Source organism: Amycolatopsis sp. VC5-11, assembly GCF_037034185.1.
Taxonomy (GTDB): domain Bacteria; phylum Actinomycetota; class Actinomycetes; order Mycobacteriales; family Pseudonocardiaceae; genus Amycolatopsis; species Amycolatopsis nivea.
Window position 1 is genome coordinate 1 of the sequence record NZ_JBAGKF010000007.1, and the last position, 56838, is coordinate 56838.

Sequence of the window (56838 nt, forward strand, 5' to 3'; positions counted from 1 at the left end):
ACCCACCATCAGCTGGCGGGTCTTGCGACGCTCGGCGAGAACAGGAGCAGGCAAACCCGGCATGCCCAACGCGACGGTCACTCGGACAGTCCTTTCTCGACAGTGCGGCGGGACGCCTCGGCAATGGCATCCGCGGTGAGTCCCAGCGCGGTCAGCAGCCGCGCCCGTTTGGCAGGTTCGAGGAACTGCTGGGGAATCCCCAGCCCGGTCACCGGAACATCCGAACCGGCGTCCTGAAGCGCTTGTGCCAGCAGGGTTCCCGGCCCGCCGGCGCGTCCGCAGTCCGCGGCCACCACGACCGCGCGGTGCGCCCGCGCCAGCGCGACCAGCGCGTCGGGCACCGGCTGGATCCAGCGCGGATCCGCCACGGTCGCGCCGATGCCCATCTCGGCCAGCCGCGCCCCGGCCGCCACCGCGGGCCCGGCGAGCGGGCCGATGCCGACCACCAGCACGTCCTCCCGGACACCGCGGCTGAGCACGTCGACCGGCCCGTGCCGTTCGATCGCCTCGATGTCCGGACCCACCGCGCCCTTCGGGAACCGCACGACGGTCGGCGCGTCCGCCACTTCGATCGCCTCCCGCAGTTGGGTGCGCAGCTGCGCGGCGTCCCGCGGAGCGGCCACCCGGAGACCGGGAACCGCTTGCAGCAGCGAAAGATCCCACATGCCGTTGTGGCTCGGCCCGTCGTCGCCGGTCAGCCCCGCGCGGTCCAGCACGAAAGTCACGCCGGCGCCGTGCAGGGCGACGTCCATCAGCACCTGGTCGAAACAGCGGTTCAGGAACGTGGCGTACACCGCCACTACGGGATGCAGGCCGCCGTAAGCCAGCCCGGCCGCGGCCGCCGCCGCGTGCTGCTCCGCGATCCCGACGTCGAAGCACCGGCCGGGGTACTGCTCGGCGAACGGAGCGAGCCCAGTCGGGCCTCGCATGGCCGCCGTGATGGCGACGACGTCCTCGCGTTCGTTGCCCACCTTGATCATTTCGTCGCTGAACACCGAGGTCCACGACGGCGGCCCGGCGGGGGCCGTCCCGGTACCGGGGTCGAACGGGCCGATCGCGTGGTGCCGGTCGACCGGGTCCTTTTCGGACGGTGCGTACCCGGCGCCCTTGCGGGTCACGCAATGCACCACCACCGGCCGGTTCCGGGCGCGGGCGTCCCGCAGCGCGGTTTCCAGCGCGGTGATGTCGTGCCCGTCCACCGGGCCGAGATAGTCCATGCCCAGCGCGGAGAAAACGCCGCCGTCGCCGGGATCGCGCCGCAGCGCCGCGAGATGACGGCCGAGCCCGCCGACGGTCGGGTCGTACGCGCGGCCGTTGTCGTTCAGCACCAACACCACCGGCCGCTGCGCACCGGCGATGTTGTTGAGCGCTTCCCAGGCCATGCCTCCGGTCAGCGCGCCGTCGCCGACCACGGCTACCACCGCGCGATCGGAGACCTGCCGCACCTCGTAGGCCCTGGCGAGCCCGTCCGCCCAGGAAAGCGCGGCCGACGCGTGGGAATTCTCGATGACATCGTGGCCGGATTCGCGGCGGCTCGGATAGCCGGACAGCCCGCCCTCGCCCCGCAGCCCGGCGAACCCGTCCTGGCGGCCGGTGAGGATTTTGTGCACGTAGCACTGGTGCCCGACGTCCCACAGCAGCGTGTCGCACGGCGAATCGAAAACCCGGTGCAGGGCGAGGGTGAGCTCGACGACCCCGAGATTGGGCCCGAGGTGCCCGCCGGTCCGGGCGACCGCGGAGACCAGGAACCCGCGGATTTCTTCGGCGAGCGCGCCGAGTTCCGTTCCGGACAGCCCGTCGAGATCGCGCGGTCCCCGAATTCTCTCCAGCAAAGCCATGCGTCGTCCTCCTCGAGACGACCGGCAACGTACGGCGCCTTCCGGGCGGGCGACAAGGCGCCGGAGAGTGCCGCTCAACGTTTCCGCAACACCGTTCCGGCCGCGCTGTTGAAGCCTTGTTGACCCCGTATTGAGGACGGGCCCGGGGCCTTGTCCGCGGGCGCGCGGGCTCCCTACCGTCGGCAGGCACGGGGGAAATCGTCGGAATGGGACGGTCATGGAAAGCACATACAGCACCGGGAAACGGGATTTCGGCACGGCCATCCTGGACCGTTCCGACCGCATCGATCACCTGGTTTCGCTGGTCGGAAAACAACTCGAGAACAGCTGGGACGCCGAGGGCGCGCAGCTCGCCCGGATCTGCCACTACGCGTTGGTGCCCGGCGGGAAACTGTTCCGGCCGCTGCTGCTGCTCGAATCGGCGGGCGCGGTCGGCGCGGACGTCGAACAGGTGGTGCCCGCGGCGGCCGGCGCGGAAGCGGGCCACGTGGCGAGCCTGATCCACGACGACATCATCGACGGCGACGCGATGCGCCGCGGCCGCCCGTCGGTGCACGCCGCCTACGGCCGCGACGACGCGATCGTGGCCGGGGACGCGCTGATCTTCTATTTGTTCGCCGCGCTCGGCGAATGCGGCGAACGCGGGGTGCCGGACGAACGCGTCGCGCGCGCGATGACCGCGGTGGCCGCGGCCGGGATCGACCTGTGCCGCGGGCAGAGCATGGAAGCCGAACTGTGCGAGGGCTACGTCTGCGACGTTCCGTCCTATTTGGAAATGATCCGGCTGAAGACTTCGGCGTTGTTCCGCGCGGCCTGCGCCAGCGGCGCGATCCTCGGCGGCGGGCCGCCGGAATGGTGCACCGCGCTCGCCGGCTACGGCGAACTTCTCGGCTCGGCCTTCCAGATCCACGACGACCTGCTCGCCTACACGAGCGACGGCGACGCCATGGGCAAAGCCGTCACCAGCGACATCGCCAACCAGCGGCTGACCCTGCCGTTCCTGCTCGCGCGCGAACTCGGCGGCGAGGCGGTGTCCGCGGAACTCGACCGCCAGCTGCGCGGCACCGGCGACCCGGCCGCGCGCCTGGCCGCGGTTTCCGCACTGGTGCGCGAAGCGGGCGGGGTCGACGCGGCTGCCGACGCCGCCCGCGGATATGCCGTGCGCGCAACCGAAGTCCTCGAGGTGCTGCCCAGCACGCCGAGCAAGGAAACGCTGTCCTACTTCGCACAGGCGACTGTGAACCGATGCGGCTGAAAGAGATCCTCTTCGCGCACGTCGAAACGTGGCGGCCGTACACCGCTTGTTACGTCGGCCTCGTGGGATTGGCCGGTGCCGCACTGGCCGATCCGGCCGCGTCGCCGCTGCGGTTGCTGTGCGCCTGGGCGGTGCCGACGATCGGCTGGCTGGCCGGGCTGTACGGCGGCGACTACTTCGACCGGAACCTGGACGCGTCCGCGAAACCGCATCGGCCCATCCCGTCCGGCCGGATGCGCCCCGGCACCGCGCTGGGCATGCTGATCGGGCTCACCGCCGCCGGCGGGATCATCGGGCTCGCGGTGAACTGGCGGACGATCGGCCTCGTCCTTGTCGCCTTGCTGCTCGGCATCGCGTACAGCAGCTTCTTCAAAGGCCGCGGATTGGCCGGAAACGCGGTGCGCGGCCTCATTTCGGCGTTCGCGTGCCTGTTCGGGGCGATGACCGTAGCCGACCTCCCTCCGGCTACGGTCATCCCTCTGGCAGCTGCGTTCTGGTTGCACGACACGGGATCCAACCTGGTCGGCGCCCTGCGCGACGTGGACGGCGACCGCGAAGGCGGCTACGCGACCCTGCCGGTCCGCCACGGGCTGACCGTCGGTGTGCGGGTGGCCACCGGCACGGTCCTGGTCGCTTATCTGTGCGCGGTCGCGCAGTTCGTGGTTTCGTCCGCGGCTTTCGCCGCACTCGTCGTGTTCGCCTTGTCCGCCATAGCCGCGGTGGCCGCCCTCGCTCCATTGTGGACTCAGGAAGTGACCCGCCTGCGGGCTTATCGGGCGCATACCGTGCTGGTGCTCGAACGGGTCCTGCTGGCAGGCGCGTTCGTGACGCTGGGCTGCGGTCTCGCGGTCGGCGTCCCGATTACCGCGGTCGCGCTGGGCTGTGCGTGGGGGAGTCAGCGGCTCCTGCGTGCCCGGCACGAACTGGGCAATGACAAGTCCACTGTGGATGCCGAAGCGGTTCTGTCCTTCGTGGACCAGCAGCTGGCCGGACTGGCCGCCTGCGAAACTGGATTGCGGGCGCTGAACGGCTGGGCGCGGCTGATCGAGGTGCGACTGTCCGAACCGGACCTGGTGATTGTCTTGTGCACCGCGGACAACGCCGTACGACGGCTCTTCGCCGACGAGCCCGAGCCGGAACTGCCCCGGCTGACGATCACCACCACCGGCACGGTCTTCGCGGCGATCTTCCTGGACGGAACCAGCAATCCCCGCCGCGCCTACCTGACCCGCGCGTTGCGGATGGACGCGCCCGCCCGCGACATGATGCTGCTCAACCAGCTGTTCAACGAATTCCGCGGACCGCGCGGCCGAGCCACCGCCGTGCCGCGCGAACCGCTGCGCACCGGTCAGCTGCCGGAGCGAGTGGTCGTCAGCGACACCACGCTGCGCGACGGCGAGCAGATGCCCGGGGTGGCGTTCCGCCCGGACCAGAAACTGGAACTGGCCCGGCGGCTGGCGGCGTTGGGCGTGCCGATGATCGAAGCGGGCTTCCCGGTGGTGTCGGAAGACGAGAGCGCCGCGATCCGCGCCATCGTGGCCGCCGAACTGGACACCGTCGTCCAGGTGATTGCCCGCCCCGCCGACGCGGACGTGGACGCCGCGCTGCACACCGGCGCGCACAGCGTCGCGGTCTTCATCGGCACGTCCGAATCGCACTTGCGGCACAAACTGCGCATTGACGTGGACGAGCTGAAGCGTCGGGTGGACCGCGCGGTGCGGCGGGTCAAGGCGGCCGGACGGCAGGCGGTATTCGCCGCCGAAGACGCCACCCGCACCGACCCGGACGTCCTCGCCGCGGTGTACGAGGCAGCCGCGGACGCCGGTGCGGATGCCCTGGGCCTCGCGGACACCGCCGGGATCGCGCAGCCGTGGACGATGCGCGCGCTGGTGGAACGGGTCGGCGAGAGCTGCCCGTTGCCGCTGGCCGTGCACTGTCACAACGACCTCGGCCTGGCCACCGCGAACTCGCTCGCGGGTTTGCTCGGCGGCGCGTCCGGGGTGCAGTGTTCGGTGCTGGGCATCGGTGAACGGGCCGGGAACGCTCCGCTGGAACAGGTCGTCATGGCACTGGAAGCCGCGATGGGGCACTCGACCGGCCTCGACCTCCCGCTGCTGGAACCGCTGGCGCGGCACGTCGCTGGGCTCATCGGCGATCGCGTGCCCGCGTACGCTCCCGTCGTCGGCGCGCACGCGTTCGTGCACGAAAGCGGCCTCCACGTGGACGGGATCTCCCGCGACCCCAGCACTTACGAGCCGTACCCGCCGGAACTGGTGGGCAGGCAGCGCCGGATCGTGCTGGGCAAGCACTCCGGCCGCTCGGCCGTGACAGCCGTCGCCGCCGAACGCGGCCTGACGGTCGAACCCGCGGACATCGACGCGGTGCTGACAGAACTCAAACGCGGCGCGGTAGGCACGGACCGGGTAGCCGAACTGCTGACCCGCGCCCGCCCCGTTGCCTGAGGCACCGCAGCCACGCCGCTGATGCGAGTACGTGAGGGGAACCCTGACGGAATCAGATTCCGTCAGGGTTCCCCTCACGTACGTTCACCGAGAGCGAGGCCGCTTACCGCATCTGCTGAGAAAACCCCAATGTGGCATTGGGTGCATCTCACGCACCGAACGCCACATTGGGTGCATCTGACGCACCCAATGCCACACTGGGGTGCACCGTGCGGTCCCGGACATTCCTTGCCAGGGCGCGACACCCTGACTGCCATCCGTCTCAGCCAGCGTGCCCGACCCGGTCGGAAGCCTGGTCCTTCTTGGCGTTCTTCTTCGGCGACAGGCTCAGGTTGAGCCCCATCCGGCGGGCGCGGGGGAGGACCACCGAGGCCTCGCCGAGGAAGGTCAGGCCGAGCAGGATGCCCACCATGTCGGTGCCGCCCGCGATGTCCGCGTGCCAGTGCTGGGCCAGCAGAACCATGCCGACGCGCAGCGGGATCAGCGAAAGCCAGATCGTCACGGTGAGCCAGTTGTACTTCTGGTGCGGGAGGCCGTCGTGCTCGTAGAGCCGGATGGTGGCGCCGCGGCCGAGGCCCTCGCCGTACGCCGCGAGCACGAAGACGCCCAGCAGTTCCCAGTCCAGCGCGGTCGCCTTCGTGACGTCGCCGGCGGCCATGTAGATGCCGACGGCGAAGCAGACCACCGGAAGGACCAGCAGCCGTTTCGTGGACATCGGCGTGCCGCGCAGCCGGCGGATGATCGACCAGACGATGTAGGCGCCGCCGGCCACGAGGGCCACGATGTTCGAGATTTCGTCCAACGTCTTCCACATCGCGCAATCCGTTCCTCGGGGTCGGCCCCACGGTAGGCAGCGCACCCCCGGGCGGGCATCCACCCGGGGGTGCAAAGGAGGGTGGAATCCTGGGGCCGACCGGCCCGCTTCACCAGCTGACGGCGAGTTCGGTCACCCCGCCGGTCACCGATTCGGCCCGGCGCCGCGGCGCGTCCCCGTCCGCGGCGAGGTGCAGTCCGGGGAACCGTTTCGCCAGCGCGCCGAACACCGCTCGCAGCTCGATCCGGGCGAGCGTGTTGCCCACGCAGTACCGCATCCCGTGCCCGAAACCGAGGTGCGGATTGGGCGAGCGGGTGATGTCGAACTCGTCCGGCCGCTCGAACACCCGCGGATCCCGGTTCGCGGCGTGGTAGGCGAGCAGCACCGCGTCGCCGGAGGGGATGGTCGTGTCGCCCGCCGTCAGGTCTTCGGCCGCGTATCGGACCGAGCCTCCGGTGTCCTGGATGTTCGTCACGACCATCCGCAGGACTTCTTCCACCGCACCGGTGACCAGCCCGGGGTCGGCGGTCAGCTTCGCCCACTGCGCGGGGTTGCGGATGAACAGCACGGTGCCGAGGTCGATCCGGCTCATCGTGGTCTCGTATCCGGCGAACAGCAGCGCGGCCGCGAGCCGGGCCGCCTCCGGCAGTTCCACTCCGCCCGCCGCGGCCAGGTCGGAGAAGACGTCCTCGCTCGGTTCGCGCTTCTTCCGTTCCAGCAGTTCGGCCATGTAGACGCCGAACTCGATCTGCGCCGCGCGGCCCGCCTCCGGATCGCCGGTGCCCGAAAGCCGCGACGTCCAGGACCGGAACAGCTCGTAATCGTCGTACGGCGCCCCGACCAGCGTGCAGATGACCATCGCGGGCAGCCGCTGGGACAGCCCGGCGTGCAGGTCGGCGGGCGGTCCGGGGAGTTCGTCGAGCAGCGCGTCGACCCGTTCCTCGACGCTTTCCTGAAGCGCCAGCATCCGCTTCGCGGAAAACGCGGGCGTGAGCAGCTTGCGCATCCGGGTGTGCCGCTCCAGTTCGCCGTCGAACTCCTCGGTCGGACCGCCCTGCACCACCGAATCGTTGATCCGCGCCGCCGATTCCGGCGTGCGGTGGCCGCGCCGCAGCACCGGGCTGGAGGCCAGGTCCCGCACGAGGTCGTACCCGCAGACCAGCCAGGCCTCGTCCCCGGCGGGCGTGCGGACCTTCGTCAGCGGCTCGTCCTCGAGCAGGCGGTAGTACTGCGGGGCCAGCCGGGACAGGTCCTCGCTCGGCGGAAACGGCAATTCGTACACGGAACCTCCCGATGGCCCACCGCGGTGGGAACTGCGGACGGAGCCGGAACCCGGCCCCGTGCTCCCTCCTACCAGCCGGTCCGCCCGGCGCACAGCCGTCGCCGCCGGAGCGTCCACACCGGCTCAACGCCGCCCCAATCACCGCGCCGTACGGTCGGTTCGTCCAATCGTGGCGCGGGGTCCGGCCCTGCGCCGGGGAAGGAGCGACCCGGTGAATCCGTGCCCCCTGTACGTCGCGGGCGTCGGCGCCTGCCTGCCCGACCGGGAGACGGCCGAGGAAGCCGTCGCGGCGAACCGGTACGACGTCGAGTCGGCACAGACGGACGGCGTCCGCTCCGCGTGCGTCGAGACCGAGCGGTACCCGGCGGAAATGGCCGCGATCGCCGGACGGGGCGCGCTGGCCATGGCGTCCGCCCGCGACTTCGGCACGGTCCGCGCGGTGTTCCACTCCTACGTCGACTACCAGGGCGCGCACTACTGGCAGGCCGCCCCGTACGTCGCCCTGCACACGGTCGGCCGCGACGTCCCGTCGTTCGACGTGGTCCAGGAATGCAACGGCGCGATGGGCGCGCTCGAACTGGGCCGCCGGTTCGTGACCGGCCCCGACGACGCCGTGCTCGTCACCACCGGCGACCGTTTCGACAGCCCGTGGGTCCGCCGCTGGTACGGCGACCAGTCGGTGCTCGCCGACGGCGGGAGCGCGCTGCTGCTGAGCGGTTCCGGCGGATTCGCCCGGATCCTGTCGCTCTCGACGATGGCCGACAACTCCCTCGAAGGCGAGGCCCGCGGCGGCGGATTCGCCGGGGCACAGCAGCCGCCGGTCGACTTCGACGCGATGCGCAAACAGTTCCACGCCAAGGACTTGCCGATGCTGGAGCACTACGGCCGGATGGCCGCGCTGTTCGGCGCCTCCCTGCACCGCGTCCTCGACGAAGCAGGCATCACCGCGGCGGATCTGGCGTTCGCCGTCCCGGTGGTGACCACCGCCGCCCGCGCCGCCGACATCGCCGACCGTTTCCTCGGCATCCCGCTGGAGCGCACCAACTGGGAATTCGGCCGCACCACCGGCCATCTCGGCACCGGCGACCAGTTCGCCGGCCTGCACCACCTGGTCAGCACCGGCCGGGCCCGCAAAGGCGACCGCATCCTGCTCCTCGGCGGCGGGACCGGCTACACCATCACCTCGGCGGTCCTGGAGATGCTGGAAGACAGCCCGGACCCCGAACGGAACTGACCATGCCCGACGAGTCCCGGCTGTCGGACGCGAGCTGTCGAGAGGAGACGGGCGGTCTGGGCGAGCGGGTCCGTGCGGCCGGTCGGACTCGTCCGGCTGCCGGAAGCCGCCCGGACGACCGAATCCGCTCGGCTGCTCCGGTTCACGTGTCTGATCTGGCCCGCTCGGTTGAGCCGACCCGCCTGGCCGGACCGTCCGGCCGGACCGACCCGGTCGGCGCAGGGCTGACCGCGCTTCCCCTCCTCTACTCCCGCTGCGAGGCCGCGCTGCAGCCCGGACGGACCGGCGGCGCGGTGCGCGAACACCCCGCCCGCCGGGGGACCGGGCTGCCGTTCCGGGAGGCCGCCTTCGACGCCCGGTCGCGGATCCTCGGCGTCCTGGCCTCCTGGGCGGGACTGGTGGCCGCCGAACGACAGGTCGCGGCACCGCGGCGGACCGTGCCGGAGCTGGTGCGTTTCCTCGCCGCGCACCGGGACTGGCTGGCCGCGCACCCCAGCGGCGCGGACTTCCTCGACGAGCTCTCCGACCTCATCTCCTCCGCGACCGCCGCCCTGGACGACCCGCGCCCCGCCGTCCCGGTCGGGAACTGCCCGGTCGGCGGCTGCCGCGCCCCGGTGCACCTGCGGCCCGCCACCGCCACAGTCGCCTGCGAAGCCGGGCACGACCTGCCCCCGGCGGACTGGCTCGACGTCCGCACCCGCGAACAAAACCGGCGGCGCACCGTGCCCACCAAGGAAGCCGCGCTCGCCGCCGGAGTGCCCGAGGCGACCGTCCGGCAGTGGGCGCGCCGGGGCAAACTGACCCGCTACGGCTCCGCCCGCCGCGCGGAGTACTGCCTGGACGAACTCACCGCCCTCCGCACCGGCGAGGCCCGCCCGCACGCCGGTTGACCGTCGAAGCCAGGATGCGCACCCGCCCGGATCTGCGACGATGGGGACGATCGTGTCGAAGACGGGAGCGTTGATGGACGAGTCGAGCCGCCGGGATGTGTGGCGCCCGGGCCAGGACTGCCAGGCGGTGGCCACGGCCCGCGCGCTGGGCCAGGACGTGGACAAGATCCACGGGGACGCATGGGGCGTCGTGGGCACGTTGGGCGACAGCGTCTGCTACGTCGGCGTCTCGGACAAAGTCGAGGCGATCCACGAAGCGCTGGCGCGCCGGATCCGCGAGCGCGACCTGCCCGTCCGGCTGCTGGCCCCGAACTACTCGGGCGGGATCTCGGACGGCCAGCGCAACGGCACGCCGCAGATGCGGTACTCGCTGATCGGCCGCGAGACGACGAACGACGGGCTGTCGCTGCATTTCGAGGGCAGCGAGATCCGGGGAACCGTCGCCGTGGTGGCGTGCGACAAGCCCCCGGTCGGGGCGACGGCGGCGATCCTGGAGCGCGACGTGCCCGCGGTCGTGCTCTCCGACGGGTCCATCCGGCCGGGCACGGACCCCGAAACCGGGGAGCGGATCGACCTGGTCAGCTGCTTCCAGGTCGCCGGGGACCCGGACGCGGCCAAACGCGAGCGGTGGGCGCGCAACGCGTGTCCCGGGCACGGCAGCTGCGGCGGGATCTTCACCTACAACACGATGCAGTCGTTCATCGCCGTGCTGGGGCTGGAGCCGCTGCACATGGTGTCGCCGGCGTCCGAGGATCCGCGGCGGACCGGGGAATTCCCCGAACAGATCGTGGACTGCCTGGAAATCATGACGCAGCGGGGGATCACGCCGCGGCAGCTGGCCACCTCGGCGGCGTTCCGCAACGCCGCGGTCGTGGCGATCGCGCTGGGCGGCTCGACGAACGTGGTCCTGCACGCGCCGGAGATCGCCCGCGCGGCCGGCCTCGACTTCTGGTCGGAGGTCATGACGCAGCAGGAGTTCAACCGGCTCTCCCGGAGCGTCCCGGTGCTCGTCGACGCCCGCCCGTTCGGGCAGTACAGCATGGTGGACATCGACGCCGCCGGCGGCCTGCAGGCGGTGGTGGCGGAACTGCTCCGGCACGACCTGCTCGACGGCTCCGCGCTGACCTGCACCGGCGAGACGCTCGGCGAGCAGGTCGAACGGCTCGCCCCGCCCGCCCCGGACAGCGAGGTGATCTTCCCCGTCGCCGAGCCGTTCAAGCCGACCGGCGGCCTGCGGCTGCTCTCAGGCAACCTCGCCCCCGAGGGCGGCGCGGTGATCAAGCTGGCCGGGGTCGAGACCGGCGTCGTCGACGGCCGGTTCGAGGGACGGGCGCGCGTTTTCGACAGCGAGCAGGCCCTGCTGCGGGCACTCGTCGAGACGCCGGACGAATTCGCGGACCGGGACATGGTCGTCATCCGCTACGAAGGCCCGAGGGGCGCTCCGGGCATGCCCGAAATGCTCGACCCGACCTCCCGCATCACCGCGCTGTGCCGGAGGAAAGGCATCTCCGTCGCGCTGATGACCGACGCGCGGTTCTCCGGAGGATCGGTCGGACTGGTCATCGGGCACGTCGGCCCGGAGGCCGCGCTCGGCGGCCCCATCGCCCTCGTCGAAGACGGCGACACGATCACCGTCGACCTGAACACCGACACCCTCGAGTGCGCCGAACTGGCCGACCCCGCCGTCCACCAGGCTCGCCTGGCGAAGTGGCACCAGGCCGCCGAAGCGAACGGTGGCGTCCACCCGCTGGTCCGCCCGGTGACGTCCCGCCTGCTGCGCCGCATGCGCGCCCTCGCCGCCTCCGCGATCGAGGGCGCGGGGATGTCGGAGGTCTCTTCCTGACCGATCGTTCGTCCACTGTGGACAGCGAGCGGAGTGCTCGATCCGGGGAAAGCGAAGGCCTCCTTGCCCGCAACGGCAAGGAGGCCTTCATCAGTCCACTATGGACTTACCACCACGGCGTCACCGGCATTTCAGGACGCCGTCGGAGATCGCCACTCCGCCGACCGTGCCGTTGGCAGCGGGAGTGAACACGAACCGCCAGCCCGGCTTCTCCGCGATGGGCATCTCGAACCGCCCGGCCTCGGCGAGCTTCAGGCCGCGCGCGTCGTACGCCTTGTGCAGGTCCGCCAGCGACGAGCCGATGCCGATGCCCTCCGCGGTCTTGGCGTCGGGCGGCGCGCCCAGCTCGTGCACGCCGTTCTTGCCGAACGACGCGCCACCGGCCGCGGCGAACGCCTTGTCGCGCTCTTCCCGCTTGCCCGCCAGTTCGGCGCTCGCCATCGCGGAGTCGGCCGCCAGCTGGGCCGCTTCCGCGTCCTTGGCGGCTGCTTTCGCCAATTCCGCGGCGGACTTGCCGGTGTTCTCCTTCGAGTCCCGGTCCGCCGCGTCGGACTTGGCGTAGAGCTCGTCGGCCTTCTTCTGCGCCGCGGCCTCGGCCGCGAGTCTGGCCTGGTCCGGCGCGGGGCCGCCCTGCCAGCTCAGGACCGTGCAGCCGTCCAGCATGGAGACCGGCGCGTTGGCGAGCTTCCCGGTGGCGAGCGCCGCCTCCTTGGCCATCCCCGGCGCGATGCCGCGGTAACCGCCCGCGCCGAAAACCTCGGCGTGCGCGGCAGCGGTTTCCGCCGGAGCAGCCGCGGTCCCCGACGAACACGCCGCCAGCCCGCTGACGGCGGCGACCGCCACGACCGCACGGCCTGCGGACAGGACAAAACCCTTGTGCATCTGATTCCCCTCGTACGGACCCAATCCTGCGGGTCGTCGTTCCCGGTGCACCGAGATATCCGACAACCTACCGGAACCGGACGAGGCCTCCCATCGATTACCGGACGGCGCGACGGGCAGGTGTGATCGCCGCGACACGGCTGGGTTGCCGCGGCAGCGAGACCGCTATGGGATCTCGCCTTCGCGAAAACGCGCATCCGCAGATGCGTTTCGCGTTTCAGGAACTTTCGGCATTGCGCCTAGGTCAAGTTCCGTTTCTGTCGATTCGGTGCAGTGGCTCCGAATGCGTCAGCCGCGGGCCTTGGATAAATCAGAAACCTAGCGAAATTATTGCCGCACGAAGAACAGAGCGAAAAGGGCCGCCTGGTTTCCCGGCGCACCTAATGCGGTTGCCGATGGTCACCCGATCGTGGTGGTCTGATGCGGTGATCGACATCGAGTGGGAGCATCCGCTGCACCAACGCGGCGTTGCCTCGGGCGTGGCCGTGACGAGCGGTCACGTCATCGTCCACGAGCGCAGCACCAGGCTGGTGAGCCTCGACCCGGCCGACGGTGCTGTGCGGTGGGATGTTCCGATCGGCACCTGGCCGCGGGCGGTTGCCGTCGTCGGTGATCGGTGCCTGGTGATCCCGCAGAACAACCCCCGATTGTCCTGTTTGGACCTCGCGACCGGGCGCGAGATCTGGACCGCGCACGTCCCCGCAACCCCCGGACATCTGGTCGTTTCGGCGAACGTCGTGCTCGTCGGCGGCTGGCGCGGGTACACGCCGCTCCGCGCGTTCGATCTCGCGACGGGGCGGCTCCGCTGGGAAACCGAGCAGCGAATCCGCACCGTGCTGCCCGTGCCCGCCGGTGACGGCTTCCTGATCGGCGTACCGGGCGACATCCGGGGGCGCTTGATCGATCGGCACGACGGCCGGGTACGGGCCGCATGGCGGCTTCCGCAGCCGCTCGTGGACAACGACGCTGGATCCAGCATCGCGGAGGTCGGGCCCGGCCGTTTTCTGCTGCGTTGCGGCCGACGTGCCCTGGCTGAAATCGACCTGTCGTCCGACACTGCCCGCGAGTTCGTCCAGGCCGAGACTGACCTTGTGGCTGCGGCGCCGGAACAAGCCGGAGGATTGCTGTGGCTGCCTGAACCTCGCGGCTACACGGTCGTGGACCCTGCCGCGGGCCGCCTGCTGTGGCGGGTCGATGTCGGGGAGCGACTCGTCGGCCAGGTGTTCCCGACCGCCGACGGCTTCCTGATCGCCGGCACCTCCGGCGTGCTGTTCCACCTGACTTCCGACGGACGGCTCGCCAATCGCACCCGCGTGGCCCGGCGGATCTGGGCGCTGCGCAGCGCCGCACCCGATCGGCTGTTCGCGGTAGCCAAGGGCAGCCTGATCGCCATCGCGGTCAGGAACAGCGCGTGTTCATAGAAAGCGCGCGCCGCCCTCCAGTTCGAGCAGTTGGCGATCGGACGACTGGAAGATCAACACGTTGTTGATGTTCACCGTCCACTCGTTGACGAACCTGTCCGGGTGAAAATACGGCAGCCGGATCTCCTGCATCCGCGCGGCGAGCATGCCGCTGGCGACCCCGGTGAACGCGGGCTGGCCGGGCATCACCTCGAGCAGCACCTCGTCCGCCAGGACCAGCCCGGGCCGCAACGAGACGATCAGGGACGGCGACACGGGAAAGTCCGACCGGACAAGCACTTCCACCTCGAAGCCGGGCGGCCGCGCCGTCGCTGCGTACTCCGGCGGCGAGTCGTGCGCGAGCTTGGCAGCGACCACGGCGGCGGACGCAGCACTAGGAGGTTGCGGCTGGCCCGGAACCGGGCGGAGGTCGCCGAAATCGACCGTCAACGGACCGAACCGCAGCGGGCCGGGCTCGATCGGCCGGACGACCACCTGTGCGGTGCTGGCCAGTCGCTCGTCGTCTTCGTACCCCGCGGGCAGGAGCAGGTCGACGTCGGTTTCCGGCCCGAGGTCCTGGCCGAGCCCGCGCGCGAGGGCCTCGGATTCGGCAAGCAGGTTGAGAGCGAGATCCACGACGTCGTCGACCGCGTCGACGAGGTCGCTGCCCAGTTCGTCGATCCGCTCCTCGCGCCGGCCCCGCAGGCCCAGCCGGCTCGACCGCGGGAGTTGCGCCCGAGCCTTCTCGTAGGCCTTCGGCCCGAAGAGCGGGAGCGCCTCGGTCAGCGCCCGGAACGCCGCCTCGTTCAACGTGTCGAGAGCCGCGGGCACGGCGTCGGGGCGGCCTGCGGAGAGGGAGCACAGCGCCACGTACCGCTCGGCCACCGCGATCTGCAGCGGGGACTTGGCCGAGGCTGCCGCGGCGGCCTCGCGGAACAAGTCACGCGCGCGGGCTAGCTCGGCGGCCCGTGAGCGCGGCTCGGGCGCGGTGCTCGCGTCGCGCAACGCCCGCTGCCCGGCGCCCAACGCGACCGTGTACCGCTGGTCCAGCAACTCGTCCAGCTGACGGCCGATCCCGGCCATCTGCTCGCTGAGGCGGTCTTCGCTGGCCACGAGTTCGCCCAGCAGCTCCGAGGCCAGCCCGCTGAGCTCGTCGTTCCCGGTGAGCGCACGGATCAGCTGGGAAGCGCCGTACTTCGCGGCGATCGTGGCGATCGCGGTCAATGGCTCCACCTGGCTCACCTTAAGGCCAGGTCAGTGCGCGCAGGTCCGGATTGAGTCATCCGGGTCAGGCATCGGTCTCGGTCCGGCTGGCGTACTCGGCCAAGAGCGCTTCGAGCTGTTCGGTCATGAAGACGTAGTAGTCGCGCATCTGCCGCAGCCGGGCGCGTTGCTCGGCTGCCAGGTGTTTGCCGTGTTCTTGTGCGCTCTCGGCCAGTTCGAGCAGTTCGCGGGTCGCGTTCACCTGGTGCTGCAGGCAGCCCAGCCAGGCGTCGTCGCGCCAGCGGTAGACGAACTGGCGGCTGCCGGGCTTCTTGGTCCGCTCGACGACGCCGTTGACCATCAGCAGCCGCGTCATCTCGGACACGGAACCCTTGCTCGCGTCGAGCGCGTCCTGGAGTTCGCCGAGGGTCAGGGGTTTTTCGCTGAGCAGCAGCACGCCGCTGGTGCGGCCCGCCATCGGCGGCCAGCCCATCGCCCGGCCGATGCGCAGGCCGAAGTCCTCGACGAGCGCGTGCTCGGCGGACCGGTCGGGCAAGGTCATCGGCACCTCACGGTTGCTCAGGAAAAACTGAACGTTCACTCTTGACTGAACGTACGGCCGGGGATCATTCTAGCCGCCACGGAGACCGGCGAAGGGGCAGGCACATGGCGGACAGCGGCTGGGACCTCATCGTGGTCGGAGCCGGATCCTCGGGAGCGGCGCTGGCGGTCCGCTCGGCGGAGCGGGGCAAGCGGGTCCTGCTGCTCGAGGCCGGTCCGGACTACCGGTCCGCGGAGATGCCCGAAGCGTGGCGCTCGCCCAATCCCATCGTCGCCCTGCTGGACCCGGCCGCGGCCAAAGAGCTGGTGTGGTCGGGACTGGACTCCACGCGCACGGACAAACAGCCGCCGGCGCTGTACTGGCGCGGCCGGGGCGTGGGCGGCAGTTCGTCGATCAACGGGCAGATCGCGATCCGCCCGCCGATGGCGGATTTCGCTGATTGGGCGCTGCCCGGCTGGGGACCGGCCGACGTGCTGCCGTACTTCGCGAAGCTGGAGGACGACGAGGCTTTCGGCGACGAGCCCTACCACGGCCGCGGCGGCCCGACTCCGATTTACCGTATGCCGCAAGAGAAGTGGGGCGCGGTCGACGCCGCACTGCGCCGCTCGGCGATCGCCGCGGGCTACGGCTGGGCACCGGATGTGAACGCTCCGGGAGCCAGCGGCGTCTCGCCGTATCCGATCAATTCCCGCGCCGGGCGGCGGGTTTCGGTCAACGACGCCTACCTGGAACCCGCCCGGGCGCTGCCGAACCTGACCATCCGCGGCGACGCACTCGTGGACCAGGTGCTCTTCGACGGCAACCGCGCGATCGGCGTCCGGGCCGTCATCGGCGGGACGGCCACAACGGAGCTCGCCGACACGGTCGTGTTGAGCGCAGGCGCGATCCACACGCCGACGATCCTCCAGCGCTCCGGCGTGGGACCCGCGGGTCAGCTGCGGTCGCTCGGCATCGACGTCCGCGCGGACCTGCCGGTCGGCCGCGGCCTGCAGGACCATCCGATCGCGATGATCCAGCTCCCGCTGACCGAAGCGGCGGCGATCAAGACGCCGGACGACCGGCACACCAACGTCTGCGTCCGCTTCACCAGCGGCCCCGGCGCGCCCGAGGGCGACCTGATGTTCGTCTCGATGAACCAGAGCGTGCTCGCCATGGCGTTCGCGGACACCGGAGCCGGGGCCGGTTCGTACGGGGTGTGGCTCAACCAGAACTATTCGCGCGGCGAGGTCAGCCTGATCTCCACTGATCCGGACGCGCAACCGTTGGTGCGCCAGCGAATGCTCTCCGACGAACGCGACCTGCCGCGGCTGCGCGCCGGCGTTCGAGCACTGGTCGAACTAGCTTGCGCCGACGAGACCGCGCCGATCCTCAGCGGTTCGTTGGAGAGCGCGAACGAGGAGCTGTTCGCCGTGCTGGACAACGACAGTGAGCTAGACGACCACCTGCTCGCCACCGCAGGCGACTCGCAGCACGCCACCAGCACGTGCCGGATGGGCGACCCCGGACACCGCGACACCGTGGTCGATCCCGACTGCCGAGTACTCGGCTTCGACGGCCTGCACGTGGTCGACGCGTCGATCTTCCCTTTCGTTCCCCGGGCCAACACCAACCTGGCGTCGATCATGGCGGGCGAGCTGATGGCCGAACGACTCGACCGCTAAAAGATCCAGATTCCTCTCCGCTGAAACCCGGGTCCCGCTCCCAGCGACAAAAAAGAATTCCGAATCGAACAACCGCGCTGGATCGCGCAGTAGCAATGCCGCGAAAGGCGCGCTATGGTGCTGCTGGCTCGTGGGGGACTTTGCCTGGAGGGGAAAATGACCACACTGGACAACCGGCCGAAAACGGCATTGCTCGTGATCGACGTGCAGAACGCGGTCGTTTCCGGCGCGCACGCGCGGGACGAGGTCGTCGCGAACGTGGCGGAACTGGTGGCCAACGCCCGCGAACACGCGGTGCCGGTGGTGTGGGTGCAGCATTCCGACGAGCAGCTCGCCTCGGGGAGCGAGGAGTGGCAGATCGTGCCCGAACTCGCCCCCGCGGAGAGCGAGCGCCGGGTGGAGAAGAACTACGCGGATTCGTTCGAGGGCACCGCACTGGAAGAAGTGCTCTCGGATCTGTCGGTCGGCAAGCTCGTGGTAGCCGGCGCGCAAACCGACGAGTGCATCCGGGCCACGCTGCACACGGCGATCGTGAAAGGGTACGACGCGCTTCTGGTCGCCGACGCGCACACGACCGAGGACCATTCCGAATGGGGCGCCCCGCCGCCGGATCAGGTCATCGCGCACACGAACCTCTATTGGACCTACCACCGCGCGCCGGGTCGTTCGGCGGGCACGGTGCGGACGAAGGAAATGGACTTCGCCGCCATCGACTGAACCGTCTCCGCCCCGGGCCCACTGAGGAGGGTGGCTCGGGGTTGCTGCCGACGCCGCGCTTCACGCAGGTGTCGGGCTGATGCCCAGCCTGGCCGCGACTTCGGTCCGTTCAGCGTAAGGCTGATTGCACCAGTCGTGCGAGCGCAATTTCCTGGTTGATCAAGCGTGTCGATACGCGGTAACCGTCTCAAGTGGACAGTCGTCCACGCCGCCAGCCGGCTCGAGCGCATCCCGCCGCTGCGCCGTTCGGGCGCGCGCATTGCGCCAAACGTGAACCTACCTTCGTCGGTGTCGCGATTGCCCGGAACTGTTCGAGAATCACGAACCTCAGGTTGATCACGTTCCGTTTCCACAACGAGACGGTTGGAGGCTCATGATCCGGTCACCCGACGCCCGGGGGAGGAGATCCCTCCGCAGCTAGCCGAGTCCGGCACCGAATCCGGAAGCCCGGAGGCGGGCTTCCCCTGCGGTGCACGTCCTTTCTCTCCCGTTCCGCGCAGGAGGAAACACATGCGATCGACACGTTTCAGGCTGAGCGTCCTCGCCGTCGGCTCGTTCGGCACGCTGGCCCTCGCCATGACCACCGTGCCCGCCGCGTCCGCAGCGGCGACACCGGCCGCGGTCATGAGCAGTCTCGGCTCCGCCACCGGCGGGCACTACCTCGACGACAGCGGCGCCTCGGTCGTCACTGTGCTCAACAACGCCGACGCGGCCAAGGTGCGCGCTTCCGGCCTGAACGCGCAGGTGGTGAAGTACAGCCTGAGCCAACTCAGCACGGTGAAACAGCAACTGGACGCGACCGGCGGCGTGCCCAGCGCAGGCTGGGGCCTCGACCTCGCGCACAACCAGGTCGTCGTCGACGTCTACGACGCCACCCCGAAGGCACAGAAGGACGCGCTGCTCGAGACCGCCCGCCAGCACGGCGACATGGTCCGCGTCGAACACCATCCCGGTGCCATGTCGTTGTTCATCAAGGGCGGCGACAAGATCAGCAACGGCCAAGCGTCCTGCTCCAACGGATTCAACGTGGAGAAGGACGGCAAGAAGCTGCTCCTCTCCGCAGGCCACTGCGAAAAACTCGGCGGCGGCGGTCCGTGGAACGACGGCAAGACCGTCGACGCGGTGTTCCCCGACGAAGACAACATGCTCGTGGAGAACGCTTCGGGCGAAGGACCGAGCGAGATCAACGACGGCACCAAGATCACCGAATTCGCCGACGCGACGGTCGGCGAGGAGATGAAGCGCGCCGGGATCACCTCCGGCGTGACGTCGGGCAAGGTCACCAAGGTCGACTACACCTTCGAAGCCGAGGGCTACACGGTCTACCACGAGTTCTGCACGACCGCCCACTCCGACCACGGCGACTCCGGCGGCCCGGCCTACGACGGGAGCAAGGGTCTCGGCACTCTCTCCGGGGGAGACACGCAGACGTCGTGCTTCTTCCCGGCGACACTGTCGGCCAAGAGGTACGGGGTGACGCTGCCCCAGTCCTGATCCTCGGGTGCCGTGGGGAGGCTCTGGAGTCTCCCCACGGCATTTCCGTGAGTTTAAGGGCGATAAACGCGCTGCAGGCCGCAATTGCGAAGCGGCGGCGGCTACTTCCGTTGTTCGAGCCGGTAGCTGCCGTTGTTGCCGAGCACGAATCGTTCGAGGGGGTAATACGTGCGGTAGCAGCCGATTTTGAAGACGCAGAGCGCGATCTTCGCCTGTTTCACCAATGTCGCTTCGTAGTGCGCGGATCCGGGGTAGCTGAGCTGGTTCTGGATGAGGCCCTGGTAGTCGGCGACACCGCCGCCGTCTTCCTTGAGGTAGTCGTAGTGGCGGATGTTGCTGACGGTCTTGCCGTCGTAGCACCAGTCGACCCGCACGGCCCACTTCACCGCCGTGGCGTGGGTGGTGCTCGGGTAGCTGATGTAGCGATCCGCGAACGTGCAGCTGGTTTTGGCCGGGGCGGCGGACGCGGGCTGACCGGCGGATGCCGTGGCTGCCAACGCCACCGTCGCGGACGCCGCGAGGACTGCCTTTCGAAGCACCTGCACGACCAGCCTCATTCCTTTGTGGACACCGCGGGTGGTTGATCAACTTCACATAGTAAGAACCCGGGTGTGGAGGCGCAACGGACACGAACGGGTGGACAGGCCGCGTCTCGTCCGCGAATCGGGGAGCCCGCAGCTGCCGGAGTTCATTTCCTGAAGGAATGATTTCTGGAGTCGTGGTGCAAAAACACCCGACTCGCCAGAATCGCGCGCGTCAAAGACCGTGCTGCACCGGTCCCCAGGCAGCCACAGGAAGCCCATGCTCAGCAGCGAACTGAGCAGCCGCGAAGTCATCCAGCAGTTCGCCCCGATCGTCGACCAACCGGCACACCATCGCGACCGGATGATGCCCGGCCGCGGAAACAAGTTCGACCGCTCGCTCCCACACCCGCGGGCGGCCACTCGAAGCGCACCGCACAGGCAGCACGTGCCCAGGACGGATCAGATCGGCGGGCACCGTGCCCGGATCGGCGAGGACTCGCATCGTGCGGGCTCGGTCGCGGGCGGAGATGCCGGTTCCGGTATCGACCGCGTCGACGGCGACGGTGAAGGACGTTCCGCTGTCTTCCGAGGCGAGTACGGGCTGGTCAGGGATCCGCAGGCGGTCCAGCCAGGCGGACGGGGCGGCGGCGTGCAGCAGGCCGCTGGAGTACCGGATGGCGAAGTGCAGCAGTTCGGGCGTCGAGGACTGCGCGGGCAGGACGAGCACGGCTCCGTCGTCATCCTGCAGCACTGCGGGGCGGCCGGAGGCGAGGGCGAGATAAACAATGTCGGCTGGGGCCGGGAGGGTGCAGAGGTCGGTCATCGGGGGTTCCTTGCGGTGGTCAGGGTGCGGCGTCGCCGGTGCGCAGGCCTGCGAGGAGGGCGCGGCGGCTGGCTCGGACGTGCTCTCGCATGACCTGTTCGGCGCTGTCGCCGTCTTTCGACAGGATCAGTTCGAGGACGTGGTGGTGTTCGCGGTCGGACTGGTGCGGCCGGCCCGGTTGTTTGAGCGACGTGGTGACCAGGCGCGAGTAGGCGAGCTGGTTCATCAGGGTGCGGTAGTGCGCTTCGAGTTTGCGGTTGTCCGCGCCGACGATGATGAGGTCGTGGAATTCTTCGACGAGCTGTGCGTAGCGCGCCCGGTCGTCGGCGTCGACGGCCAGGTCGGCTTGGCGCAGATTCTCTTTCAGCTGGTCGATCTCGGGCACTTGGCCGCGCTGGGCGAGCAGGCGCGCCGCGGCTCCTTCGAGGAGTTCCTTCATCTCGAACAGTTCCGTGATTTCCCGGCGGGACGGTGCGGTGACGAAGGTGCCGACGCGCGGGCGGATCTCGACCAGGCCTTCGGTCTGCAGCTGTTTGAAGGTTTCCCGGACCGGGGTGCGGCTGACGCCGAATTCCTCGGCGAGCGCGAGTTCGGACAGGCTCATCCCGGGCGAGACCTCGCCGGCGATGATGCGCCGCCGGATCTCGGCGATCAGCCTGCCCTGGATGGAGCCGGTGCTCGTCCCGTTGACGCCAGCCATGGTGCCTGTCTCCCTTCGCCTGCCCCGCGTTCCGCTGCCGGTCTAGGCCAGCGGATCGAGGGCGCTTCCGTCGAAGAACCTACCTGCGCTGTACACCATCGACGGGATGTCGGCGGCCTCCGCGTGGACGACCCGGCAGATGAACACCGTGTGCGTGCTGGCCAGCAGCCGCTCGCGGATCTCGACCTCCATCCGTGCGGCGCTGCCCTCCAGCAGCGGGCTGCCGTGCGGGCCCGGCGTCCAGTCCAGGCCCGCGAACTTGTCGGCGGATTTCGTCGCGAACGTCTTGACGACGTCGAGCTGCCCGGCGGACAGGATGTTGATCGCCAGGTGCCCGGTCCGGTACAGGCAGTCGTGCGTGGAGGACGTGTGCTGGACGGCGACCATCACCGTCGGCGGGTCGAGCGAGATGCTGGAGAACGCGTTGACGGCGAGCCCGCGCGGGGTGTCGCCGTCGAGCGCGGCCACGACGGTGACGCCGCTGACGAACCGGCTGTTGACCTGCTTCATCAGGTCCGGGTCGGGGAAGGTCATCGGGGTGTTCCTCGGCGGGATCGTGGAAGTCATGGCGGTCACCGGTCCTGTCCGACGGCGACGATGCCGAGTGCGGTGAGCAGGGCGCGCGGGTCCCAGGTGACCGTCTCCTCGAAGATGCGGTCTTCGCTGAACCGCGCGAAGGTGGCGCCGTTGACCGCGACGGACCGGTTGGTCGCGGGAACGCCGAGGAACGACTCGGTGTGCGAACCGGTGCTGTGCCAGCGGATGGCCGCGCGGTCGCCTTCGACGACGATCTCGTCCACGACGGTCGTCAGGTCCGGGAACGCGGAGCGGGTCGAGACGATGGAGGCTTTGAACTGGTCGCGGTCGTGTTCGGCGCCGCCGCTTTCGATCCGGCGGTAGCCGGGGCTGAGCAGGTCGTCGAGCGCGTCGACCTCGCCGCGGTCCCAGGCGCTCTCCCAGGCGGCGCGGATGTGGTCGCGCCGGGAGTCGTTGTCGGCCATCACGATGTGTCCCTTCTCTTGGTGCGGGGCGGTCAGGACGCCCGGGCTTTGCTCTTGACCTCGGCGGCCTTGACGGCGGGGTCGTCGAAAACCGGCTTCTCGCGGTGCCACAACGGCGGCAGCCGGTAGGTCAGGACGAAGACGATCGCCGCGACGCCGAAGCCGACGAAGTACGACAGGTCGCCCCACTCGGGATGGGCTTTCGCCATGGGGCCCACGTAGAACGACAGGTTCCAGAACAGCGCGGAGACCGCCGCGCCGACCACCCAGGCGACGAAGCCCCATTCGAGGATCCGGCGGGAGTCGTAGAGTTCGGCGATGCGCGACCGGTCGCGCCGGTGCCCGAGCGCGTAGTCGAGCAGCAGCACCGCGCCGAACGGGGCGATCAGGTACGCGCCGAGGAACAGGAAGGTCTTGAACTTCGCCTCGAAACCCTCGTCCGCCCACAGGCTGATGGCGTAGGCGACCGCGCAGATGGCGGTGACCGCGGTGCGGCGGCTGATCGGGATCCGCAGCGTCTGCACCGAGATCGCGCCGCCGTAGACGTTCAGGAAGTTCTGCGAGAACGACGAGATCAGGATGACCAGCAGCGCCGGGATGTGGAACGGGCCGGTGAGCCGGTCGAGCGCCTCGATGGGGCTTTCGCCGGACGCGGCCGAGTTGCCCAGCAGCGCGCCCGCGATGCCCAGCCAGGACAGCGACAGGAAGTTGCCGGCGAAGGTCCAGATGCCGGTGGCGCGGTTGACGCGGTTGCTGTCGGGCAGGTAGCGGGAGTAGTCGGAGGCGAACGGCCACCAGGCGATCAGGAACGACAGGAAGTAGCCGGCGAAGGTGATCCAGCCGCCGGTGCCGCCGATCCAGCCGGACGCGTGCGGGTTGGACTGGAAGCTGCCGGTCCAGCCGCGGCTGACCGAGACGACGGTGATCATCACGAAGCCGAAGAACAGCACGACCGCGAGGATCCGCTCGAGGTAGTGGATCATGTTGTAGCCGAACACGGCCACGACGAGCTGCAGCACGACCAGCACGAGCGTGCCCAGCCAGTAGGGGATGCCCGGGGCGAGCGCCTTGAGCGCCTGCCCGCCGAGGATGACGGTGACCGCGGCCCAGCCGATGCCGGCGAAGACGTTCACGTAGGCGACCGGGATGAAGTTCCCGAAGAACCCGAGCGGCCCGCGGGCCTGGATCTGCTGGGCGACGCCCAGGCGCCCGCCCATCCGGGAGAAGACGCCCATCAGCACCGCGCCGAGCAGCGAACCGCCGATGATCGCGGTGACCGCGGACGTGAGCGACAGCCCGAAGCCGGACGCGACGAACCCGAGCACCATGATCGGGAAGTTCATGCCGGCCGCGAACCAGATGAAGAACTGCGAGACCGGCTTGCCGTGCCGTTCGGAGTCGGGGATCGCGTCCACTCCGTACGGTTCGACCACCGCGATCCGGTCGCGGTAGTGCAGGTCCGGTGCTTCCCCGGCCGGTACCGGGGATGCAGCGTCGTTGCTGGGCATCGGATCACCTTTCGCAGGGGGATCGAAGCGCGGGAGACAAAGGCGGACGACGGGGCGTCCGGATCGGCCGGTACTGCGGCGGGGGCCGCTTCCCTGGCATGCAAGAGAAGGTAGGCGCGGCCACGCTTGCATGTCAATGGGTTGCGGCCGCCAGCGCGGGGGAGGACGCGGCAGCCCGACTGGCATTCAAGCTGAGAAACCGCACTTGATCTGCTGTTATGCACTTCCGATCTGCATCGAACTGGGGCATTTGGCGAGTGGGACAGGTGCGGTCCGCGCTCGATCCCTTGACGTCCGACCCGTCCCGACTTACGGTCTGTGGCATGCAAGAGGAAGTGAGCGCTGACGAGATCGGCCTGCGCAAGGTCGTGGTCTACCGCGAAGAGGTGGTCGCCGAGGCCGGTGCGCCGCCCGCGCGGCCCGCCGTGCAGGCGAGCGTCGCCGCGGTCCTGCGGAATCCGTGGCTGGGCACGAGTCCTTCGCGGGACCTGTCGCCGGAGGTCGTGTCGATCGCGCCGGTCCTGGCCCGGGTGCTGACCGGGCGGCTGCTGGACGCGCTGGGCGGGGTGGACGCCGTCGAGGCGTTCGGGAAGGCCGCGGTGGTCGGCAACGCCGGCGAGATCGAGCACGGCGGCGCGCTGATCCACACCCCGTACTTCGGCAACCTGATGCGCGAGTTCCTCGACGGCGAATCGATCATCTGCTTCGCCGACACCCGCGCGGAGGCCGGGACGACGCTGGTGGTTCCGTTGTGGCACAAGACCCACGCCGCGACCCGGAGCCACTACCAGACGGTCGCCACGCGGATTTCCGACGCGCCCGGGCCCGGCGAGATCGTCGTCGTCGCCGCGGCCTCCACCGGCCCCCGCCCGCATCCCCGCATCGGGGACCGCACCACCGATCCCGCTGTCACCTCGAAGAAACTGGAGAGCGTTCCGTCATGAAGCTGCGCAAGATCGTCACCGTCGTCGAGGAGACCCTGACCGAGGGCGGCCGCCCGGTGGAGCCGGCCGCGCGGGTCGCCGTGGTCGCCGCGATCATCGAAAACCCTTGGCACGGACAGGGTTTCGTCGACGACCTGGCCCCCGGGATCGAGGCGACGGCCTCGGACGTCGGCGCCCTGCTCGCCCCCCGGGTGATGGAGGCGCTGGGCGGGCCCGCGGAGGCGTACGGCAAGGCCGCCATCGTCGGGCTGGAGGGCGAGATCGAGCACGGCTCGGCGCTCATCCACACCTTGAAGTTCGGCGACCACTTCCGCAAGGCGGCCAACGCCACCACGCTGCTGCCCGCCGTCGAGAAGCGCGCGCCGGCGGGGATCGTCTTCGACATCCCGCTCAAGCACATCACCGACGCCACGATCCGCTCGCACCACCAGACGGTCGAGGTCCGCATCGCCGACGCGCCGCACGCCGGCGAGATCGTCGTGGCGCTCGCCGCCGCCGCGCAGGGACGTCCCCAGCAGCGGCTCGCTCCGCTCACCACCGAGCAGTAGCCGCCGATGACCGCGCAGACGCTGGTTCTCCTGCACGGGGTGGGTCTCGACCGCACCGTGTGGGAGCCGGTGACCGCACTGCTCGGCGGCCGGTTCCGGATCGTCGCGCCCGATCTGCCCGGCCACGGTTCGCGTCCGCCGGTACCCGAGGGCACGACGCTGGGCGACCTCGCCGCCGGCGTCGCCGGAGAGATCCCGCCCGGCGCGCACGTGGTGGGATTCTCGCTCGGCGCGCTCGTGGCGCAGCATTTGGCGGTGCACCGCCCGGAACTCGTGGCGACGCTGACCTCGGTCAGTTCGGTCTGCCGTCGCACCGAGGCCGAACGGGCGGCGGTGCTGAAGCGCTTGGCCACGGCGGAGGCCGACCCGCGAGCGAGCACGGCCGCCTCGTTGCACCGGTGGTTCGACGGGACGGACGTGTCCGCGGACCGGATCCGCGCCACCGAAGCCACGCTGGAAGCCAATGATCCGGCCAGTTTCGCCCGCTGCTACCGCGTGTTCGCGACGGCCGACGCGGAGATCGGGCCGCGGCTCGGGGAGATCCGGGCTCCGGCGCTCGCGGTCACCGGCGAACTGGACCCGGGCTCCACGCCGGAGATGACCCGCCGGCTCGCCGAGGCCGTCCCGGACTGCGCTGCGGAGGTGATCCCGGGCGCCCGGCACATGCTTCCCGTCCAGAACCCCCGCGAACTCGTCACCTGTTTGACCGCATTCATCGGAAGGTGCTCCCATGTCTGAGCCTCGACGGCTGTACCACTTCATCGGCGGCAAGCCGACGCCGCCGGATTCGGGCGAGTATTTCCCGAGCACCAACCCGGCCACCGGCGAAGTCCTGTACGAGGCCGCGCGCGGCAACCACCGCGACATCGCCGCCGCGGTGGAAGCCGCCCGCAAGGCGTTCGACGACTCGCAATGGCAGGAGCTGAGCCAGACCCGGCGCGGTCATCTGCTGCGTCGCCTGGGCGACCTCATCGCGGAGAACGCCGAAGAACTCGCCCGTTCGGAAAGCCTCGACAACGGGAAACTGCTGCGCGAAATGCGCGGCCAGCTCGCTACTCTGCCCGAGTACTACCACTACTACGCCGGGCTCGCGGACAAGATCCAGGGCGACGTGATCCCGACGTCCGACCGGCGGGTCCTCAACTACACCGTCCGCGAGCCGCTGGGCGTCGTCGGCGCCATCACGCCGTGGAACTCCCCGCTCACCCTGACCGGCAGCAAACTCGCACCGGCCCTGTGCGCGGGCAACACGGTCGTGATCAAGCCGTCCGAGCACACGTCCGCGACGGTGCTGCGCCTCGCCGAACTCGCGGTCGAGGCGGGCTTCCCGCCCGGAGCGGTCAACGTCGTGACCGGGTTCGGCGGCGAGGCGGGACAGCCGCTGGTGGACCACCCCGGGCTCGCCAAGATCTCGTTCACCGGCAGCACCGCCACCGGGTCGCGGATCGCCGCCGCGGCCGCCGGCCGGTTCATCGGCTCGACGCTCGAACTCGGCGGGAAGTCGCCGAACATCGTCTTCGAGGACGCGGACGTCGCGAACGCGGCGACCGGCGTGGTGGCGGGGATCTTCGCCGCCGCCGGGCAGACCTGCATCGCGGGCAGCCGGGTGTTCGCCCATCGCGCCGTGTACGACGAACTGCTCGAACGCGTCAGCGAACGAGCCCGCAGCATCCGCATCGGCGACCCGCTCGCCGACGACACCGAACTGGGCCCGCTCGCGTTCCCGGACCAGCGCGACAAGGTCGCGTCCTATGTGGACCTCGCGCGCAGCGAAGGCGCCCGCGTGCTGACCGGCGGCCGCGCCACCGACGGCGGGCTTGGCGGCTGCTTCTACGAACCCACTGTGCTCGTGGATGTCCACAATGGAATGCGCGCCGTGCGCGAGGAGATCTTCGGCCCGGTCGCCGCGATCATGCCGTTCGACACCGAAGACGAGGTCGTGGCGCTGGCGAACGACACCGACTACGGGCTCGCCGCGGGGGTGTGGACGACGAATCTCGCCCGCGCGCACCGGATGGCGGCGCGGCTGGACGCCGGCACGGTGTGGGTGAACACCTACCGCGCCATGTCGCCGATGTCGCCCCGGCAGGGCTTCAAGGCCAGCGGCGTCGGCGTCGAGCACGGCACCGAGACCATCAAGGAGTACACCCGCCTCAAGAGCGTCTGGATCAACACCGACGAAGGCCCGGTGCCCGATCCGTTCGTGATGCGGGGCTGACCGTGCCGAACATCGACATCAGCCTCGCCGAGGGCCGGAGCGAACAGCAGATCCGCGACCTGATCTCGGCCGTGCACGAGGCGGTGCTCAGCACCGTCGGCGCCCGGCCCGAGCACATCCGCGTCCTCGTCCGCGAAATTCCCCGGACCCGTTGGGCCACCGGGAACCAGACCATCGCCGAGATGCACGACGGCCGACCGAAGGAGTTTCAATGAGGTTCTCCCTCTTCGTCCACATGGAACGCTGGGACGAGCAGACCACCCACCGCGAGCAGTTCGAGAACCTGGCCGAACTGGCGCTCATGGCCGAGGCCGGCGGGTTCGGCACGGTGTGGGTCGGCGAGCACCACGCGATGGAGTACACGATCGCGCCCAGCCCGATGCCCGTCCTCGCCTACCTCGCCGCCAAGACCAGCACCATCCGGCTCGGCGCGGGCACCATCATCGCCCCGTTCTGGAACCCGATCCGCGCCGCGGGCGAAACCGCGCTGCTGGACGTGATCAGCAACGGCCGCATGGAAGTCGGCGTCGCCCGCGGCGCCTACCAGATCGAATTCGACCGGCTCGCCCCCGGCCTGAAGGCCACCGACGGCGGCAAGCACCTGCGGGAACTGGTGCCCGCGGTCCGCGCGCTCTGGCAGGGCGACTACGCCCACGACGGCGAGATCTGGCAGTTCCCGACCGCGACCAGCGTCCCCAAGCCGGTCCAGCAGCCGACGCCGCCGATGTGGGTCGCCGCCCGGGACCCGGCGTCGCACGACTTCGCGGTCGAACAGGGCTGCAACGTCATGGTCACGCCGCTGATGAAGGGCGACGAGGAGGTGGCCGCGCTCAAGGAGAAGTTCGACACCGCGGTCGGCAACCACCCCGAGGTCCCGCAGCCGGAGATCATGGTGCTGCGCCACACCTACGCGCACTCGCCCGACGACCCCGACGGCTGGCGTCCGGCTGCCGCGGCGATTTCCCGGTTCTACCGCACGTTCGACGCCTGGTTCGGCAACAAGACTGTGCCGGAGAACGGTTTCCTCGAGCCGAGCCCGGAGTCGAAGTTCGCCGATCGGCCCGAATTCTCGCTCGATTCCTTGCACCGCACCGCGATGATCGGCACCCCGGAGGAGATCATCGCCCGCCTCAAGGAATACGAAGCACTGGGCATCGACGAGTTCAGCTACTGGACCGACAACAGCATGACGCACGAGGAGAAGAAGGAATCCCTCGCCCGCTTCATCTCCGACGTCGTGCCGGTCTTCTCCTGACTGCTCGCCGTCACGCGCCGTCGGGGTCGTTGCGCTTCTGGCGCAGGGATCGGCGCACCAGCATCGCCGTCAGCACGATGATGACCAGGGCCAGCGCCACCACGGTATCCGGTATAGCGCCGAAAACCCGCTGGACCGTCTGCTGCGCCTCGAATTGCTGGTCCACGCCGACCGCGGCCCCGACGGCCGCGGTGCCGTCGGTCGCCAGGAACAGGACGCCGATGGCGATGAACAGCAGGCCGGAGATCAGGGACGTCGACTGGGTGCGCAGCGGGCCGATCCGCAGCTCGCGGCCGCGCAGCCAGCGTCGCGAAGACAGGCGCAGGCGGTCCCACAGCAGGGCCAGCGCGAACAGCGGTGCTGCCATCCCGACGGCGTAGACGGCCATCAGCAGGGCGCCGTAGGCCGGGTGCGCGCCGAGCGCGGCGACGGTCAGAATGCCGCCCAGCAGCGGGCCGGAGCAGAATCCGGCGAGGCCGTACACCGTGCCGAGGGCGAAAACGGAGACCAGGCTGGAGATTCGCCATTTCCCGGCGAACCGTCCGGCGGCGGTGCTGCCGAATCCGAGGCCGACGATCGTCATCAGCCCGAGCAACACCAGCAACGCGCCGCCCACGGTGGTGGCGATGCCGCGGTAGCGGGTGAGCAGTTCCCCGATCGCCGCCACCCCGGCGCCCAGCGGCACGAGCACGACCATGAGGCCCGCGAGGAAGGCCGCGGTGCGCGAAAGCAGTGCGCCGACTGTGCCGAACGCGTAGGCGAAAAACGACGGCAGCAGCAGCGCGGCACACGGGCTGACCAGAGAAAGGAGACCGCCGAGGAACGCGGTGAGCAGGCTGACGCCGGTCACGACGCGCCGGCCAGAGCGCGGTCGATCTGCTGCTCGAACAGCGCGGTCGGCTGGGCGCCGAGGACCGGGTAGCCGTTGACGGAGAACGCGGGCGTGCTGGACACCCCGAGCGCGGACGCCTCGGCGAGGTCCGTGCGCACCTCCTGGGCGAGCTGCGGGGAGGCGGTGTCCTGCTGGAAGCGGGCCAGGTCAGGGACGCCGGCGGTGCGGGCGAATTCCAGGAGCCGGTCCGGTGGCAGGTCCGGGTGGCCCTTCTCGGGCGCGGCGTCGTAGAGGGCGTGGTTGAACTCCCAGAACTTCCCCTGCAGTGCCGCGGCGCGGCCCGCGATCGCGGCTTGCATCGACTGGTCGCCGAAGATGGGGAAGTCGCGCCACTCGATCCGCAGCTTGCCGGTGTCGACGTACCGTGTGGCCAGCTTGCGTTCGGTGTCCTTGCTGAACTTCGCGCAGAACGGGCACCGGTAGTCGGAGAAGATCACCATGGACACGGGTGCGTCCGGCTTGCCGAGCGCGAGCGGATCGCCGGGCTTGCGATGCGCGAGTTCGCCGAGCGGGCCGAGGGACGGTTTGGCCGCCGGGGCAGCGGAAGCGGGCGAGGCGTTCGTGTCGGTCTTCGAGGAAATGACCGCGAAGACCACGAGTCCCAGCACGGCGACGGCCAGCGCCGCTGCGAGGACGAGGGTGGGAACTCCGCCGTTGCGCCGGGCCATGCCGCCGACTCCTCTACTAAGTCGATAGTAGTTGACTACTAAGAACCTAGTAGACAGCGATGACCGGAGATCAGCCGGGGCCGGGAAGTCAGCTGGTGCGGCTCAGGCAGAGCAGCGTGAGCGACGCGACCGCCATCGCGGCGGACACCAGCGGCGGCAAGAGCGCAGTGGTTCCGGCGAGGCCGCGGGAGATCGCCCCGGAGCGCCGCAGCATCGGCGAGCGGGGCCGCGTCAGCCACGAAACCCTGGCCTGTACGTGCGCGCCGAAACCGACGACACCGGGCGGTGCAGGGGCGGGTGCCATCGAGTGCAGGGCACCAGTGACGGCGGGAAGACCGCACGCGTTGACCGCCGCGGCGTCCGCGGAAAGCTCGCACAGCACGGAAATCGCGGCCGGGGCGGCTCGGCACAACGGAACCCACGGCAGTGCGCGGGCCATCGAATGGGCGAGGGTGACCGCGAGGTGGTGCCGTCCGCGCAGATGCGCTCGTTCATGCGCGAGCACGGCTTCGGCGACGTCGTCGTCGAGGCGGTCCACCGCGGTCGAGGCGACGACGATCCCGCGGCGGAACCGGCCGATCGAGAACGCGAGCGGCTGTTCGCTAGGCACCCACCAGACGTCGCCGGACACCCGCGCCACCGCGCGCAGGGTCCTCGCGCGGTCGCGGCGGTTCCGGCTGCCGCTGACCAGATCCGCGGTCAGCACGCTGCCGAGCCGGACGAGGAGCAGCAGCACGGTGAGGCCGGTGAGGAGCCGGGTCAGCAGGAGCCACGGGAAGGCGGAATGGCCGATCGCCCGCCAGCAGACGGTGGCGAGCCCGAGCGCTCCGTCGGGGACGGCCGGGTCGGGACTCAGCAGGATGACTGCCGCCGAGAGGGCGGTCGCGATCATCGCGAGGGCGGCGACCAGCCACGCGCACAGCGACAGGGCGGGATGGACCCGCGGCGTGCTGCCGGGCCGCAGGTAGCGGGGCGCCCCGGCGGCGATGACGACCGAGGCGAGCAGGAAGGCGACGGCGAGCGTCACGAGCGCTCCGGCTTCCGGGGCTCGTCGAGGGCTTGGCGCAGGAACTGCGATTCTTCGGTGTTCATGTCGCGCGCGAAGCTCATCAGCACCCCGCGCGGATCTCCCAGCGAGTCGAGCAGATCGCGGAGCATCTGCGCGCCAGCTTCCTCGCGGGCGCGGGCGGGACGGTAGGACCACGCGCGCCCGTCGCGTTCCCGGACGACCCAGCCTTTGGTGTGCAGGTTGTCGAGCACGGTCATGACGGTGGTGTAGGCGAGATCGCGCTCGGCCCGCAGCGTCGAATGGACCGCACGGACGGTCTGAGGGACGTCCGAGTCCCACAGCGCCGCCATGATTCGGCTTTCCAAGTCACCTAGACCAGCCACCCCAGTGATGTACCACAGCCGGGTCGGACGGGTGTCTCCCGGTGGTGCCTGCTGACGCGAATCGCCCGCCAGTTGTCTGGCGGGCGATTCGGCTGATCACTGGGATTCCGGCGTGGCGTGTTCTGGATTGGGCGGCCCCGCCGTCCCGTTGTTCAGCCGACGACGCAGCACCACGACCCACCACAGGAACCCGACCCCCAGCACGACCGCAGCAGTGACCGCGTTCTGCCGGTTCTCCTCCGGCACCGTCAGCGCAGCGACCACGGCGGCGCACCAGAGCAGGCCGAGCACGACGACGGGGTTCAGCCAGCGGCCGAGGTCGAAGACGCCGGGCCGGGCGGCCGGGATGCGGCCTCGGCGGGCGGCGATGGCGGTCGCGGTCAGGGTCAGGCCGTAGACCAGGTAATAGGTCAGGCCGACCATGGCGTAGATCTGGCCGACGATGCCGCCGTTGAGCAGGTTGAGCCCGATCGCGACCGCGGCGACGAAGACGATCGCCCGGACCGGGGCGCGGCTGCGGCTGCCGACCTTCTGCAGGCCGCGGGACGCGGGCAGCATGTTGTCGCGGGACAGCGCGAAGGTCATCCGGGTCGCGACCGCCATGTTGGCGATCAGGCAGGCGAAGATCGAGGCGAAGGCGACCACGATCATCATCGCCCTGGCGAACGGCCCGAGATGCACGGCGAGCAAGCGCAGCACCGGGTTTTCCGCGCTGGCGAAGAAAGTCGCGGGGTCGGCGGGCAGGGCCATGCCCAGGAGCGCGAAGATCAGGAAACCGATGACGCCGGACACGAGCACGGCCCGGAACATCGCGCGCGGGGCGGCGCGGCGCGGGTCGAGTGTTTCCTCCGCGAGGTCGGCGGCTCCTTCCCAGCCGAGGAGCACGTAGACCGGGAGCAGGGCCGCCAGCGAGATGCCGGTGAGGGTCGCCGCGCCTCCGCTCAGCGGGTGGGTGTCGGTCAGGATCCGGGGGCCTTCGGTGTGCCCGAAGAACACGAGCAGCCCGGCGACCAGCACGATGCCGAGGACGACGGTGCCGATCAGTTCGATGGACGCGCCGATGTTGTTGATCCGCGTAGCGACCTTGACCCCGATGATGTTCAGCCCGGCGACCACGACGGTGCAGCCGATGGACAGCGCCTGCACCTGGCGCGGTGTCGGGTCCGTCCAGATCTCCGGCGCGAACACGGTGCCGACCGCGGCGGCCGTCCCGGCGGTCCCGGCGAGGAACGAGACCAGCGCGATCCAGCCGGTGAACCAGCCGAAGTTCGGGCTGACCAGCCGGCTCGACCATTGGTAGGCGTAGCCGGTGATGGGGATCCGCCCGGCCAGGTGCGCGTACACCGCGACCAGGGTGAGGACCAGCAGCAGCACCGGCAGCCACAGGAAGACCGCCGAACCGCCGAGGTACTGGTAGGGATCGGTGAACAGGGTGATGATGCCGGTGTTGATCGACACCATCGAGAACGCGAGCGCGAACGCGGTGAACGAGCTCATGGTCCGGCGGAGCTGCGGCTGGTAGCCGAGCGTGGCGAGATCGTCGTCGTCGGAAACCCGTGCGGCGCGGGCCCGGGTGGCGCCCGGGTGCTCCGGCGCGTTCACCGGACGCCGGTCCCGTAGTCGCGTTCGACGTCGCCGAGCACGTCGTCCAGGACGTCGAGAGCGTGCGAAAGCTGCTCCCGGCTGATGTCGAGCGGCGGCTTGATCTTGATCAGGCTGCCCAGGTTCGCGTAGCGGCTCTCCCCGAAGATCACTCCCTTGCGTTGCGCCCGAAGGAAAACCTCGTGCGCTTCGGCGGGCGCCGGTTCCTTGGTCGCCCGGTCGCGGACCAAATCGATCGACACCATCAGGCCGGGGGAGCGGACGTCGCCGATCAGCGGGTGGCGCGTCTGCATCTCCCGCAGCCGCTCGGTCGCATAGGCACCGTGCTCGGCCGCGCGGGCGGGCAGGTCGTCCTCGATGATCGCTTTGACCGTCGCGAGCCCGGCGGCGATCGAAACGGGGAACTGGCCGAAGGTGAGCTGGTCGTCGCCGGCGAGGAACTTCGCGTGCTCGTGCTTGGCGAGGACCCCGGCGAGCGGGAAGCCGCCGCCGACGCCCTTGCCGAACACGAGGATGTCGGGGTCGAGGCCGTAGTGCTCGCTCGCCCACATCCGCCCGGTCCGGCCGAATCCGGTCTGCACCTCGTCGACGATCAGCAGCATCCCGAATTCGTCGCAGAGCTCGCGGATGCCCCGGTGCCAGCTCGCGGAGAACTCGTTGTGCCCGCCGTTGCCCTGGATCGGTTCGTAGATCAGGGCGGCGACCGGGCCTTCGGCGCCCTTCTCCAGGATGTCGCGGACGACGGCGAGCGTCAGTTCGGTGTCCTCTTCGGCGGTCCGGCCGAGCCGGGGGCGGAACAGGTCCGGCCGGGGCAGCCGCAGGAACCGGGGCTGCAGCCGGGCGAACGCGTTGCCCGGATGCGGCCAGCTGGCTGCCATGGTGGCGATCGACCGTCCGTGGTACCCGTCGTGCAGCACCGCGACGTGCTCGGCGTCCGGGCGGTTGCGCAGGGCGAGTTTCAGCGCCATCTCCACCGCCATCGACCCGTGCAGGGTGAACCCGACCCGGTTGAGGTCGCCGGGGGCGATGGACACCATGAGCGCGGCCAGCTCGAGCAGTGCCGGGGTGTGGAAAGTGGGGCGGGCGTGGGTGAGCTCGCGAGTCTGCGCGATCGCGGCCTCGATGACGCGCTCGTCGCCGGCGCCGAGGTTGTTCGACCAGGCCTGCGCGGTGCAGTCGAGGTACTCGTTGCCGCGGTCGTCCCACACCAGCGAGCCCTGGGCGCGGACCAGGGTCAGCTTCTCCGGGTCGCCGCCGGCCGGCTCGTGCAGGAGGGCCTCCCGCCCGAGGAGGTGCAGGTCGGGCGTGTCCGTCAGCGTGCTCGTCACGGTTTCTCCTTGGCAGCGCGGTGGATGTCCGCCCGAGCGTAAGAACGCGAGGCGTCCCGGCGGAAAGACGGAATTGAGTAGACTTCATAGATGCTCTCTATGAATGTGGAGTTGCGGCATCTGCGCGCGTTCGTCGCCGTGGCCGAGGCGGCGAACTTCACGAGGGCCGCCGAGGCGCTGCTGATCTCCCAGCCGTCGCTGAGCTACACGATCCGCCAGCTCGAAGGGCAGCTGGGCTTCCGCCTGTTCGCGCGCACGACCCGCGCGACCGCGCTCACCTCGGCGGGGGAGACGTTCCTCGCCGAGGCACGGGCGGTGCTGGCCCGGTTCGACCAGGCGGCCGTCCTGGCGCGCCGGATGGCGGTCGGCGAGGTCGGCACGCTGCGCGTCGGGTACCTGATCGGCGCGGTCGTCGACCTGGTCCCGGCGATCATGCGGGCGTTCGCGGGCCGGTATCCGGACCTGGACGTCGAACTGGTGGAGTACGACTTCTCCGCGCCCCGGTGCGGGCTCGACACCGGCGAAACCGACGTCGCGATCGTCCGGCCGCCGCTGGATTTGCCCGACCTGCGCGAGCGAATCCTGCGCCGCGAAAAATGCGTCGCGTGCGTCCCGGAAGGACACTCGATCGCCGGACAGCCGGAGGTCGGCGTGGCCCGCCTGCTGAGCGAGCCGATCGTCGCCGCTCCCGGCGACGGGCAGTGGCGGGATTCCTGGATCCTGACCGGCCTGCGCGGCGAATCCCCTGTGGTGGCCTGCGAAGCCGCCACGTTCGAAGCGGAGCTTCAGGCCGTCGCGTTGGGGCGGGGCTTGTCGATCGTGCCCGCTTCGGCGAGCCAGTTCTACGCGCGTCCGGGAGTGCGGTTCGTGCCGATCTCGGACCTTCCGGAGTGCACGGTCGCGGTCGCCTGTTCCGCGGACGCGCCGCAAGCCGCGAAGAACTTCGCGGAGGCCGCGGCGGAGACTGCGCGCGAGTTGTCCGATCGGCCTCAGTGAGCCATCGTCAGCGGCGGCGGCCCGGTGGTGCCGCGGACGACCAGTTTCGGGTCGAGGACTGTCTCGGCCGGCGCGACGGTTTCGTCCTCGAGCCGGGCGACCGCCTGACGGACGGCCTGTTCGGCGATCCGGTTCGCGTCCTGGCGGACGGTGGTCAGATCGAAGTGCGAAAGGTGCGACAGGTGGCTGTCGTCGTATCCGACCACCGACAGGTCTTTGGGCACGTCGAGCCCGGCGCGGGCGAAGGCGTGCAGCAGGCCCGCGGCGCAGCGGTCGTTGCCGGCCAGGATCGCGGTGGGCAGGCGGTCTTCGTCCAGAAGCTGCCGGGCCGCGGCCATTCCGGCGTCTTCGGTGTACTCGCCGGGCAGGACGCGGGCGGGCAGTTTGTGCTTGCGCATCGCGCCGCGGTAGGCGCGGCGGCGGTCCGAGGCTCCCGGGCCCTTGCCGCCGTCGACGTGGACGATCTCGCGGTGGCCCAGTTCGGCCAGGTAGTCGATGGCCTGGCGGACCCCGACCGTGTCGGCGGTGTGGACGCTGTCCAGGTGTGCGCCGGGGACACGCCGGCTGACTGACACCGCGACCGTGCGGCGGCCGAGTTCGGCGAGATAGGCCTGCGGGGACGTGGGGCCCAGCAGGATCACCGCCTCGCAGCGGTGGCTCAGCAGGGCTTCCACCGCCTTGGCTTCGTCCCGTCCGGGGGCGCTGGCCGAGAGCAGCACGTCGTAGCCCAGGCGTTCGGCTTCCGGGTAGATGCCTTCGACCAGGTCCGCGTCGAACGGCTGGTGCACGGTGAGCACGACGCCCAGCGTGCGGCTGCGGCCCCGGGCGAGCAGCCGCGCCGCGTTGTCCGGGTGGTAGCCGAGTTCGTCGGCGGCGCGCAGCACCCGCTGCCGGGTGGCCTCGCTGGCGCCGGGCTGGTCGCGGAAGACGAGCGAGACGAGTGCGCGGGAGACGCCGGCCTTGGCGGCGACGTCGACCATCGTCGGGCGCCGCGGCTTGCCCGCGGGTTCCGCGCCGTCCGCGGGGCCGGGCGGCACTCGGTCGGGCACGTGCGCTCCTCTCGTCGGCGTTCCCGGCGATTCTTCCAGGCTTTCCCGCCCGCCCTTGACACCCGGGTGTGACAGCCAGCATAGTTCTTCGCACTAGAGCGCGCTAGTAGAGCGCGCTAGACAGATTCCCTCCGACGTCCGGGAGGACCGCAAGTGACGACGATGTCCCGCATCACCGCCGGGAACCTGTGCCTCGGGTCGGCGCCCGACTCGTGGGGCGTGTGGTTCCCCGAAGACGAGCAGCAGGTGCCTTGGACCCGCTTCCTCGACGAGCTCGCGAGCGCCGGGTACCGGTGGTTCGAACTCGGCCCGTACGGCTACCTGCCCACCGACCCGCGGCAACTGGCCGACGAGGCCGCCGCCCGGGGCCTGCAGGTCTCCGGCGGCACCGCGTTCGGCGCGTTGCACCGCCCGGAAAAGTGGGCCGAGACGGTCGCGACGGCCCGCCGGGTCGCGGAGCTGACCGCCGCCGCGGGCGCGCACCATCTCGTGTTCATCCCGCCGATGTACCGCGACGAGAAGACCGGCGCGTACACCGAAGAACCGCAGCTCACCGCGGAGCAGTGGAACTCGCTCGGCGGGCGCGCGAACGAACTCGGCCGCATCCTGCTGGACGAGTACGGCGTGCGGCTGGTCCTGCATCCGCACGCGGACAGCCACATCCAGACCCAGCCGGAGATCGAGCGGTTCCTGAACGAGACCGATTCCCGGTACGCCAACCTGTGCCTGGACACCGGGCACGTCGCCTACGGCGGCGGCGACAACCTCGACCTGATCCGCCGGTTCGCCGAACGCATCGGCTACGTGCACATCAAGCAGATGGACCCGGACGTGCTCGCGCAGGTGGCCGCCGAAGGGCTGTCGTTCGGCGAAGCGGTGAAACGAGGCGTGTGCGTCGAGCCGCCCGCGGGCGTGCCGGACCCGGCGTCCGTCGTCGAGGCACTGTCCGCTTTGGACGCAGAGCTGTTCGTGATCGTGGAACAGGACCTCTATCCGTGCGCGGCCGAGGTCCCGCTGCCGATCGCGGTGCGCACCCGCGAATATCTCGCCGCGCAGGGACTGGCCGGCACCGCCCGGCCGCGCCTGGGCTGAACACGATCCGGGGAACCACGGGGAAACTCACGCGCCAGTGGGGTCTGGCGCACCGAACCGGGAGCAACCGCATGAGTCACGTCCGGGCAACGACGCCACCGGCCGTACCGCTTGAGGAGAAGGGCCCGCATTCCCGCCGGCTGCGGCTGGTCACCGTCATCGCGACGTTCGGCGGCCTGCTGTTCGGCTACGACACCGGGGTCATCAACGGCGCGCTGCCGTACATGAAGGCCGACCTCGGCCTGTCCCCGTTCACCGAAGGGCTGGTCACGAGTTCGCTGCTGCTGGGAGCCGCGCTCGGCGCGATCCTCGGCGGGCGGCTGGCCGACCGGCGGGGGCGGCGGCGGACGATCCTGGTGCTGGCCGCGATCTTCCTGATCGGCACGCTGGGCTGCACGCTCGCCCCGGTCACCGCCGTGATGGTGCTCAGCCGGTTCGTGCTGGGCCTGGCCGTCGGCGGCGCTTCGGTGACGGTGCCGACCTATCTCGCCGAAGTGTCGCCCGCGGAACGGCGCGGCCGGCTGGTCACCCAGAACGAGCTGATGATCGTGTCCGGCCAGCTGCTCGCGTTCACCTTCAACGCGTTCATCGGCAACGCGTTCGGCGAAAGCAACGGCGTGTGGCGGTGGATGCTGGTGATCGCGACCCTGCCCGCGGTGGTGCTGTGGTTCGGCATGCTGGTGATGCCGGAAAGCCCGCGCTGGCTGGTGTCGAAGGACCGGTTCGCCGACGCGCTGGCGGTGTTGAAGCAGGTGCGCTCGGAGCAGCGCGCGACGGCCGAACTCGACGAGGTGCGCCGGCTCGCGCTGGAGGACAAGAAGTCCCAGACCGGCGGGCTGCGCGACCTCGCCACTCCGTGGATCCGGCGGCTGGTGCTCGTCGGCATCGGGATCGGGGTCGTGCAGCAGGTGACCGGGGTCAACTCGATCATGTACTACGGCACGCAGATCCTCACCGACGCCGGGTTCTCCGCGAACAGCGCGCTGACCGCGAACATCGCCAACGGGGTGATCTCGGTGCTGGCCACCTTCGCCGGGATCTACCTGCTGGGCAAGGTGAACCGCCGCCCGATGCTGATCGCCGGGCAGATCGGCACGACGTCGGCGCTGCTGCTGATCGGGCTGTTCTCCCTGCTGCTGCCCGCCGGGCAGGGCCGGGCGTTCGTGGTGCTCGCGCTGACGATCACGTTCCTGGCGTTCCAGCAGGGCGCGATCTCGCCGGTCACCTGGCTGATGCTGTCGGAGATCTTCCCGCTGAAGCTGCGCGGGCTCGGCATGGGGATCGCGAGCCTGGTGCTGTGGCTGACGAACTTCGCGATCGGCCTGACGTTCCCGATCCTGGTCGACGCGCTGCACATCTCCATGACGTTCTTCCTGTTCGTGCTGCTCGGGCTTGCGGCGATCGCCTTCGTGGCGAAGGTCGTCCCGGAGACCCGCGGCCGCTCGCTGGAAGCACTGGAAACCGAGCTGCACCAACGGTTCGGCGCGCCCGCGCTGGCCGCGAAGGAGGGCTGAACGATGGCGGTGCTCGCCGCGGTCACTGACTCGTGGGAAGGGGATCTCGCGCTCGCTCGCGGGATCGAGGAAGCCGAGCTGCGCGGGACGAAGCTGCTGGTGGCGAACCTGCGGCTGACCCCGCTGGACGCGCCGGCCGCGGCGGAGGTGCTGGACCGCCGCCCCGGCGTGGACGTCGCCGAGCACGTGCTCGACCTGCTGGCCGAGCGGGCCGGCGAGGTCGACCTGCTGGTGATCGGGATGAAACGGCGTTCGCCGGTGGGGAAGCTCGTGCTCGGCAGCGTCGCGCAGCGGCTGCTGCTCGGCGCGGAGGTGCCTGTCCTGGCTGTGAAGACAGCCGAATACTGAAGAGGTGAAGGGAGAACCCGCCGTGACCGTACGCGTGGGAGTGATCGGGGCCGGGATGATCGGGCAGGACCACGTCCGGCGGCTGACCGACGTGGTCGCCGGAGCCGAGGTGGTCGCCGTGGCCGACCTCGACGCCGAACGGGCTGCGCGGGTCGCCGAGGCGGTCGGTGCCCGGGCAGCGGCCGACGGAGCTGACCTGATCGGACAGTCCGATGTGGACGCTGTGGTCGTCACGTCGTGGGGGCCGACGCACGCGGAGCACGTCCTGGCGGCGATCGCCGCGGGGAAGCCGGTGTTCTGCGAGAAGCCGCTGGCCACCACGGCGGAGGACTGCCTGCGGATCGTCGAGGCCGAGCAGGCCTTCGGCCGCCGGCTCGTGCAGGTCGGGTTCATGCGCCGCTACGACGCGGGGTACCGCGAGATGAAACGCGTGCTGGACGCGGGCGAGATCGGCACGCCGCTGATGGTGCACTGCGCGCACCGCAACGCGACGGTGCCGGAGAGCTACCACTCGGAGATGGCCGCGCAGGACACCGCCGTGCACGAGATCGACGTGCTGCGCTGGCTGCTGTCCGACGAGATCGTGTCCGCGCAGGTGCTCACGCCGCGGTCGACGGGGAACCGGTTCCCGCACCTGCGGGACCCGCAGATCATGCTGTTCGAGACCGCGGCCGGGGTGCGGATCGACCTCGAGGTGTTCGTGAACTGCCAGTACGGCTACGACATCCAGTGCGAGACGGTGGGCGAGACCGGGCTGGTCCGGCTGCCCGATCCGGCGAGTCCCGCCGTGCGCACCGCCGGGTCGAGCCGGGTGGCGGTGCTCCAGGACTGGAAGCAGCGGTTCGCCGCGGCGTTCGACGTCGAATTCCAGGAATGGATCGACACGCTCGCGGCCGGCCGCGAACCGGCCGGACCGTCCTCTTGGGACGGTTACGCCGCGACGGTGATCACCGACGCGACGGTGGAGGCCCTGCACACCGGCCGGGTGGTCGGGGTGACGATGAAGGACCGGCCCGCCTTCTACGCCGGGGACGAGCGGTGAAGCTGGGCGCCTACACCGCTTGCCTGCACGACCACACCCTGGCCGAGGCGCTCGACGTGCTGCGGGCCAACGGATTGACCTCGGCGGAGGTGAACAGCGGCGGATTCCTCCCGGCCCCGCACTGCCCGGTCGACCTGCTGCTGTCCTCGGCCTCGGCGCGCCGCGAGTACCTGGCGGCGTTCGCGGAGCGCGGCATCGAGCTGACAGCGTTGAACTGCAACGGGAATCCGCTCAACCCGCTCCCGGGCGTCGGGCCGAAACACGCCGAGGACCTGCGCCGCAGCATCCGGCTGGCAGGGCTGCTCGGCGTGCGGAATGTCGTGACCATGTCCGGCACTCCCGGCTCCGACCCGGACGCGAAATACCCGTCGTGGGTGGTGAACCCGTGGGACGGCGTGTACCTGGACGTGCTGGACTACCAGTGGGACGTCGCGGCCGAGTTCTGGAACGAGATCGACGCGCTGGCCCGGGAAAACGGCGTCCGGGTCGCGATCGAGATGCATCCGCACAACCTGGCGTTCTCGCCGGTGACGCTCAAGCGGTTGGTCGACGAGACCGGCGCGACGAACCTCGGCGCGGAACTGGACCCGTCGCACCTGATGTGGCAGGGCATGGACGTGCTCGCCTGCATCCGGTGGCTGGGCCCGCTGGTGTTCCACGCCGCGGCGAAGGACGTGACGCTCTGCCCCGGGGCGGACGTCCGCGGCGTGCTGGACACGTCGTTCACCCGGGTGCCCGCTGCGCAGGAAGGCAAGGTTCCGACCGGGATCGGCTACTGGTGCTCGGCCTGGCCGCAGGACCCGGCGTGGAAGTTCGTCGCGGTCGGCCTCGGGCACGACACGGGTTACTGGACCGGTTTCCTGCGCGCGCTGCGGGAGGTCGATCCGGGGATCGCGGTGAACATCGAACACGAGGACGCCGCCTACTCGCAGACCGAAGGGCTCGCGCTCGCGGCGAAAAACCTGCACGCCGCCGCTCGCGACTTGTGAAGCCGATCCACGCGCGGGGCGGCCGGGGCACTTTCCCGGCCGCCCCGCCTGTTCTCCGGAGGAAATCGTGAAACTCGCTCTCGACCCGCAGATGTTCTACGCCACGCATTCCGTGCTCGACCTGCCGGACGTGGTGGCGCGCCTGGGCTACTCGTGGCTCGAACTGTCCCCGAAAGCCGACTTCATCCCGTTCTTCGGCCACCCGCGCGCCGACGACGCCACGGTGGCGAAACTGCGCAAGCGCGCCGCCGACGCCGGGGTGGGCATCGCTTCGGTGCTGCCCGTGCTGCGTTGGTCCGGCCCGGGGGAGGAGGAACGCCAAGCCGCGGTGCGCGCGTGGAAGCGGGCGATCCAGATCGCGGTCGACCTGGGGGTGGACACGATGAACTCGGAGTTCAACGGCCGTCCGGAGGCCGCCGAGTTCGCCGAGAGCCAGTTCCTGCGCTCGATGGACGAGCTGATCCCGGTGTTCGAGCGCGAGGGCGTGAAGCTGGTGCTGGAACCGCATCCGGACGACTTCATCGAGGACGGCCATGCCGCTGTGCGGCTCGTGCGGGGGCTCAATCGGGAGTGGATCTCGTTCCTCTATTGCACGCCGCACACGTTCCATCAGGGCAACGATGCGGCGGGGATCATTGCTGACGCCGGGGACAAGGTCACTTACGTGCACCTCGCTGACACCCTCGACCACACTGCCTCGAACGGGCTGCGGTACATCGTGAATCCGCCTGGTTCGACGGTCCGGGTCCATCAGCATGCCGAGATCGGGCGGGGCGAGGTCGATTTCGACGAGGTTTTCGCCGCGCTCGCCGACGTCGGGTTTGACGGGGTGGTGTCGTCGTGTGTGTTCGGCTGGGAGGAACGGGCGGAGGAGATTTCGGTGCGGCAGCGGGAGAAGGCTGTCGGGTTGGTGGAGAAGCATTTTGGGGGCGGGAAGCTTTAGGGCTACAGTGCGGTTTTCTCAGTAGTGCGGTGGGGGTGAAGCTGCTTCTGGCCGAGGGGCGCGGTTGGGCTGGTGCCGGCGTACGTGAGGGGAACCCTGAGGGAATCAGATTCCCTCAGGGTTCCCCTCACGTACGCGAAAACCTCCAGTGCCAGGGACTTAAGGCGGCCCTGCGGGTGCGTGGGGAGCGCGTCTGCCCGGGTCGGGAAGGCTGGGCTGGCTGTCGGCAGGCGGGCCGGTCGGGCGGAAGCGCGGTGTGCGGTCTGTGAGGGACCCCTTGAGGGAATCTGATTCCCTCAAGGGGCCCCTCACGGACTCACGGATACGGTCAGACGGATATCAGTCGGGCATTTCGGCGGGTTTGGTGTCCTGTGCGGACAGTCCGCAGGCCGAAGCCGCCCAGCTTAAGTCCCTGGCATTGACGAGAAAACCTCAGTGAAGGGGGCACGCCCGGCCGGGTGCGCCCCTTCGTCGTGGTTCAGTTAGCAGTCGGGAAGTTGAACGCCGCCCCGTGCGCCTCGGTCTCCGGCCACCGCGTGGTGACTACCTTGGCGCGCGTGTAGAACCGCACTCCGGCCGGGCCGTGGATCGGGCTGTCGCCGATGAGGGAGTCCTTCCAGCCGCCGAACGAGTAGTACGACATCGGGACCGGAATGGGCACGTTGACGCCGATCATGCCGACATGCACGCCGCGCTGGAAGCGGCGGGCCGCTTCGCCGCTGCCGGTGAAGATGGCGGTGCCGTTGCCGTACGGGTTGGCGTTGATGAGCGCGATCGCCTCGTCCACCGTGGACACTCGGACGACCGCGAGCACAGGGCCGAAGATTTCCTCGCGGTAGGCCTGCATTTCGGTGGTCACGTGGTCCAAAAGGGACGGTCCGACGAAGAAGCCTTCCTCGTGTCCGTCGACCGAGCGGCCGCGTCCGTCGACCACCACGGTCGCGCCTTCTTCGGCGCCGCGGGCGACGGCGTCGACCACGCGGTCCCGCGCGGCGGCGGTGACGACCGGGCCCATGTCGTTCGTGGCGTCGGAGCCGGGGCCGACCTTGACCTCGCGGGCCTTGCGTTCCAGCACGCCGATCAGCCGGTCGCCTGCGTCGCCGACCGCGACCGCGACGGAGATCGCCATGCACCGCTGTCCGGCGGAGCCGAACGCGGCGGCGGTGAGGTGGTTGGCGGCGTATTCGAGGTCGGCGTCGGGCAGCACGACGGCGTGGTTCTTCGCGCCGCCGAGGGCTTGGACGCGTTTGCCGGTCGCGGTGCCGCGCTCGTGCACGTACTTGGCGATCGGCGTGGAGCCGACGAACGACACCGCGGACACGTCCGGGTGGTCCAGCAGGGCGTCGACCGCGACTTTGTCGCCGTGCACGACGTTGAACACGCCGTCGGGCAGGCCGGCTTCGGCGTAGAGCTGCGCGACCAGGTTGGACGCGGACGGGTCGCGTTCGCTGGGCTTGAGCACGAAGGTGTTGCCCGCGGCGATGGCGACCGGGTGCATCCAGAGCGGCACCATGATCGGGAAGTTGAACGGGGTGATGCCCGCGACGACGCCGAGCGGCTGGCGGAAGTCGTGCACGTCGACGCCGCGGGAGACCTGGTCGGAGAAGCTGCCCTTGAGCGCGTCGGCGATGCCGCAGGCGTATTCGACGACCTCGCGGCCGCGCACGATCTCGCCGCGCGCGTCGTCGACGACCTTGCCGTGTTCGCTGGAGATGACGCGGGCGAGCTCGTCCTCGTGCTTGACCAGCAGTTCGCGGAAGGCGAAGAGGATCCGGGTGCGCTGGGTGAGCGAGGATTCGCTCCAGGACTCGGCGGCCTTCGCGGCGGCGGCGACGGCGGTGTCCACGTCGGCCGATTCGGCGAGCAGGACGGCGGACTGCTGTTTGCCGGTAGCGGGGTCGTAGACCGGCGCGGTGCGGGTGGAACCGGCGGGGGTGGAGACGCCGTTGATCCAGTGTTCGATGGTGTTCACTTCGCTCCTCGTCGAGAGGTCGGTCAGAGGTACGGGCGCTGTTTGCGTTTGACGTCGGCGTAGGTTTCGCGCGCCGCTCGGGTCGAGTCCAGGTCGGACACCTCGCTGACCGGCACGTCCCACCACGCCGATCCGGGCGGGTTGGGGCCGAGCAGGTCGGTTTCGACGTGCACGACGGTGGTCGTGGAGTTCGCCTTGGCCTGTTTCACCGCGGCCCGGAACTCGTCCACAGTGGACGCGCGGAGCACCGTCGCGCCGAGACTGGCGGCGTTGGCGGCGAGATCGACGGGCAGTACGCCGCCCTCGAGCAGGCCGTTGTCGGCACGGTACCGGTAGGAAGTGCCGAATCGTTGCGAGCCAAGGGATTCCGACAGCGACCCGATCGAGGCGAACCCGTGGTTCTGCACGAGCACGACGATCACCTTGAGCCCTTCGGCGACCATCGTGACGATTTCCTGCGCCATCATCAGGTACGAGCCGTCGCCGACGAGCACGACCACTTCCCGGTCGGGCGCGGCCATTTTCGCGCCGACGCCCGCCGCGACCTCGTAGCCCATGCACGAGTAGGCGTATTCGACGTGGTAGGCCTTCGGATCCCGGGCCCGCCAGAGCATCTGCAGGTCGCCCGGCATCGAGCCGGCGGCGTTGATGACCACGTCTCGGTCGTCCAGTTCGCTGTTGAGCGCGCCGAGGATCTCGGTCTGCGCGGGCAGCGGCTGGTGCCCGACGGCGAAGCAGTCGTCGGCGGTGCGGTTCCATTCGTCGGCCAGCAGCCGCGCCCGGGCCCGGTACGCATCGTCGACCTGCCATCCGGCGAGGGCTTCGTGCAGGGCGGTGATGCCGCGTTTCGCGTCCGCCAGCACCATTTCCGCGGAATGCTTCGCGGCGTCGAGGCGCGCGACGTTGAGGTTCACGAACTGCACGGCCGGATTGCCGAACACGGTGTGGGATGCGGTGGTGAAGTCGCTGTAGCGGGTGCCGATGCCGAGCACGACGTCGGCTTCCGCGGCGAGCGCGTTGGCGGCGGACGTGCCGGTGGAGCCGATGCCGCCGACCGCGCTCGGGTGGTCCCACGGGACCGCGCCCTTGCCCGCGTGCGTGTCGGCGACGGGAATCCCCGTGGCGGCGGCGAACGCGCGGAGTTCTTCCCAAGCCTCGGAGTACACGACGCCGCCGCCCGCGACGATCAGCGGGGCCTTCGCGGCGCGCAGCAGGTCCACGGCGCGGCCGAGTGCTTCCGGTTCGGGCACCGGGCGGTCGATGTGCCAGACGCGGCGGCGGAAGAACTCCTCGGGCCAGTCGTAGGCTTCGGCTTGGACGTCCTGCGGCAGCGCGAGCGTGACCGCGCCGGTCTCGACCGGGTCGGTCAGCACCCGCATGGCGGCGAGGGCGGCGGAGATCAGCTGTTCGGGCCGGGTGATCCGGTCGAAGTACTTCGACACCGGGCGGAACGCGTCGTTGACCGTGACGTCGCCGCCGCGGGTGTCCTCCAGCTGTTGCAGCACCGGATCGGGGCCGCGGGTGGCGAACATGTCGCTGGGCAGCAGCAGGACCGGGAGCCGGTTCGTGGTGGCGAGGGCGGCTCCGGTGATCATGTTCGTCGAGCCGGGGCCGGTGGACGCGGTGCAGGCGAAGGCCTGGAGCCGGTTGCGCATTTTCGCGAACGCGGTCGCGGCGTGGACCTGGCCCTGTTCGTTGCGTGCGAGGTAGTACGGCAGGTCGTCGGAGCCGGTGCGAGCCGCCTGCAGCAGCGCTTGGCCGATCCCGGCGACGTTGCCGTGCCCGAAGATCCCGAAGCAGCCCGGGATCAGCCGGCGTTCGACGCCGTCGCGCTCGGAGTACTGGTTGGCCAGGAACCGCACCAGGGCTTGCGCGGTGGTGAGCCTCATCGTGCGCCTCCGAACGGCAGCCGCGGGTCGACGTCTTGGGATTCCCAGGTTTGGCGGACCCACGCGTGCGCGGGGTCGTCGCAGATCAGCCACGCCCGTTCGGGTCCGGGTCCGGCCATCACGTTGAGGTAGTACAGGTCGTAGCCGGGCGCGGCCATCGACGGGCCGTGCCAGCCGTGCGGGATCAGCACGACGTCGCCGGTGCGGACCTCTTCCAGGACGTCGATCGGGCGGTCGGGAGTGCCGTAGACGCGCTGGTAGCCCATGCCACCGCCGGCGACCTCGAAGTAGTAGATCTCCTCGAGTTCGCTTTCGCCCTCGCGTGCCTCGTCGTGCTTGTGCGGCGGGTAGGACGACCAGTTCCCGCCCGGCGTGAGCACTTCGCAGACGAGCAGCTGGTCGGCGTCGAAGGTGTGCGGCAGGCAGTAGTTGTTGACCTGGCGGCTGCAGTTCCCCGCGCCGCGCAGTTCCGTCGGCACGCCGTCGGCGGGGCCGTACCGGGCGGGCAGCCGCTTCGAGGTCTTCGCCGAGGGCAGCGCGAACCTGCCTTGGCCGGTGATCGTCGCCTCGGCATCCCTGGGCAGGTAAGCGAAATCGGTGACCGCGTCGAACACGCCGGTGCGCCCGGCCAGCTCGAACGTCTCGCCGTCGACCGACACCGAGCAGCTGCCGGACAGCGGGAGCACGAGCGTTTCCGCGTCGCCGGTGGAGACGGTCTCGGCGCCGTCGAGTTCCAGCACGCGCAGGCCGGAGTAGCCCCATCCGGCCGATTCGGGGGTGATTTCGAGACTGAACCGGTTCACAGCAACCCCACCGCCGTATCGACCGCCTTCGCCACGTCGCCGTCGTGCGGATAGAGCAGCGACCGCCCGACCACCAGACCCTGCACCGTCGGCAGCGCGAGCGCCTGCTGCCAGGACGCGAACGCCGCGTCCGGATCCTTGACCTCGCCGCCGAGCAGCACCGCGGGCAGCGTCGAGGCCGCCAGCACCCGCTCCATCTCGGCCACCACCGGCAGCTTCAGCCAGGTGTAGGCCGACGAGCGGCCGAGCCCGGACGCGATGGTGATCGAGCGGATCACGGCGTCGGGGGAGAGGTCGTTCTTGATCCGGCCGTCGACCCATTCGGACAGGAACGGTTCGACCATCGCGACGAGTTTCCGGTCGGCGAGCGCGTCGATCGCCTTCGCGGTGTTCTCCAGGACGCTCGGCGTCGCCGGGTCGGAGAGGCAGATCCGGGTGAGCGTCTTGCCGCCGTCGAACCGCATGCGCGCGATGGTTTCCGCGTCGTAGCAGGCGAACCGGTCGTCGATCTCGAAGCTCGACCCGGCCAGCCCGGTGCGGTTCATCGACCCGATGACCGTCTTGCCGTCCAGCGCGCCGAGCAGGAGGAGGTCGTCGACGATGTCCGGGGTCGCGAGCACGCCGGTGACGCCCGGCCGTTCCAGCGCGAGGCACAGCCGCTCCAGCAGTTCGCCGCGATCGGCCATCGCCAGCGGATCGGAGCCGACCGCGTTCGCGCCCCGCGCGGGGTGGTCCGCGGCGATGATCATCGTGCGGCCCTTGTCGTTGAACGGCGACTTGGCCCGCACGCGCACGGCAGCGGCCTCGGCGATCGCTTCGGGATCGCGCACGCGTTTGGCGACGATCCGCTCGACCGTGTTCATTCGTTTCCTCCGAGCTTGCGCAGTACCTGGTCTTCGGTGGGCATGGCGTCCGAACAGGACAGTTGGCCCGCCACATGCGAGCCGGCCGCGTTCGCGAACCGCATCACCCGCGCGGTGTCCCAGCCGGACAGCAGCCCGTGCACCAGCGCGCCGCCGAACGCGTCGCCCGCGCCGAGACCGTTGACGACCTCCACCGGCACCGGCGGCACCTCGACCTCGCCGGTGTCGTCCACCGCGAGCACGCCCTTCGGGCCCTGCTTCACCACGGCGAGCGAGACCCCCTTGTCCCGCAACGCTTTCGCCGCCTCCCGAGGTTCGCGGACGGCGACCGCGGTGTCGCATTCGTCGAGGTTGCCGACCGCGACCGTGACGTGTTCGAGCGCCTTGCCGACCCATTCCCGGGCCTGCTCGCGCGAGTCCCAGAACATCGGCCGGTAGTCGAGGTCCAGCACCGTGATCCCCCTGCGACCACGGGCCTCCAGCGCCGCCAGCGTCGCCGAACGGCTCGGTTCCTGCGACAGCCCGGTCACCGTCACCCAGAACACCTTCGCCGCGCGGATCGCGTCGAAGTCGAGTTCATCGGCGGAAATGTCGAGATCGGGCGCTTTCGGGAAACGGTAGAAGTAGAGCGGGAAATCGTCCGGCGGGAAGATCTCGCAGAACGTCACCGGCGTCGGCAGTTGCGGCGACGTCCCGACGAACCGGTCGTCCACGCCGTATCCGGCGAGCGCGCGGTGCAGGAACCGGCCGAACGGATCGTCGCCGGTCTTGGTGATCACCGCCGAGGCCCGGCCGTACCGGGCGGCGGCGACCGCGACGTTGGTCGCGCTGCCGCCGAGATACTTGCCGAACGAGGTGACGTCTTCCAGCCCGACGCCGATCTGCTCGGGGTAGACGTCCACCCCGATCCGGCCCATCGTGACGAGGTCGAACCCCGTGGTCATCGTCGCGTCCTCCTGCCTGCCGCGGTGGCTCCGCCCTCTGACAGTGCAGGACCCTGAGGGACTTTGTCAAGACATATGGACATTAGGTCATCGGCACCTGAGTCGGTAGGCTCCCGAGGATGAACGCCAGTCCGGCTTGGGACCCCGCGCGCGAGATCGCGGTGGATCCGGCCAGCCCCGAACCGCTGTACTTCCAGGTCGCGCGCCAGCTGCACGCCGCGATCGAGGACGGCCGCCTGCCGGCGGGCGCGCGGCTGGCGAACGAACTGGACCTCGCGGCCGGGCTGCGGCTGTCCCGGCCCACGGTCCGCCAGGCCATCCAGTCGCTGGTCAACCAGGGGTTGCTGGTGCGCAAGCGCGGGGTCGGCACCCAGGTGGTGCGCACGAAGGTCACCCGCCCGCTGCGGCTGAGCAGCCTGTACGACGACCTCGCCGGGCTGGGCGGAACGCCGGAGACGACGGTGCTGTGCAACCGCGTGGAGGACGCCGACGCGGAGGCCGCCGGGCTGCTGGAAGCCCCGGGGCTGACGCGCGTGCGCCGGTTGAAGCGGATCCGCTCGACGGGCGGCGAACCGCTCGCGGTGATGAACAACTACCTCCCGGACGGCCTGATCGACCCGTCGGACGAGGACCTGCGGGAGAAGGGCCTGTATCAGCTGCTGCGCGGGACCGGGCTGCGCCTGCACTCCGCGCAGCAGAACATCGGCGCCCGCCTCGCGACCGCCGAGGACGCCGAACTCCTCGACGAGAAGCCGGGGGCCGCGTTGCTGACCATGCAGCGCACGACCTACGACGAGACGGGCCGGGTCGTCGAGTACGGATGGCATGTGTACCGGGCGTCGCGGTACTCGTTCAACCTCTCCCTGGCGAATTCCTGACGCGACTGTCCATTCCGGACAGTCCGGCGGCCGGGGGCGAAACCGGTCTTCGCGATACCCCTGGCGAGACAGCGGGATTCATCGCCAACGTGCATGAATCCGCGAAACTATCCACTTGACAAGTTCTGGGTCTGGCGCTGAAGGTTGTCGGCAATACCAGCGGCGCCGGCGCAGGCGCCGCCGAGCCGTTCCCGGCGGAGGCGCTCAATGTCGAACGCGCAAGTCCAGCACCAGACCGATCTCAAGCGGAACGCTTTCGGCGTTCCCGGAATCCTGTTCTTCGTCCTGTCGGCGCAAGCGCCGCTGACGAGCATCGTGGGCGCGGCCGCGCTCGCCGTGGCGCTCGGGGACGGGGCGGGCGCTCCCGGCGCCTATCTCGTCGTCGGCGTCGTGATCGTGCTGTTCGCGGTCGGGTTCACCACGATCACCCGACACGTGGACACCCGCGGCGGCTTTTTCGCCGTGATCAAGGCGGGGCTCGGCCGTCGCGCGGGCTCCGGCGGATCCGCGCTGGCCCTGTTGTCCTACAACGCGATCCAGATCGCGATGTACGGCCTGTTCGGGGCCAGCCTGTCCGGGTTGCTGTCCCGGCACGCGGGCATTTCCGTGCCGTGGTGGGCCTGCGTCGCGGGCGCGATCGCCGTCGTGTGGTTCCTCGGCTCGCGCAAGATCGAACTCGGCGCCCGTGTGCTCGCCGTGCTCGTTGCGTTCGAATTGCTGCTGTTGGCCGGGTTCGCCGTCGGCGTGGTCGTCACCAAGGGATGGTCCGCTTTGGACGTTCCCGCGAGCTTCGGCCCGAAAGCGGTGCTGGCCGGCGCGCCCGGAGTCGCCATCATGTTCGCGATCGCGTCGATGTTCGGATTCGAATCGACGGCGATCTACTCGGGCGAGGCGAAGGACCCGCGGCGCACCGTGCCTCGCGCGACCTACATCGCGGTCGTCCTGATCGCGGTGTTCCTCGCGTTCCTGACCTGGACGCTGGTCTGCTTCTACGGCGCGGGGCAGGCGCAGGAGGCGGCGCGGACGGCGCTGCAGACCGACCCCGCTTCCTTCGCGGTGACGCCGCTCAACAGCGTGCTGGGGGAGTGGGCGGGGACCGCGGCCGACGTGCTGCTCTCGACCTCGCTGTTCGCCGGGATCCTGTCCTTCCACAACATGATCACGCGCTATTTCCACACCATGGCGGGGCACAGCCTGTTCCCGCCGGTCCTGGAGCGCACCAACCGGCACCAGGCGCCGGCCGCGGCCTCGCTGGCGCAGTCGCTGCTGGCCGCGGTGGTGGTGCTGCCGTTCGCGGCGGCCGGGATGGACCCGGTCAACCAGCTGTTCAGCTGGCTGTCCGGGCTGGCCGTCGCGACACTCGTGGTGCTGTACACGCTCACCTCGGCGGCGGTCATCGGCTACTTCCGGCGCACCCGCGCCGAACGCAATCTCTGGACCACACTGCTCGCGCCGGTCCTCTCCGCCGTGCTGATGCTCGGAATCCTCAGCCAGGTGGTGCGGAACTTCGGAGTGCTCACCGGAGGCAGCGCGACGACCGTGTGGCTGCTGCTGGCAATCGTGCCCGTCGTGTTCGCCGCCGGGCTTCTGCGTTCGCCCCGGACCCTGCCGCGCGGCACCCCGGCCCCGGCCACCGAACCCGTCTGACTTCTTCCCTCTGACCAAGGAAAGGCTTATGTCCACCCAAACTTTGCCCGTGTCGCCGGTCGACGGCGGGAACGCCGCCCCGCATCCGCTGGCTGTGCTCTCCGCGGCCGAACTCGAAGCCGCGCGAAGGATTCTCGAGGAAGCCGGTCTCGTGTCCGCGACGACCCGGTTCTCCTACGTCCTGCTCCGCGAACCGGACAAGCAGGACGTCCTCGCCTGGGACGGGCGGACCCCGCTGCCGCGCGAGGTGTCGGTGCTGGTGACCGAACTGGAACCGCTCGGCCTCAGCACCGTGGTGGTGGACCTGACCGCGGGAGAGGTCGTCTCGCGGACGGTGCTCGACCCGGCCGAGGTGGGCTTCGGCCCGTGCCTGGACGAGGATTACGACCTGGTCGACGAGATCGTCAAGAGCGACGAGCAGTGGCTCGCCGCGGTCGCCAAGCGCGGCGTCGACGATGTCGGCAAGGTCCGGACGGTGCCGCTGTCGGCCGGGGTGTTCGGCTATCCCGACGAGGTCGGCGCCCGCGTGTACCGCGTGCTCTCCTTCCATCAGCCGCACCCCGGCGAACCGCCGTGGGCGCATCCGGTCGGCGGGGTGATCGCGCACGTCGACGTGAGCAACCGGCGGGTGCTGCGGGTCGTGGAGACGCACGTCGACCACGTGCCCGAGGAGTCCGGCGATTACTTGCACGACGCCGTCCGCGGCCCCCAGCGCACCGATCTCAAGCCGATTTCCATCACCCAGCCCGAAGGCGTCTCGTTCCAGTACGACGACGGCGTTCTGTCGTGGCAGAACTGGCAGCTGCGGCTCGGGTTCAACGGCCGCGAGGGGCTGACCCTGCACCAGGTGTCCTATGCCGACGGCGGCGTGCGGCGGCCGGTCGTCTACCGGGCCTCGGTCGCGGAGATGGTGGTCAACTACGGCGATCCCGGGCCCACGCACGGCTGGCAGAACTACTTCGACCTCGGCGAGTACCAGTTCGGGCGGCTCGCGAACTCGCTGGAGCTGGGCTGCGACTGTCTCGGCGAAATCACCTACGCCGACGCCGTCGTGGCCGACGACCACCTGCGCCCGCAGCTCATCCGCAACGCGATCTGCATCCACGAAGAGGACTTCGGCGTGCTGTGGAAGCACAACGACATCTTCACCGGCACCTCGCAGACGCGGCGGCAGCGCCGGCTCGTGGTGTCGTTCTTCGGCACCGTCGGCAACTACGACTACGGGTTCTACTGGTACTTCTACCTCGACGGCACCATCGAGTTCGAAGCCAAGGCCACCGGCATCCCGTTCCCGTCCGGGTACGACGGCTCGGACCCGCACTTCAGCGAACTCGCGCCCGGCCTCGGCGCCCCGGTGCACCAGCACCTGTTCTCGGTGCGCCTCGACCTGACCGTCGACGGGGTGCGCAACTGCGTGGACGAACTGGACGTCGCGCCGGTGCCGATGGGCGGGAACAACCCGTGGGGCAACGCGATCGGCCGCAAGCGCACCCGGCTGCGCACCGAACGCGAAGCCCGCCGGAAGGCGGCTAACCACCTCAACCGGGTGTGGGCGATCTCCAGCGCGGAGCGCACCAACCGGCTGGGCAAGCCGACCTCGTACGTGCTGCACCCGGAAGGCCAGCCGGCGCTGCTGGCCGACGAGAACTCCTCGATCGCCCGCCGGGCGGCATTCGCCCGCGAGCATCTGTGGGTGTCGCGGTACGACCGGGACCAGCTGTGGCCCTCGGGTTACACGGTGAACCAGAACCCGGGCAACGACGGGCTGACCGCCTACACCGCGCGGGACCGGCCGATCGACGGGGAGGACGTGGTGCTGTGGCACACCTTCGGCCTGACGCATTTCGTGCGCACCGAGGACTGGCCGATCATGCCGGTCGACTACGCCGGGTTCAAGCTCAAGCCGGACGGTTTCTTCGACCGCAACCCGACCCTCGACGTGCCTGACCTCAGCGGGAAATCCGGCTGCTGCGGCACGGCCGGTCATGCCGGGCCGTGAGCTGGCGCTGTGCCGCTGGCTCGCCGTGTTCGCGATGGCCGGTGCGCTCGCCCACGTCGCCGTCGCCGCGCACACGCCCGCTCTGACGGCGGTTTTCGCGGGCATGGCCGTGCTGTGCCTGCCGTGCGCGGCGCACCTGTGGCGCGGCGGCCGGTCCGCGCGGCGGCTGGTCGCGGGCAACGCAGCGGCCATGGTCGCGATCCATCTCGCGGTGGGGACCGGGCACCACTCCGGATCGGCGGCGCTCGCCGTCCTCACCGTCACCGAAGGCGGCATCGCCGCTGGCGCGTGGTACCTCGCGCGCCACTCGCAAAGGAGAACCGCATGACTGACACCGTGACCGCGCTGTTCCTGGACGGCGTCTGGACGAAGGGCGGTGCGCCGGGATTCACCACGCTCAACCCGGCGACGGAGGAACCCCTCGCGGAAATCGCCGCCGCCGACGAGGCCGACGTGGACCGCGCGGTGCGGGCCGCGACGCGGGCGTTGAAGGGAGAGTGGGCGGCGACCCCGCCGTCCCGGAAAGGCCTGCTGCTCTCCCGGCTGGCGGACCTGGTCGAGCAGGAGGCCGAGGGACTCGCGCGGCTGGAGTCGCTCGACATGGGCGCGCCGGCCGGGATCGCGCAGGGCATGTTCGTGCCGAATCTCGTGGCGTCGTTGCGGTACTACGCGGGCTGGGCGGACAAGATCACCGGCGAGTTCGTTCCCACCGACGGCTATTTCGGCGCGCCGACCCACTCCTACACCCGCCGCGAACCGGTCGGCGTGATCGCCGCGATCGTGCCGTGGAACTCGCCGCTCATGATCCTCGGCTGGAAGCTGGCTCCCGCGCTCGCCGCGGGCAACACGGTGATCGTGAAGCCGGCGGAGGACGCGTCGCTGTCCATCCTGCAGCTCGCGGAGCTGTCCGAACGGGCCGGTTTCCCGCCCGGCGTGATCCAGGTGCTGACCGGTCGGGGCTCGGTCACCGGCGAGGCGCTCGCGCGGCATCCGGGCGTGCACAAGGTCAGTTTCACCGGTTCCACCGGCGTCGGGCGGCGCATCCTGCGCAACTCCGCGGACACGTTCAAGCGGACGACCTTGGAGCTGGGCGGCAAATCCCCGCAGCTGGTGTTCGCCGACGCGGACCTGAACGCCGCGGTGGCCGGCCTCGCGGCGGGGATCTTCACCAACCAGGGCCAGGTCTGCGCCGCCGGGACGCGCATCCTCGTGCAGCGGCCCGTGCTGGACGCGGTGCTGGACGGACTGCGGGACGCCGCGGCGGCGCAGGTGCTCGGCGACCCGTTCGACCCGGCGACCACGATGGGCCCGCTGATCAACGGCGCCCAGCGCGAGCGGGTGCTCGGCTATGTCCACAAAGGACGAGGCGAGGGCGCGGCACTCGTCGCCGGGGGAAATTCCCCGGACGGGCCGGGCTTTTTCGTCGCGCCCACGGTCTTCTCCGGCACGAACGACCTGGCGATCGCGCGCGAGGAGATCTTCGGCCCGGTCGGCACGGTGATCCCGTTCGACGACGAGGCCGAAGCGGTCGCGATAGCCAACGACAGCGACTACGGGCTCGCGGCCACGGTGTGGACCCGCGACGTCGGGCGCGCGCACACCGTTTCGGCCGCGCTCGAAGCGGGCGCGGTCGGGGTGAACGGCTGGTCGCCGCTGGCCCCTCAGCTCCCGTGGGGCGGGCTGAAGGCGAGCGGGGTCGGCCGCGAACTGGGCTACGAGGGCATTCTCGCCAACACCGAGGCGAAAACCGTGACCATCGTACTGTGAAAGGGGAATCGATGACCGACGAGACCGTGGCGGCTTTGGTCCGCAGGGTCGAGGTGCTCGAAGCCGAGGCGGACATCCGGCGGCTGCAGGCGCGCTACATGTTCCTCTGCGACACGCCGAATCCCGAGTACGGCGTGGCTGACGACGCGAAGAGGATCGAGCTGATCCTTGAGCTTTACACCGAGGACGCGGTGTGGGAAGGCGTCGGCGAGTACTACGACGGCCAGTTCGGCCGCGCCGAGGGCAAACCGGCGATCCGCGAGCACTTCCAGCGGTTCTGGGGCGAGAAACAGGATCCGGCGCTGCTGCTGAACGCGCACTACCTGACTTCGGAGCAGATCCACGTGCACGGCGACACCGCCGACGGACAGTGGATCCACATGCAGCCGTGGCTGTTCTCGGACGGCAAGTCGTTGCTGCGCTCCAGCCGGCTCAACAACGCCTTCCGCAAGGAGCCGGACGGCTGGCGGATCACCCGGACCCGCACCGAAAACGTGTTCGTCGCCCCGCTGCCGGACCGGTTCGCGAGCGACTACCCGTCGACGTCGGTGCTGCTGAAGCCGTGACCGGCCCCTCCTGTCCGGTTCGCCGCGGATTACGCTGAGCCGAGGCAACCGGACGGGAAGGACGCGATGGCAGGGCTGGCATACGGTACGGGACGGCAAGCGCTGCTGGACGCCGCGGTACGGGTCGTGGCGGCGCAGGGCCTGCGCGGGCTGACCTACCGCTCGGTCGCCGCCGAAGCCGGCGTCACCCACGGTTCGGTCCGCTACCACTTCGGCGACTGGCGGACGCTGGTGGAAGAGGCGCTCGCACACTGCGTCGAGCGCAGCGTCCAGGGTGCGGAGCTGTCGTCGCAGGGCGAGGGCTTCGACGAGTTCGCCTCGGGTCTGGTCTCGCTCGTGACCGCCGATCCGGGGGCACAGGCCTTCCAATACGAACTGACCATGGAAGCCCGGCGCCGCCCCGAACTGCGCCCGGTCATGGAACGCGCCAACGACCTGTACCGCGACGCGGTGCGCCGCGAACTCGCCGCACACGGCCTCGACGACCCCGACCTGGCCGAACTGGTGTTCCTGGCCCTCGACGGGCTGGTGTTCCATTTGACGGCGTTCGGGGACACGTCGCGCGGCGAACGAGCGGCGGCGAAGCTGCGGGCGTTG

General features: G+C 70.2%; 53 protein-coding genes (1 of these 53 only partly in view). 29 read left to right on the forward strand and 24 right to left on the reverse strand.

Annotated elements, in window-relative coordinates; genetic code table 11:
• Positions 1-77: 77 nt before the first annotated feature.
• The gene (locus tag WA670_RS21685) at positions 78-1838 is read right to left on the reverse strand and encodes a 1-deoxy-D-xylulose-5-phosphate synthase (protein WP_336158682.1); all 1761 of its coding nucleotides are present in this window, start codon (positions 1836-1838) and stop codon (positions 78-80) included.
• 217 nt (positions 1839-2055) lie between these two features.
• Here WA670_RS21685 and WA670_RS21690 point away from each other — a divergent pair, with 217 nt between their 5' ends.
• Together WA670_RS21690 and WA670_RS21695 are read left to right on the forward strand one after the other, a co-directional pair.
• Positions 2056-3093 carry a polyprenyl synthetase family protein gene (locus WA670_RS21690; protein ID WP_336158683.1) on the forward strand — a complete coding sequence of 346 codons (1038 nt, stop codon included), beginning with the start codon at positions 2056-2058 and terminating at the stop codon, positions 3091-3093.
• On the forward strand, positions 3084-5555 hold the full coding sequence (locus tag WA670_RS21695; RefSeq protein ID WP_336158684.1) for a UbiA family prenyltransferase: 2472 nt from the start codon (positions 3084-3086) through the stop codon (positions 5553-5555). Before WA670_RS21690 ends, WA670_RS21695 begins: the two co-directional genes overlap by 10 nt.
• A 262-nt stretch (positions 5556-5817) precedes the next feature.
• On the opposite strand, the gene WA670_RS21700 is transcribed toward WA670_RS21695, so the two are convergent.
• Entirely contained in the window at positions 5818-6369 is a 552-nt protein-coding gene (locus WA670_RS21700; protein ID WP_336158685.1) for a hypothetical protein, read from the reverse strand.
• Between the two features lie 109 nt (positions 6370-6478).
• Positions 6479-7651 (reverse strand): cytochrome P450, encoded by a 1173-nt coding sequence (locus WA670_RS21705; protein WP_336158686.1) that lies wholly within the window; start codon positions 7649-7651, stop codon positions 6479-6481.
• Positions 7652-7862: 211 nt separating this feature from the next.
• Between WA670_RS21705 and WA670_RS21710 the strand changes: the two genes are divergently transcribed.
• The 3 genes from WA670_RS21710 to WA670_RS21720 all read left to right on the forward strand — a co-directional run bounded on the left by WA670_RS21710 (position 7863) and on the right by WA670_RS21720 (position 11618).
• The gene (locus WA670_RS21710; protein WP_336158687.1) at positions 7863-8885 is read left to right on the forward strand and encodes a ketoacyl-ACP synthase III family protein; all 1023 of its coding nucleotides are present in this window, start codon (positions 7863-7865) and stop codon (positions 8883-8885) included.
• 146 nt (positions 8886-9031) lie between these two features.
• A complete protein-coding gene (locus WA670_RS21715; protein WP_336158688.1) occupies positions 9032-9775 on the forward strand; it encodes a hypothetical protein in 744 nt (247 codons plus the stop codon).
• A 52-nt stretch (positions 9776-9827) separates the two neighbouring features.
• The gene (locus WA670_RS21720; RefSeq protein WP_336158689.1) at positions 9828-11618 is read left to right on the forward strand and encodes a dihydroxy-acid dehydratase domain-containing protein; all 1791 of its coding nucleotides are present in this window, start codon (positions 9828-9830) and stop codon (positions 11616-11618) included.
• Between the two features lie 120 nt (positions 11619-11738).
• On the opposite strand, the gene WA670_RS21725 is transcribed toward WA670_RS21720, so the two are convergent.
• Positions 11739-12500: a hypothetical protein gene (locus WA670_RS21725; protein ID WP_238606743.1), complete on the reverse strand. Its 762-nt coding sequence runs from the start codon at positions 12498-12500 to the stop codon at positions 11739-11741.
• Positions 12501-12622: 122 nt separating this feature from the next.
• Here WA670_RS21725 and WA670_RS21730 point away from each other — a divergent pair, with 122 nt between their 5' ends.
• Positions 12623-13921 (forward strand): outer membrane protein assembly factor BamB family protein, encoded by a 1299-nt coding sequence (locus WA670_RS21730; RefSeq protein WP_336158690.1) that lies wholly within the window; start codon positions 12623-12625, stop codon positions 13919-13921.
• Here WA670_RS21730 and WA670_RS21735 read toward each other — a convergent pair.
• Complete coding sequence (locus WA670_RS21735; RefSeq protein ID WP_336158691.1) at positions 13916-15133, reverse strand: hypothetical protein; 1218 nt, start codon at positions 15131-15133, stop codon at positions 13916-13918. The two genes, WA670_RS21730 and WA670_RS21735, sit on opposite strands and share 6 nt — an antisense overlap.
• 55 nt (positions 15134-15188) lie before the next feature.
• A complete protein-coding gene (locus WA670_RS21740) occupies positions 15189-15665 on the reverse strand; it encodes a GbsR/MarR family transcriptional regulator (RefSeq protein WP_037814587.1) in 477 nt (158 codons plus the stop codon).
• 104 nt (positions 15666-15769) lie between these two features.
• Here WA670_RS21740 and WA670_RS21745 point away from each other — a divergent pair, with 104 nt between their 5' ends.
• The 3 genes from WA670_RS21745 to WA670_RS21755 all read left to right on the forward strand — a co-directional run bounded on the left by WA670_RS21745 (position 15770) and on the right by WA670_RS21755 (position 19537).
• Positions 15770-17326 carry a GMC family oxidoreductase gene (locus WA670_RS21745; RefSeq protein ID WP_336158692.1) on the forward strand — a complete coding sequence of 519 codons (1557 nt, stop codon included), beginning with the start codon at positions 15770-15772 and terminating at the stop codon, positions 17324-17326.
• Positions 17327-17482: 156 nt separating this feature from the next.
• A complete protein-coding gene (locus WA670_RS21750) occupies positions 17483-18043 on the forward strand; it encodes an isochorismatase family protein (RefSeq protein ID WP_037814504.1) in 561 nt (186 codons plus the stop codon).
• 510 nt (positions 18044-18553) lie between these two features.
• On the forward strand, positions 18554-19537 hold the full coding sequence (locus WA670_RS21755) for a S1 family peptidase (protein WP_043827530.1): 984 nt from the start codon (positions 18554-18556) through the stop codon (positions 19535-19537).
• A 101-nt stretch (positions 19538-19638) separates the two neighbouring features.
• Here WA670_RS21755 and WA670_RS21760 read toward each other — a convergent pair whose 3' ends face one another.
• The 6 genes from WA670_RS21760 to WA670_RS21785 all read right to left on the reverse strand — a co-directional run bounded on the left by WA670_RS21760 (position 19639) and on the right by WA670_RS21785 (position 24093).
• On the reverse strand, positions 19639-20082 hold the full coding sequence (locus WA670_RS21760) for a hypothetical protein (protein ID WP_134731561.1): 444 nt from the start codon (positions 20080-20082) through the stop codon (positions 19639-19641).
• 211 nt (positions 20083-20293) lie between these two features.
• Positions 20294-20884, reverse strand: a complete 591-nt coding sequence (locus tag WA670_RS21765; RefSeq protein WP_336158693.1) for a 3,4-dihydroxy-2-butanone-4-phosphate synthase — start codon at positions 20882-20884, stop codon at positions 20294-20296.
• Between the two features lie 19 nt (positions 20885-20903).
• Positions 20904-21584, reverse strand: coding sequence for a GntR family transcriptional regulator (locus WA670_RS21770; protein ID WP_037814493.1), 681 nt, complete (start codon positions 21582-21584; stop codon positions 20904-20906).
• Between the two features lie 42 nt (positions 21585-21626).
• On the reverse strand, positions 21627-22151 hold the full coding sequence (locus WA670_RS21775; RefSeq protein ID WP_199817725.1) for a flavin reductase family protein: 525 nt from the start codon (positions 22149-22151) through the stop codon (positions 21627-21629).
• A 5-nt stretch (positions 22152-22156) separates the two neighbouring features.
• Positions 22157-22585: an ester cyclase gene (locus tag WA670_RS21780; RefSeq protein ID WP_336158694.1), complete on the reverse strand. Its 429-nt coding sequence runs from the start codon at positions 22583-22585 to the stop codon at positions 22157-22159.
• Positions 22586-22617: 32 nt separating this feature from the next.
• Positions 22618-24093, reverse strand: a complete 1476-nt coding sequence (locus tag WA670_RS21785; RefSeq protein ID WP_336158695.1) for a purine-cytosine permease family protein — start codon at positions 24091-24093, stop codon at positions 22618-22620.
• Between the two features lie 323 nt (positions 24094-24416).
• Between WA670_RS21785 and WA670_RS21790 the strand changes: the two genes are divergently transcribed.
• The 6 genes from WA670_RS21790 to WA670_RS21815 are packed head-to-tail and all read left to right on the forward strand — an operon-like array spanning position 24417 to position 29058.
• Complete coding sequence (locus WA670_RS21790; RefSeq protein WP_238606725.1) at positions 24417-25037, forward strand: amino acid synthesis family protein; 621 nt, start codon at positions 24417-24419, stop codon at positions 25035-25037.
• Complete coding sequence (locus WA670_RS21795) at positions 25034-25585, forward strand: amino acid synthesis family protein (RefSeq protein WP_037814485.1); 552 nt, start codon at positions 25034-25036, stop codon at positions 25583-25585. Before WA670_RS21790 ends, WA670_RS21795 begins: the two co-directional genes overlap by 4 nt.
• Positions 25586-25591: 6 nt before the next feature.
• The gene (locus tag WA670_RS21800; RefSeq protein ID WP_336158696.1) at positions 25592-26323 is read left to right on the forward strand and encodes an alpha/beta fold hydrolase; all 732 of its coding nucleotides are present in this window, start codon (positions 25592-25594) and stop codon (positions 26321-26323) included.
• The gene (locus WA670_RS21805) at positions 26316-27803 is read left to right on the forward strand and encodes an aldehyde dehydrogenase (protein WP_238606723.1); all 1488 of its coding nucleotides are present in this window, start codon (positions 26316-26318) and stop codon (positions 27801-27803) included. The genes WA670_RS21800 and WA670_RS21805 overlap by 8 nt, the downstream gene beginning before the upstream one ends.
• Before the next feature lie 2 nt (positions 27804-27805).
• A complete protein-coding gene (locus WA670_RS21810; protein WP_336158697.1) occupies positions 27806-28018 on the forward strand; it encodes a tautomerase family protein in 213 nt (70 codons plus the stop codon).
• Positions 28015-29058 carry an LLM class flavin-dependent oxidoreductase gene (locus WA670_RS21815; RefSeq protein ID WP_037814479.1) on the forward strand — a complete coding sequence of 348 codons (1044 nt, stop codon included), beginning with the start codon at positions 28015-28017 and terminating at the stop codon, positions 29056-29058. The genes WA670_RS21810 and WA670_RS21815 overlap by 4 nt, the downstream gene beginning before the upstream one ends.
• 10 nt (positions 29059-29068) lie before the next feature.
• Here the strand turns inward: WA670_RS21815 and WA670_RS21820 are convergent, their stop codons facing one another.
• The 6 genes from WA670_RS21820 to WA670_RS21845 all read right to left on the reverse strand — a co-directional run bounded on the left by WA670_RS21820 (position 29069) and on the right by WA670_RS21845 (position 34940).
• Complete coding sequence (locus WA670_RS21820; protein ID WP_336158698.1) at positions 29069-29908, reverse strand: cytochrome c biogenesis CcdA family protein; 840 nt, start codon at positions 29906-29908, stop codon at positions 29069-29071.
• Complete coding sequence (locus tag WA670_RS21825) at positions 29905-30618, reverse strand: DsbA family protein (RefSeq protein ID WP_037814476.1); 714 nt, start codon at positions 30616-30618, stop codon at positions 29905-29907. The genes WA670_RS21820 and WA670_RS21825 overlap by 4 nt, the downstream gene beginning before the upstream one ends.
• Before the next feature lie 88 nt (positions 30619-30706).
• The gene (locus WA670_RS21830) at positions 30707-31645 is read right to left on the reverse strand and encodes a M56 family metallopeptidase (protein WP_336158699.1); all 939 of its coding nucleotides are present in this window, start codon (positions 31643-31645) and stop codon (positions 30707-30709) included.
• Positions 31642-32010 carry a BlaI/MecI/CopY family transcriptional regulator gene (locus WA670_RS21835; RefSeq protein ID WP_037814578.1) on the reverse strand — a complete coding sequence of 123 codons (369 nt, stop codon included), beginning with the start codon at positions 32008-32010 and terminating at the stop codon, positions 31642-31644. The genes WA670_RS21830 and WA670_RS21835 overlap by 4 nt, the downstream gene beginning before the upstream one ends.
• Positions 32011-32106: 96 nt before the next feature.
• The gene (locus WA670_RS21840; RefSeq protein ID WP_275293476.1) at positions 32107-33612 is read right to left on the reverse strand and encodes an APC family permease; all 1506 of its coding nucleotides are present in this window, start codon (positions 33610-33612) and stop codon (positions 32107-32109) included.
• Positions 33609-34940: an aspartate aminotransferase family protein gene (locus tag WA670_RS21845; RefSeq protein WP_199817724.1), complete on the reverse strand. Its 1332-nt coding sequence runs from the start codon at positions 34938-34940 to the stop codon at positions 33609-33611. The genes WA670_RS21840 and WA670_RS21845 overlap by 4 nt, the downstream gene beginning before the upstream one ends.
• Positions 34941-35030: 90 nt before the next feature.
• On the opposite strand from WA670_RS21845, the gene WA670_RS21850 reads away from it, so the two are divergent.
• Positions 35031-35936 (forward strand): LysR family transcriptional regulator, encoded by a 906-nt coding sequence (locus tag WA670_RS21850; protein WP_037814474.1) that lies wholly within the window; start codon positions 35031-35033, stop codon positions 35934-35936.
• Here WA670_RS21850 and WA670_RS21855 read toward each other — a convergent pair.
• Positions 35930-36985: a LacI family DNA-binding transcriptional regulator gene (locus WA670_RS21855; RefSeq protein WP_308196552.1), complete on the reverse strand. Its 1056-nt coding sequence runs from the start codon at positions 36983-36985 to the stop codon at positions 35930-35932. The two genes, WA670_RS21850 and WA670_RS21855, sit on opposite strands and share 7 nt — an antisense overlap.
• A gap of 162 nt (positions 36986-37147) precedes the next feature.
• Between WA670_RS21855 and WA670_RS21860 the strand changes: the two genes are divergently transcribed.
• The 6 genes from WA670_RS21860 (at position 37148) to WA670_RS21885 (ending at position 42913) form a co-directional block, all read left to right on the forward strand.
• Entirely contained in the window at positions 37148-38077 is a 930-nt protein-coding gene (locus WA670_RS21860; RefSeq protein ID WP_275293495.1) for a TIM barrel protein, read from the forward strand.
• 71 nt (positions 38078-38148) lie between these two features.
• On the forward strand, positions 38149-39591 hold the full coding sequence (locus WA670_RS21865; RefSeq protein WP_134731584.1) for a sugar porter family MFS transporter: 1443 nt from the start codon (positions 38149-38151) through the stop codon (positions 39589-39591).
• A 3-nt stretch (positions 39592-39594) separates the two neighbouring features.
• Positions 39595-39939, forward strand: coding sequence for a universal stress protein (locus WA670_RS21870; RefSeq protein WP_336158700.1), 345 nt, complete (start codon positions 39595-39597; stop codon positions 39937-39939).
• Between the two features lie 22 nt (positions 39940-39961).
• Positions 39962-40981, forward strand: coding sequence for a Gfo/Idh/MocA family oxidoreductase (locus tag WA670_RS21875; protein WP_134731588.1), 1020 nt, complete (start codon positions 39962-39964; stop codon positions 40979-40981).
• Positions 40978-41970 carry a sugar phosphate isomerase/epimerase family protein gene (locus tag WA670_RS21880; protein ID WP_336158701.1) on the forward strand — a complete coding sequence of 331 codons (993 nt, stop codon included), beginning with the start codon at positions 40978-40980 and terminating at the stop codon, positions 41968-41970. Before WA670_RS21875 ends, WA670_RS21880 begins: the two co-directional genes overlap by 4 nt.
• Before the next feature lie 67 nt (positions 41971-42037).
• Positions 42038-42913 carry a sugar phosphate isomerase/epimerase family protein gene (locus tag WA670_RS21885; RefSeq protein WP_134731593.1) on the forward strand — a complete coding sequence of 292 codons (876 nt, stop codon included), beginning with the start codon at positions 42038-42040 and terminating at the stop codon, positions 42911-42913.
• Positions 42914-43391: 478 nt separating this feature from the next.
• On the opposite strand, the gene WA670_RS21890 is transcribed toward WA670_RS21885, so the two are convergent.
• Genes WA670_RS21890 through iolC form a run of 5 tightly spaced genes read right to left on the reverse strand, consistent with a single transcriptional unit; the run spans position 43392 to position 49384 of the window.
• Positions 43392-44885, reverse strand: coding sequence for a CoA-acylating methylmalonate-semialdehyde dehydrogenase (locus tag WA670_RS21890; RefSeq protein WP_134731595.1), 1494 nt, complete (start codon positions 44883-44885; stop codon positions 43392-43394).
• Positions 44886-44908: 23 nt separating this feature from the next.
• Complete coding sequence (gene iolD, locus WA670_RS21895) at positions 44909-46774, reverse strand: 3D-(3,5/4)-trihydroxycyclohexane-1,2-dione acylhydrolase (decyclizing) (protein WP_336158702.1); 1866 nt, start codon at positions 46772-46774, stop codon at positions 44909-44911.
• Entirely contained in the window at positions 46771-47577 is an 807-nt protein-coding gene (gene iolB / locus WA670_RS21900; RefSeq protein WP_238606710.1) for a 5-deoxy-glucuronate isomerase, read from the reverse strand. Before iolB ends, iolD begins: the two co-directional genes overlap by 4 nt.
• Positions 47574-48440 (reverse strand): Cgl0159 family (beta/alpha)8-fold protein, encoded by an 867-nt coding sequence (locus WA670_RS21905; protein ID WP_043827556.1) that lies wholly within the window; start codon positions 48438-48440, stop codon positions 47574-47576. Before WA670_RS21905 ends, iolB begins: the two co-directional genes overlap by 4 nt.
• Entirely contained in the window at positions 48437-49384 is a 948-nt protein-coding gene (gene iolC / locus WA670_RS21910; protein ID WP_336158703.1) for a 5-dehydro-2-deoxygluconokinase, read from the reverse strand. Before iolC ends, WA670_RS21905 begins: the two co-directional genes overlap by 4 nt.
• 119 nt (positions 49385-49503) lie before the next feature.
• Here iolC and WA670_RS21915 point away from each other — a divergent pair, with 119 nt between their 5' ends.
• The 7 genes from WA670_RS21915 to WA670_RS21945 all read left to right on the forward strand — a co-directional run.
• On the forward strand, positions 49504-50262 hold the full coding sequence (locus WA670_RS21915; RefSeq protein ID WP_238606708.1) for a GntR family transcriptional regulator: 759 nt from the start codon (positions 49504-49506) through the stop codon (positions 50260-50262).
• Between the two features lie 207 nt (positions 50263-50469).
• Positions 50470-51909, forward strand: a complete 1440-nt coding sequence (locus tag WA670_RS21920; protein ID WP_336158704.1) for an APC family permease — start codon at positions 50470-50472, stop codon at positions 51907-51909.
• Positions 51910-51937: 28 nt separating this feature from the next.
• Positions 51938-53908: a primary-amine oxidase gene (locus WA670_RS21925; protein WP_336158705.1), complete on the forward strand. Its 1971-nt coding sequence runs from the start codon at positions 51938-51940 to the stop codon at positions 53906-53908.
• On the forward strand, positions 53895-54236 hold the full coding sequence (locus tag WA670_RS21930; protein ID WP_037814454.1) for a hypothetical protein: 342 nt from the start codon (positions 53895-53897) through the stop codon (positions 54234-54236). The genes WA670_RS21925 and WA670_RS21930 overlap by 14 nt, the downstream gene beginning before the upstream one ends.
• On the forward strand, positions 54233-55675 hold the full coding sequence (locus WA670_RS21935) for an aldehyde dehydrogenase family protein (RefSeq protein ID WP_238606705.1): 1443 nt from the start codon (positions 54233-54235) through the stop codon (positions 55673-55675). Before WA670_RS21930 ends, WA670_RS21935 begins: the two co-directional genes overlap by 4 nt.
• Before the next feature lie 11 nt (positions 55676-55686).
• A complete protein-coding gene (locus tag WA670_RS21940) occupies positions 55687-56241 on the forward strand; it encodes a nuclear transport factor 2 family protein (protein ID WP_238606704.1) in 555 nt (184 codons plus the stop codon).
• A gap of 66 nt (positions 56242-56307) precedes the next feature.
• A protein-coding gene (locus tag WA670_RS21945) for a TetR/AcrR family transcriptional regulator (protein WP_037814450.1) crosses the window boundary here: on the forward strand, positions 56308-56838 show its 5' portion. It continues 45 nt past the right edge of the window; 531 of the gene's 576 nt are visible here — the first part of the coding sequence; the start codon lies at positions 56308-56310; its stop codon lies off the right edge, out of view.

Coding starts and splice junctions, on each gene's coding strand:
- WA670_RS21785 (WP_336158695.1), bottom strand. CDS start 24,093: ATGCCCAGCAACGACGCTGCATCCCCGGTACCGGCCGGGGAAGCACCG.
- WA670_RS21930 (WP_037814454.1), top strand. CDS start 53,895: ATGCCGGGCCGTGAGCTGGCGCTGTGCCGCTGGCTCGCCGTGTTCGCG.
- WA670_RS21940 (WP_238606704.1), top strand. CDS start 55,687: ATGACCGACGAGACCGTGGCGGCTTTGGTCCGCAGGGTCGAGGTGCTC.
- WA670_RS21915 (WP_238606708.1), top strand. CDS start 49,504: ATGAACGCCAGTCCGGCTTGGGACCCCGCGCGCGAGATCGCGGTGGAT.
- iolD (WP_336158702.1), bottom strand. CDS start 46,774: ATGAGGCTCACCACCGCGCAAGCCCTGGTGCGGTTCCTGGCCAACCAG.
- WA670_RS21790 (WP_238606725.1), top strand. CDS start 24,417: ATGCAAGAGGAAGTGAGCGCTGACGAGATCGGCCTGCGCAAGGTCGTG.
- WA670_RS21865 (WP_134731584.1), top strand. CDS start 38,149: ATGAGTCACGTCCGGGCAACGACGCCACCGGCCGTACCGCTTGAGGAG.
- WA670_RS21860 (WP_275293495.1), top strand. CDS start 37,148: ATGTCCCGCATCACCGCCGGGAACCTGTGCCTCGGGTCGGCGCCCGAC.
- WA670_RS21725 (WP_238606743.1), bottom strand. CDS start 12,500: ATGCACAAGGGTTTTGTCCTGTCCGCAGGCCGTGCGGTCGTGGCGGTC.
- iolC (WP_336158703.1), bottom strand. CDS start 49,384: ATGACCACGGGGTTCGACCTCGTCACGATGGGCCGGATCGGGGTGGAC.
- WA670_RS21850 (WP_037814474.1), top strand. CDS start 35,031: ATGCTCTCTATGAATGTGGAGTTGCGGCATCTGCGCGCGTTCGTCGCC.
- WA670_RS21775 (WP_199817725.1), bottom strand. CDS start 22,151: ATGACTTCCACGATCCCGCCGAGGAACACCCCGATGACCTTCCCCGAC.
- WA670_RS21700 (WP_336158685.1), bottom strand. CDS start 6,369: ATGTGGAAGACGTTGGACGAAATCTCGAACATCGTGGCCCTCGTGGCC.
- WA670_RS21870 (WP_336158700.1), top strand. CDS start 39,595: ATGGCGGTGCTCGCCGCGGTCACTGACTCGTGGGAAGGGGATCTCGCG.
- WA670_RS21800 (WP_336158696.1), top strand. CDS start 25,592: ATGACCGCGCAGACGCTGGTTCTCCTGCACGGGGTGGGTCTCGACCGC.
- WA670_RS21925 (WP_336158705.1), top strand. CDS start 51,938: ATGTCCACCCAAACTTTGCCCGTGTCGCCGGTCGACGGCGGGAACGCC.
- WA670_RS21685 (WP_336158682.1), bottom strand. CDS start 1,838: ATGGCTTTGCTGGAGAGAATTCGGGGACCGCGCGATCTCGACGGGCTG.
- WA670_RS21825 (WP_037814476.1), bottom strand. CDS start 30,618: ATGGCCCGGCGCAACGGCGGAGTTCCCACCCTCGTCCTCGCAGCGGCG.
- WA670_RS21780 (WP_336158694.1), bottom strand. CDS start 22,585: ATGGCCGACAACGACTCCCGGCGCGACCACATCCGCGCCGCCTGGGAG.
- WA670_RS21770 (WP_037814493.1), bottom strand. CDS start 21,584: ATGGCTGGCGTCAACGGGACGAGCACCGGCTCCATCCAGGGCAGGCTG.
- WA670_RS21755 (WP_043827530.1), top strand. CDS start 18,554: ATGCGATCGACACGTTTCAGGCTGAGCGTCCTCGCCGTCGGCTCGTTC.
- WA670_RS21740 (WP_037814587.1), bottom strand. CDS start 15,665: ATGACCTTGCCCGACCGGTCCGCCGAGCACGCGCTCGTCGAGGACTTC.
- WA670_RS21750 (WP_037814504.1), top strand. CDS start 17,483: ATGACCACACTGGACAACCGGCCGAAAACGGCATTGCTCGTGATCGAC.
- WA670_RS21795 (WP_037814485.1), top strand. CDS start 25,034: ATGAAGCTGCGCAAGATCGTCACCGTCGTCGAGGAGACCCTGACCGAG.
- WA670_RS21690 (WP_336158683.1), top strand. CDS start 2,056: ATGGAAAGCACATACAGCACCGGGAAACGGGATTTCGGCACGGCCATC.
- WA670_RS21765 (WP_336158693.1), bottom strand. CDS start 20,884: ATGACCGACCTCTGCACCCTCCCGGCCCCAGCCGACATTGTTTATCTC.
- WA670_RS21905 (WP_043827556.1), bottom strand. CDS start 48,440: ATGAACACGGTCGAGCGGATCGTCGCCAAACGCGTGCGCGATCCCGAA.
- WA670_RS21935 (WP_238606705.1), top strand. CDS start 54,233: ATGACTGACACCGTGACCGCGCTGTTCCTGGACGGCGTCTGGACGAAG.
- WA670_RS21745 (WP_336158692.1), top strand. CDS start 15,770: ATGGCGGACAGCGGCTGGGACCTCATCGTGGTCGGAGCCGGATCCTCG.
- WA670_RS21815 (WP_037814479.1), top strand. CDS start 28,015: ATGAGGTTCTCCCTCTTCGTCCACATGGAACGCTGGGACGAGCAGACC.
- WA670_RS21920 (WP_336158704.1), top strand. CDS start 50,470: ATGTCGAACGCGCAAGTCCAGCACCAGACCGATCTCAAGCGGAACGCT.
- WA670_RS21805 (WP_238606723.1), top strand. CDS start 26,316: ATGTCTGAGCCTCGACGGCTGTACCACTTCATCGGCGGCAAGCCGACG.
- WA670_RS21695 (WP_336158684.1), top strand. CDS start 3,084: ATGCGGCTGAAAGAGATCCTCTTCGCGCACGTCGAAACGTGGCGGCCG.